The organism is Pannonibacter sp. Q-1 (genome assembly GCF_054073275.1).
In genome coordinates, this window is the sequence record NZ_JBSXNB010000005.1 from 396,938 (window position 1) to 450,076 (window position 53,139).

General features: G+C 62.0%; 65 protein-coding genes (2 of these 65 only partly in view). 53 read left to right on the forward strand and 12 right to left on the reverse strand.

Going from position 1 to position 53,139, the window contains the following annotated elements; all coding sequences use genetic code 11:
* The 5 genes from cyoA to ACVNHC_RS16765 form a co-directional block, all read left to right on the forward strand.
* Positions 1 to 313 carry the end of a ubiquinol oxidase subunit II gene (gene cyoA / locus ACVNHC_RS16745; protein ID WP_050474373.1) on the forward strand. It extends 893 nt beyond the left edge of the window, so only the last 313 of its 1,206 coding nucleotides appear in the window; its start codon lies beyond the left edge, outside the window; its stop codon occupies positions 311 to 313.
* A gap of 12 nt (positions 314 to 325) precedes the next feature.
* Positions 326 to 2,329 carry a cytochrome o ubiquinol oxidase subunit I gene (gene cyoB / locus ACVNHC_RS16750; RefSeq protein WP_050474374.1) on the forward strand — a complete coding sequence of 668 codons (2,004 nt, stop codon included), beginning with the start codon at positions 326 to 328 and terminating at the stop codon, positions 2,327 to 2,329.
* A gap of 5 nt (positions 2,330 to 2,334) precedes the next feature.
* Positions 2,335 to 2,958, forward strand: a complete 624-nt coding sequence (gene cyoC, locus ACVNHC_RS16755; protein WP_457168162.1) for a cytochrome o ubiquinol oxidase subunit III — start codon at positions 2,335 to 2,337, stop codon at positions 2,956 to 2,958.
* Positions 2,958 to 3,359 (forward strand): cytochrome o ubiquinol oxidase subunit IV, encoded by a 402-nt coding sequence (locus tag ACVNHC_RS16760; RefSeq protein WP_457168164.1) that lies wholly within the window; start codon positions 2,958 to 2,960, stop codon positions 3,357 to 3,359. The genes cyoC and ACVNHC_RS16760 overlap by 1 nt, the downstream gene beginning before the upstream one ends.
* 476 nt (positions 3,360 to 3,835) lie before the next feature.
* Entirely contained in the window at positions 3,836 to 4,546 is a 711-nt protein-coding gene (locus ACVNHC_RS16765) for an SURF1 family protein (RefSeq protein WP_457168166.1), read from the forward strand.
* A 21-nt stretch (positions 4,547 to 4,567) separates the two neighbouring features.
* Here ACVNHC_RS16765 and ACVNHC_RS16770 read toward each other — a convergent pair whose 3' ends face one another.
* The 3 genes from ACVNHC_RS16770 to ACVNHC_RS16780 all read right to left on the reverse strand — a co-directional run bounded on the left by ACVNHC_RS16770 (position 4,568) and on the right by ACVNHC_RS16780 (position 5,675).
* Positions 4,568 to 4,897 (reverse strand): hypothetical protein, encoded by a 330-nt coding sequence (locus ACVNHC_RS16770; protein WP_457168168.1) that lies wholly within the window; start codon positions 4,895 to 4,897, stop codon positions 4,568 to 4,570.
* A 68-nt stretch (positions 4,898 to 4,965) separates the two neighbouring features.
* Positions 4,966 to 5,403 (reverse strand): cobalamin biosynthesis protein, encoded by a 438-nt coding sequence (locus ACVNHC_RS16775; RefSeq protein WP_457168170.1) that lies wholly within the window; start codon positions 5,401 to 5,403, stop codon positions 4,966 to 4,968.
* Positions 5,400 to 5,675 (reverse strand): hypothetical protein, encoded by a 276-nt coding sequence (locus ACVNHC_RS16780; protein ID WP_457168172.1) that lies wholly within the window; start codon positions 5,673 to 5,675, stop codon positions 5,400 to 5,402. The genes ACVNHC_RS16775 and ACVNHC_RS16780 overlap by 4 nt, the downstream gene beginning before the upstream one ends.
* A 406-nt stretch (positions 5,676 to 6,081) precedes the next feature.
* Here ACVNHC_RS16780 and ACVNHC_RS16785 point away from each other — a divergent pair, with 406 nt between their 5' ends.
* The 4 genes from ACVNHC_RS16785 (at position 6,082) to ACVNHC_RS16800 (ending at position 9,173) form a co-directional block, all read left to right on the forward strand.
* Positions 6,082 to 6,501: a DUF2946 domain-containing protein gene (locus ACVNHC_RS16785; protein WP_058898129.1), complete on the forward strand. Its 420-nt coding sequence runs from the start codon at positions 6,082 to 6,084 to the stop codon at positions 6,499 to 6,501.
* An 84-nt stretch (positions 6,502 to 6,585) separates the two neighbouring features.
* Complete coding sequence (locus ACVNHC_RS16790; protein WP_457168174.1) at positions 6,586 to 8,016, forward strand: PepSY-associated TM helix domain-containing protein; 1,431 nt, start codon at positions 6,586 to 6,588, stop codon at positions 8,014 to 8,016.
* A 122-nt stretch (positions 8,017 to 8,138) separates the two neighbouring features.
* Entirely contained in the window at positions 8,139 to 8,543 is a 405-nt protein-coding gene (locus ACVNHC_RS16795; protein WP_050474381.1) for a carboxymuconolactone decarboxylase family protein, read from the forward strand.
* A gap of 102 nt (positions 8,544 to 8,645) precedes the next feature.
* Positions 8,646 to 9,173 (forward strand): glycine cleavage system protein R, encoded by a 528-nt coding sequence (locus ACVNHC_RS16800; RefSeq protein ID WP_123193466.1) that lies wholly within the window; start codon positions 8,646 to 8,648, stop codon positions 9,171 to 9,173.
* 350 nt (positions 9,174 to 9,523) lie between these two features.
* Here ACVNHC_RS16800 and ACVNHC_RS16805 read toward each other — a convergent pair whose 3' ends face one another.
* Positions 9,524 to 10,822 carry an Hsp70 family protein gene (locus ACVNHC_RS16805; protein ID WP_123193467.1) on the reverse strand — a complete coding sequence of 433 codons (1,299 nt, stop codon included), beginning with the start codon at positions 10,820 to 10,822 and terminating at the stop codon, positions 9,524 to 9,526.
* Between the two features lie 232 nt (positions 10,823 to 11,054).
* Between ACVNHC_RS16805 and flgB the strand changes: the two genes are divergently transcribed.
* From flgB to ACVNHC_RS16960, 31 genes are all read left to right on the forward strand, one after another.
* Positions 11,055 to 11,435, forward strand: coding sequence for a flagellar basal body rod protein FlgB (gene flgB, locus ACVNHC_RS16810; RefSeq protein ID WP_050474384.1), 381 nt, complete (start codon positions 11,055 to 11,057; stop codon positions 11,433 to 11,435).
* 3 nt (positions 11,436 to 11,438) lie between these two features.
* On the forward strand, positions 11,439 to 11,855 hold the full coding sequence (gene flgC / locus ACVNHC_RS16815) for a flagellar basal body rod protein FlgC (RefSeq protein WP_050474385.1): 417 nt from the start codon (positions 11,439 to 11,441) through the stop codon (positions 11,853 to 11,855).
* Positions 11,856 to 11,857: 2 nt separating this feature from the next.
* A complete protein-coding gene (locus tag ACVNHC_RS16820) occupies positions 11,858 to 12,199 on the forward strand; it encodes a flagellar hook-basal body complex protein FliE (protein ID WP_026355490.1) in 342 nt (113 codons plus the stop codon).
* A 50-nt stretch (positions 12,200 to 12,249) separates the two neighbouring features.
* Positions 12,250 to 13,038, forward strand: coding sequence for a flagellar basal-body rod protein FlgG (flgG, locus tag ACVNHC_RS16825; RefSeq protein WP_050474386.1), 789 nt, complete (start codon positions 12,250 to 12,252; stop codon positions 13,036 to 13,038).
* Positions 13,039 to 13,066: 28 nt separating this feature from the next.
* Positions 13,067 to 13,531 carry a flagellar basal body P-ring formation chaperone FlgA gene (flgA, locus tag ACVNHC_RS16830; RefSeq protein ID WP_050474387.1) on the forward strand — a complete coding sequence of 155 codons (465 nt, stop codon included), beginning with the start codon at positions 13,067 to 13,069 and terminating at the stop codon, positions 13,529 to 13,531.
* 2 nt (positions 13,532 to 13,533) lie between these two features.
* The gene (gene flgI / locus ACVNHC_RS16835; protein ID WP_050474388.1) at positions 13,534 to 14,646 is read left to right on the forward strand and encodes a flagellar basal body P-ring protein FlgI; all 1,113 of its coding nucleotides are present in this window, start codon (positions 13,534 to 13,536) and stop codon (positions 14,644 to 14,646) included.
* 248 nt (positions 14,647 to 14,894) lie between these two features.
* Positions 14,895 to 15,491: a MotE family protein gene (locus ACVNHC_RS16840; protein ID WP_058898123.1), complete on the forward strand. Its 597-nt coding sequence runs from the start codon at positions 14,895 to 14,897 to the stop codon at positions 15,489 to 15,491.
* A complete protein-coding gene (flgH, locus tag ACVNHC_RS16845) occupies positions 15,491 to 16,195 on the forward strand; it encodes a flagellar basal body L-ring protein FlgH (RefSeq protein ID WP_050474389.1) in 705 nt (234 codons plus the stop codon). Before ACVNHC_RS16840 ends, flgH begins: the two co-directional genes overlap by 1 nt.
* A 23-nt stretch (positions 16,196 to 16,218) precedes the next feature.
* Complete coding sequence (locus ACVNHC_RS16850; protein WP_050474390.1) at positions 16,219 to 16,725, forward strand: flagellar basal body-associated FliL family protein; 507 nt, start codon at positions 16,219 to 16,221, stop codon at positions 16,723 to 16,725.
* Positions 16,722 to 17,471: a flagellar type III secretion system pore protein FliP gene (gene fliP, locus ACVNHC_RS16855; RefSeq protein ID WP_122519159.1), complete on the forward strand. Its 750-nt coding sequence runs from the start codon at positions 16,722 to 16,724 to the stop codon at positions 17,469 to 17,471. Before ACVNHC_RS16850 ends, fliP begins: the two co-directional genes overlap by 4 nt.
* Positions 17,472 to 17,734: 263 nt before the next feature.
* Positions 17,735 to 18,655 carry a flagellin N-terminal helical domain-containing protein gene (locus ACVNHC_RS16860; RefSeq protein WP_050474392.1) on the forward strand — a complete coding sequence of 307 codons (921 nt, stop codon included), beginning with the start codon at positions 17,735 to 17,737 and terminating at the stop codon, positions 18,653 to 18,655.
* A 144-nt stretch (positions 18,656 to 18,799) separates the two neighbouring features.
* Entirely contained in the window at positions 18,800 to 20,440 is a 1,641-nt protein-coding gene (gene fliF / locus ACVNHC_RS16865; RefSeq protein ID WP_050474393.1) for a flagellar basal-body MS-ring/collar protein FliF, read from the forward strand.
* Positions 20,440 to 21,075 carry a hypothetical protein gene (locus ACVNHC_RS16870; protein ID WP_457168181.1) on the forward strand — a complete coding sequence of 212 codons (636 nt, stop codon included), beginning with the start codon at positions 20,440 to 20,442 and terminating at the stop codon, positions 21,073 to 21,075. The genes fliF and ACVNHC_RS16870 overlap by 1 nt, the downstream gene beginning before the upstream one ends.
* Positions 21,072 to 22,484, forward strand: coding sequence for a MotB family protein (locus ACVNHC_RS16875; protein WP_457168183.1), 1,413 nt, complete (start codon positions 21,072 to 21,074; stop codon positions 22,482 to 22,484). The genes ACVNHC_RS16870 and ACVNHC_RS16875 overlap by 4 nt, the downstream gene beginning before the upstream one ends.
* Positions 22,484 to 23,743 (forward strand): chemotaxis protein, encoded by a 1,260-nt coding sequence (locus ACVNHC_RS16880; RefSeq protein ID WP_457168185.1) that lies wholly within the window; start codon positions 22,484 to 22,486, stop codon positions 23,741 to 23,743. The genes ACVNHC_RS16875 and ACVNHC_RS16880 overlap by 1 nt, the downstream gene beginning before the upstream one ends.
* Before the next feature lie 2 nt (positions 23,744 to 23,745).
* Positions 23,746 to 25,044 (forward strand): flagellar hook-length control protein FliK, encoded by a 1,299-nt coding sequence (locus ACVNHC_RS16885; protein ID WP_457168187.1) that lies wholly within the window; start codon positions 23,746 to 23,748, stop codon positions 25,042 to 25,044.
* Positions 25,001 to 25,582 (forward strand): transglycosylase SLT domain-containing protein, encoded by a 582-nt coding sequence (locus ACVNHC_RS16890; RefSeq protein ID WP_208977582.1) that lies wholly within the window; start codon positions 25,001 to 25,003, stop codon positions 25,580 to 25,582. Before ACVNHC_RS16885 ends, ACVNHC_RS16890 begins: the two co-directional genes overlap by 44 nt.
* A gap of 176 nt (positions 25,583 to 25,758) precedes the next feature.
* Positions 25,759 to 27,033, forward strand: a complete 1,275-nt coding sequence (locus ACVNHC_RS16895; protein ID WP_050474399.1) for a flagellar hook protein FlgE — start codon at positions 25,759 to 25,761, stop codon at positions 27,031 to 27,033.
* 29 nt (positions 27,034 to 27,062) lie between these two features.
* On the forward strand, positions 27,063 to 28,544 hold the full coding sequence (flgK, locus tag ACVNHC_RS16900; protein WP_457168190.1) for a flagellar hook-associated protein FlgK: 1,482 nt from the start codon (positions 27,063 to 27,065) through the stop codon (positions 28,542 to 28,544).
* A 3-nt stretch (positions 28,545 to 28,547) separates the two neighbouring features.
* Entirely contained in the window at positions 28,548 to 29,597 is a 1,050-nt protein-coding gene (locus ACVNHC_RS16905) for a flagellar hook-associated family protein (RefSeq protein ID WP_050474401.1), read from the forward strand.
* Positions 29,598 to 29,662: 65 nt separating this feature from the next.
* Entirely contained in the window at positions 29,663 to 30,013 is a 351-nt protein-coding gene (gene flaF, locus ACVNHC_RS16910; RefSeq protein ID WP_050474402.1) for a flagellar biosynthesis regulator FlaF, read from the forward strand.
* Positions 30,014 to 30,018: 5 nt separating this feature from the next.
* Positions 30,019 to 30,441 (forward strand): flagellar biosynthesis repressor FlbT, encoded by a 423-nt coding sequence (gene flbT, locus ACVNHC_RS16915; RefSeq protein WP_050474403.1) that lies wholly within the window; start codon positions 30,019 to 30,021, stop codon positions 30,439 to 30,441.
* Positions 30,442 to 30,450: 9 nt separating this feature from the next.
* Positions 30,451 to 30,855, forward strand: coding sequence for a flagellar hook assembly protein FlgD (gene flgD / locus ACVNHC_RS16920; protein ID WP_050474404.1), 405 nt, complete (start codon positions 30,451 to 30,453; stop codon positions 30,853 to 30,855).
* 2 nt (positions 30,856 to 30,857) lie between these two features.
* Entirely contained in the window at positions 30,858 to 31,124 is a 267-nt protein-coding gene (locus tag ACVNHC_RS16925) for a flagellar biosynthetic protein FliQ (protein WP_050474405.1), read from the forward strand.
* Between the two features lie 214 nt (positions 31,125 to 31,338).
* Positions 31,339 to 33,429 (forward strand): flagellar biosynthesis protein FlhA, encoded by a 2,091-nt coding sequence (flhA, locus tag ACVNHC_RS16930; protein WP_050474406.1) that lies wholly within the window; start codon positions 31,339 to 31,341, stop codon positions 33,427 to 33,429.
* A gap of 2 nt (positions 33,430 to 33,431) precedes the next feature.
* Positions 33,432 to 34,202 (forward strand): flagellar biosynthesis protein FliR, encoded by a 771-nt coding sequence (gene fliR / locus ACVNHC_RS16935; RefSeq protein ID WP_457168193.1) that lies wholly within the window; start codon positions 33,432 to 33,434, stop codon positions 34,200 to 34,202.
* Positions 34,203 to 34,209: 7 nt separating this feature from the next.
* Positions 34,210 to 34,647 (forward strand): hypothetical protein, encoded by a 438-nt coding sequence (locus tag ACVNHC_RS16940; protein ID WP_050474408.1) that lies wholly within the window; start codon positions 34,210 to 34,212, stop codon positions 34,645 to 34,647.
* A gap of 14 nt (positions 34,648 to 34,661) precedes the next feature.
* Positions 34,662 to 35,153: a rod-binding protein gene (locus tag ACVNHC_RS16945; protein ID WP_050474409.1), complete on the forward strand. Its 492-nt coding sequence runs from the start codon at positions 34,662 to 34,664 to the stop codon at positions 35,151 to 35,153.
* 17 nt (positions 35,154 to 35,170) lie between these two features.
* Positions 35,171 to 35,584 carry a hypothetical protein gene (locus ACVNHC_RS16950; protein WP_152967583.1) on the forward strand — a complete coding sequence of 138 codons (414 nt, stop codon included), beginning with the start codon at positions 35,171 to 35,173 and terminating at the stop codon, positions 35,582 to 35,584.
* Positions 35,581 to 36,039, forward strand: coding sequence for a hypothetical protein (locus ACVNHC_RS16955; protein WP_050474411.1), 459 nt, complete (start codon positions 35,581 to 35,583; stop codon positions 36,037 to 36,039). Before ACVNHC_RS16950 ends, ACVNHC_RS16955 begins: the two co-directional genes overlap by 4 nt.
* 205 nt (positions 36,040 to 36,244) lie before the next feature.
* The gene (locus ACVNHC_RS16960) at positions 36,245 to 36,571 is read left to right on the forward strand and encodes a YnfA family protein (protein WP_050474447.1); all 327 of its coding nucleotides are present in this window, start codon (positions 36,245 to 36,247) and stop codon (positions 36,569 to 36,571) included.
* Between the two features lie 42 nt (positions 36,572 to 36,613).
* On the opposite strand, the gene ACVNHC_RS16965 is transcribed toward ACVNHC_RS16960, so the two are convergent.
* The 7 genes from ACVNHC_RS16965 to motA all read right to left on the reverse strand — a co-directional run bounded on the left by ACVNHC_RS16965 (position 36,614) and on the right by motA (position 42,135).
* A complete protein-coding gene (locus ACVNHC_RS16965) occupies positions 36,614 to 37,093 on the reverse strand; it encodes a hypothetical protein (protein ID WP_019963520.1) in 480 nt (159 codons plus the stop codon).
* The gene (gene flhB, locus ACVNHC_RS16970) at positions 37,093 to 38,169 is read right to left on the reverse strand and encodes a flagellar biosynthesis protein FlhB (protein ID WP_050474412.1); all 1,077 of its coding nucleotides are present in this window, start codon (positions 38,167 to 38,169) and stop codon (positions 37,093 to 37,095) included. Before flhB ends, ACVNHC_RS16965 begins: the two co-directional genes overlap by 1 nt.
* 88 nt (positions 38,170 to 38,257) lie before the next feature.
* Complete coding sequence (locus ACVNHC_RS16975) at positions 38,258 to 39,292, reverse strand: flagellar motor switch protein FliG (RefSeq protein ID WP_050474413.1); 1,035 nt, start codon at positions 39,290 to 39,292, stop codon at positions 38,258 to 38,260.
* Positions 39,293 to 39,387: 95 nt separating this feature from the next.
* On the reverse strand, positions 39,388 to 39,663 hold the full coding sequence (gene fliN, locus ACVNHC_RS16980; RefSeq protein ID WP_371328666.1) for a flagellar motor switch protein FliN: 276 nt from the start codon (positions 39,661 to 39,663) through the stop codon (positions 39,388 to 39,390).
* Between the two features lie 110 nt (positions 39,664 to 39,773).
* A complete protein-coding gene (locus ACVNHC_RS16985) occupies positions 39,774 to 40,310 on the reverse strand; it encodes a hypothetical protein (RefSeq protein ID WP_050474414.1) in 537 nt (178 codons plus the stop codon).
* The gene (locus ACVNHC_RS16990; protein WP_050474415.1) at positions 40,291 to 41,238 is read right to left on the reverse strand and encodes a flagellar motor switch protein FliM; all 948 of its coding nucleotides are present in this window, start codon (positions 41,236 to 41,238) and stop codon (positions 40,291 to 40,293) included. The genes ACVNHC_RS16985 and ACVNHC_RS16990 overlap by 20 nt, the downstream gene beginning before the upstream one ends.
* A gap of 3 nt (positions 41,239 to 41,241) precedes the next feature.
* Positions 41,242 to 42,135 carry a flagellar motor stator protein MotA gene (gene motA / locus ACVNHC_RS16995; RefSeq protein ID WP_094463447.1) on the reverse strand — a complete coding sequence of 298 codons (894 nt, stop codon included), beginning with the start codon at positions 42,133 to 42,135 and terminating at the stop codon, positions 41,242 to 41,244.
* 21 nt (positions 42,136 to 42,156) lie between these two features.
* Between motA and ACVNHC_RS17000 the strand changes: the two genes are divergently transcribed.
* The 5 genes from ACVNHC_RS17000 to ACVNHC_RS17020 all read left to right on the forward strand — a co-directional run bounded on the left by ACVNHC_RS17000 (position 42,157) and on the right by ACVNHC_RS17020 (position 47,152).
* Positions 42,157 to 43,203, forward strand: a complete 1,047-nt coding sequence (locus tag ACVNHC_RS17000) for a DUF1217 domain-containing protein (protein ID WP_457168198.1) — start codon at positions 42,157 to 42,159, stop codon at positions 43,201 to 43,203.
* 3 nt (positions 43,204 to 43,206) lie between these two features.
* Complete coding sequence (gene flgF / locus ACVNHC_RS17005; protein WP_050474418.1) at positions 43,207 to 43,932, forward strand: flagellar basal-body rod protein FlgF; 726 nt, start codon at positions 43,207 to 43,209, stop codon at positions 43,930 to 43,932.
* Positions 43,929 to 44,654, forward strand: a complete 726-nt coding sequence (locus ACVNHC_RS17010; protein WP_457168200.1) for a hypothetical protein — start codon at positions 43,929 to 43,931, stop codon at positions 44,652 to 44,654. Before flgF ends, ACVNHC_RS17010 begins: the two co-directional genes overlap by 4 nt.
* Entirely contained in the window at positions 44,641 to 45,963 is a 1,323-nt protein-coding gene (gene fliI / locus ACVNHC_RS17015) for a flagellar protein export ATPase FliI (RefSeq protein ID WP_058898114.1), read from the forward strand. Before ACVNHC_RS17010 ends, fliI begins: the two co-directional genes overlap by 14 nt.
* A 313-nt stretch (positions 45,964 to 46,276) precedes the next feature.
* Complete coding sequence (locus tag ACVNHC_RS17020) at positions 46,277 to 47,152, forward strand: response regulator transcription factor (RefSeq protein WP_457168203.1); 876 nt, start codon at positions 46,277 to 46,279, stop codon at positions 47,150 to 47,152.
* 223 nt (positions 47,153 to 47,375) lie between these two features.
* Here ACVNHC_RS17020 and ACVNHC_RS17025 read toward each other — a convergent pair whose 3' ends face one another.
* Positions 47,376 to 47,633, reverse strand: coding sequence for an SDR family oxidoreductase (locus ACVNHC_RS17025; protein ID WP_457168205.1), 258 nt, complete (start codon positions 47,631 to 47,633; stop codon positions 47,376 to 47,378).
* Between the two features lie 366 nt (positions 47,634 to 47,999).
* On the opposite strand from ACVNHC_RS17025, the gene ACVNHC_RS17030 reads away from it, so the two are divergent.
* The 8 genes from ACVNHC_RS17030 to ACVNHC_RS17065 all read left to right on the forward strand — a co-directional run.
* Positions 48,000 to 48,311 carry an ArsR/SmtB family transcription factor gene (locus ACVNHC_RS17030; protein ID WP_058900546.1) on the forward strand — a complete coding sequence of 104 codons (312 nt, stop codon included), beginning with the start codon at positions 48,000 to 48,002 and terminating at the stop codon, positions 48,309 to 48,311.
* 4 nt (positions 48,312 to 48,315) lie between these two features.
* Complete coding sequence (locus ACVNHC_RS17035) at positions 48,316 to 48,867, forward strand: SRPBCC family protein (protein ID WP_094463468.1); 552 nt, start codon at positions 48,316 to 48,318, stop codon at positions 48,865 to 48,867.
* A 41-nt stretch (positions 48,868 to 48,908) separates the two neighbouring features.
* Positions 48,909 to 49,352 (forward strand): VOC family protein, encoded by a 444-nt coding sequence (locus ACVNHC_RS17040; protein WP_457168208.1) that lies wholly within the window; start codon positions 48,909 to 48,911, stop codon positions 49,350 to 49,352.
* Between the two features lie 134 nt (positions 49,353 to 49,486).
* On the forward strand, positions 49,487 to 50,314 hold the full coding sequence (locus ACVNHC_RS17045; RefSeq protein ID WP_457168209.1) for an APH(3') family aminoglycoside O-phosphotransferase: 828 nt from the start codon (positions 49,487 to 49,489) through the stop codon (positions 50,312 to 50,314).
* A 47-nt stretch (positions 50,315 to 50,361) separates the two neighbouring features.
* On the forward strand, positions 50,362 to 50,613 hold the full coding sequence (locus tag ACVNHC_RS17050; RefSeq protein WP_457168211.1) for a recombinase family protein: 252 nt from the start codon (positions 50,362 to 50,364) through the stop codon (positions 50,611 to 50,613).
* A 351-nt stretch (positions 50,614 to 50,964) separates the two neighbouring features.
* Positions 50,965 to 51,771 carry a helix-turn-helix domain-containing protein gene (locus tag ACVNHC_RS17055; RefSeq protein WP_457168213.1) on the forward strand — a complete coding sequence of 269 codons (807 nt, stop codon included), beginning with the start codon at positions 50,965 to 50,967 and terminating at the stop codon, positions 51,769 to 51,771.
* On the forward strand, positions 51,771 to 52,196 hold the full coding sequence (locus tag ACVNHC_RS17060) for an HNH endonuclease signature motif containing protein (RefSeq protein ID WP_457168215.1): 426 nt from the start codon (positions 51,771 to 51,773) through the stop codon (positions 52,194 to 52,196). The genes ACVNHC_RS17055 and ACVNHC_RS17060 overlap by 1 nt, the downstream gene beginning before the upstream one ends.
* A protein-coding gene (locus ACVNHC_RS17065) for a terminase large subunit (protein ID WP_457168217.1) crosses the window boundary here: on the forward strand, positions 52,196 to 53,139 show its 5' portion. It continues 685 nt past the right edge of the window; 944 of the gene's 1,629 nt are visible here — the first part of the coding sequence; it begins with the start codon at positions 52,196 to 52,198; its stop codon lies off the right edge, out of view. Before ACVNHC_RS17060 ends, ACVNHC_RS17065 begins: the two co-directional genes overlap by 1 nt.

The following is a 53,139-nucleotide window of genomic DNA, read 5'->3' on the forward strand; positions in this document are numbered from 1 at the left end:
GCTGGATGCACAGGGCGGCACCGGTCTTGCCGGCACCGTCAACATGTCTTCGCTCATCTATGACAAGTACGACCGCCGCGGCACCCGCTCGCCGGTGCTGGGCTGGGCGCCGTTCCAGGTGGTTGGCTTCTGCTCCACCGAAGAACTGCAGCAGATGCTGTCGGTGAAGCCGGCCTGGGCAGATGCACGCCCCGTCATCTCCGGCCCGCTGCGCGGCCACGGGCTCTCGCAGCCTGCCTCCCTCTTCGGTCAGCGCGACGACCGTTCCATCACTTACGCACTGCCGTTCTCCGGCTCTGCGCCCCAGCTCTGACAGGATCCGGGCATGGCCACGATAGATCACTCGACCACATTTCTTCTGGGGCGCCTCAACTGGAGTGCAATCCCCCAGGACCCCATCGTCTGGGCAACCTTCGCCGTTGTGGCGGTGGGCGGCATCGCGCTTCTTGCCGGCCTGACCTACTTCCGCCTCTGGGGCTATCTCTGGAAGGAATGGTTCACGACCGTCGATCACAAGAAGATCGGCATCATGTACATCATCCTCGCGCTGATCATGCTGGTGCGCGGCTTTGCCGACGCCATCATGATGCGCATCCAGCAAGTCTGGGCCTTCAACGGCTCGGAGGGCTATCTCAACGCCCACCACTACGACCAGATCTTCACGGCCCATGGCGTCATCATGATCTTCTTCGTGGCGATGCCTTTCGTCACGGGCCTGATGAACTATGTGGTGCCGCTGCAGATCGGCGCGCGCGATGTGTCCTTCCCCTTCCTGAACAACTTCTCGTTCTGGATGACGGTCGGCGGCGCCGTGCTGGTCATGGCCTCGCTCTTCGTGGGTGAATTCGCGCAGACCGGCTGGCTGGCCTTTCCGCCGCTGTCGGGCATCGGCTACAGTCCATGGGTGGGTGTCGATTACTACATCTGGGGCCTGCAGGTCGCGGGTGTGGGAACAACGCTATCGGGCATCAACCTGCTGGTGACCATCATCAAGATGCGCGCCCCCGGCATGACCCTGATGCGCATGCCCGTGTTCACCTGGACCTCGCTCTGCACCAACGTGCTCATCGTCGCTTCCTTCCCGGTGCTGACGATGACGCTGATCCTGCTGACGCTTGACCGTTACATCGGCACGAACTTCTTCACCAATGATCTTGGCGGCAACGCCATGATGTACATCAACCTCATCTGGATCTGGGGTCACCCGGAAGTGTACATCCTCATCCTGCCGCTGTTTGGCGTCTTCTCGGAAGTCACGTCCACCTTCTCCGGCAAGCGGCTGTTCGGCTACAGCTCCATGGTCTATGCCACGGTCTGTATCACGGTTCTCAGCTACCTCGTCTGGCTGCACCACTTCTTCACCATGGGCTCGGGCGCTTCGGTGAATGCCTTCTTCGGCATCACCACGATGATCATTTCCGTGCCGACAGGCGCGAAGATCTTCAACTGGCTCTTCACCATGTACAAGGGCCGGGTGCGCTTCGAACTGCCGATGATGTGGACCGTCGCCTTCATGCTGACCTTCACGGTCGGCGGCATGACGGGCGTTCTGCTGGCCGTTCCCCCGGCCGACTTCGTGCTGCACAACTCGCTGTTCCTGGTGGCGCATTTCCATAACGTCATCATCGGCGGCGTGCTGTTCGGCTGCTTTGCCGCCATCGCCTACTGGTGGCCCAAGGCCTTCGGCTTCAAGCTGAATGTGTTCTGGGGCAAGGTGTCGTTCTGGTGCTGGGTTGTCGGCTTCTGGCTGGCCTTCATGCCGCTCTACATCCTCGGCCTGATGGGCGTGACGCGCCGCATGCGGGTGTTCGATGATCCGGACCTGCAGATCTGGTTCATCCTCGCCGCCGCGGGTGCTGCGCTGATTGCCGCCGGTATCGCTGCCTTCTTTGTCCAGATCGCCGTTTCCATCTGGAAGCGGAAGGAAAACATGGACCTGTCGGGCGACCCCTGGGATGGCCGTACGCTGGAATGGGCAACCTCTTCGCCCCCGCCGGCCTACAACTTCGCCTTCACCCCGGTGGTGCATGACATGGACGCCTGGCACGACATGAAGCAGGCCGGACACACGCGCCCGAAGGCAGCCTACATGCCGATCCACATGCCGCGTTACACCGGCACGGGTGTCATCCTCTCGGGTCTTGCCACGCTCTGCGGCTTTGCCCTCGTCTGGTACATCTGGTGGCTGGCGGCCCTGTCCTTCCTGGCGCTGATCGCCGTGGCGATTGCCCATACGTTCAACTATGACCGCGACTATTACGTGCCGGTCGATGAGGTCGAGCGGGTGGAAGGTGCCCGTGATCTCGAACTTGCGAAGATTGGAGCCTGAATCCGATGAGCACCACGGCCCATTCGGCAGGCGCTGCCGCAACCTACTGGGAAACCGAGCCGCATCATCATCCGGAAGGCGCGTCGACCAAGCTCGGCTTCTGGATCTACCTGATGAGCGACTGCCTGATGTTCGCAGTCCTCTTCGCCTGTTTCGGCGTGCTGGGGCAGAGCTATGCGGCCGGTCCCGGCCCCAAGGCCCTGTTCGACCTGACCCTGATCGCGATCAACACGGGCTTCCTGCTCGTGTCGTCGCTCACCTTCGGCTTTGCCATGCTGGCGATGTATGAGGGCCGCCAGGCCCGCATGCAGATCTGGCTGATGGTGACCCTGGCTCTTGGTCTGGCCTTCCTGGCGCTGGAACTTTACGAGTTCCACCATCTGATCGAGCTGGGGGCCGGGCCGCAGCGGTCTGCCTTCCTGTCGGCCTTCTTCGCGCTGGTCGGCACCCACGGCCTGCACGTTGCCTTCGGATCCATCTGGCTGGTGACGCTGATGGTTCAGGTGAACCGCAAGGGTCTCATTCCGGCCAACACCCGGCGCATGGAATGCCTCAGCATGTTCTGGCACTTCCTCGACGTGATCTGGATCGGTGTCTTCACCTTCGTCTATCTTCTGGGGATGATCTGATGTCCGCACATTCCATCGAGCCCCACAGCCATCGCGGCGGTCATGGCCATGACAATACCGGCCATGATCACGGCAGCTACAAGTCCTATCTGATCGGCTTCATTCTGTCGGTGATCCTGACGGCGATCCCTTTCGCCATCGTCATGACCGGCGGTTTCGAAAGCCGCGCGGTGACGGCGGTGATCGTGATCGGTTTCGCCGTCGTGCAGATCCTCGTGCACATGGTCTATTTCCTGCACATGAACAGCCGCTCGGACGAGGGCTGGACCATGCTGTCGATGATCTTCACCGTCATCGTTGTGGTGATCATGCTCGCTGGCTCCCTGTGGGTGATGTACAACCTCAACACCAACATGATGCCGCAGATGGACCACACCCAGATGCAGGGCTTCGGCTCCTGATCCTGATATGATGCAGATGCCTGCAAGGGGCATCTGCATTACCTTTGGTAAAGGGGCCCTTCCTCCTCCACCACGAGGGCTACCAGATTCACACATCAGGTCTGGAAACTGCCCGCAATGAGACGTTTGCTTTTCAGGGGGACGCCTGCCGCCCCCCTCCCCCTGGTGGGGAGGGGTGAGGGGGGGCTGAGCCGAAAACTATATGAAAGACAGATAGATACCTGAAAAGGCCTCACGAGGAGCAGCTGTCTGAAATCAATGGACACCCGGCCAGCCGGAAAGGCTTTCCCCCCACCCCTAACCCCTCCCCACGAGGGGGAGGGGGGCTGAAACGCCGCACCAGAGTAACCAGACTGCTGGCTGTCCCCAAACCGTCTTTGGCTTCAAACACGATGTGTGCATGCTGTAGACCAACAGGGAGAGGGGTTCTGCGGTTCTTGTCGAGTGCCCGTAAAACGCCAGCCAGAGGAGGCGTGATGTCTGCCGGAACGCGCAAATGGCTGCTTCTTGGCCCCGGCTTTCTGGCCGTCGTCATCCTGGCAAGCCTCGGCATCTGGCAGGTGCAGCGGCTTGGCTGGAAGAATGCGCTCATCGCACGGGTGGAGGCCGGTCTTGCGGCGCAGCCCGTTGCCGCGCCCGGTCCGGCAGACTGGCCGCAAATCACCTTCGACAGCGCCGAATACCGCCGCATCACCGCCCGCGGTCATTACCTGCCGGAAGCCGACCTGCTGGTGATGGCGGTAACGGCGCGCGGACCCGGCTTCTGGGTCATGTCACCCTTCGAGACGCAGAACGGCTGGCGGCTGTTCGTGAACCGGGGTTTCGTGCCGCAGGACCGGCAGGACCCGGAAGACCGGCCCCGCCCCGAGGGGGAGGTTGAGGTTTCAGGCCTTCTGCGCCTCAGCCAGCCGGATGGCGCCTTCCTGCGTTCCAATGATCCTGAAGGCGGGCGCTGGTTCTCGCGCGATACGGCAGCGATGGCGCAAAGCCTCGGGCTTGGTGAGGCAGCGCCTTACTTCCTCGATGCCGGTGTGACGGAGGGGGCGGCTGACAGCCTGCCCATTGGCGGGCTCACCGTCGTCAGCTTCCCCAACAATCACCTGCAATATGCGCTGACGTGGTTTGCCCTCTCCGGCGGCCTTGCCTTCCTGCTGTTCTGGGCGTTCCGCAGGAGCGGGGAAGACTGATGCTTCCCCCGCCGTGGCGGCTCACTTGCGCGGTGCGTGGCGCAGAATGCGGTAGCTGTAGCCGTCGCCCTCGCAGCCGATCCACTTGCTGCCCGGCTCCGGCGCGATGTTGACCGCGACCCGCAGCGGCTTCTTGCGGTTGCCCGAGCGCTCGTAGGTCACCCTTTGCTTCTGCGCCGTGTTGTTGCGGATCACGATGCCGCCGGCGTTGGCGGGGCACTGGCGGTCGAAGGCAGTGCCGGTGATCGCAACCGGCTGGTCCGAGCCTTCCGCCCGCTTCTCGCCTGTCGTTGCGGCACAGCCGCCAGAGGCGAGGGTGAGGGCGATCAGGGCGTATTTTGTCGCAGACATGTCTGAGGTTCCCATCATTCGCAAGGCGTCCCGTCCTTCTGGACAGGGACTTGTAGTCCGTCTCTTGCCTATTCTTGTGGCAATGCCATGGCCGCAGCCAGAGCGATGGCCGCCCGTGCTGACTTGCGTCTGGCAAGCACCAGATGCCCGCCCGGTCCTGCGGCGGCCAGCGCTGCGCCCTCGCAGACGCTGTGGCAGCCGACAGCCGCAAAAACACGCGCCGAAGGGGTGGCCAGACGCGGTGTTTCCTGCTCCAGCCGCGTTGCGCCGAAAGCAAGCAGCGGCACGCCGAAATGCGCCGCGAGCGCGCCGATGGCCGCCTCCCCGGCCTTGAGATCCAGCGTGGCGACGGCGGCAACAGCTTCCGCCGGAAGGCCTGCCTCCTCCAATGCGGCGCCCGCCAGACTGATCAGCTCCGCAGAAGCGCAGCCCTGGCTGCAGCCGGCTCCAACAATCACCAGCCGGGCGCCGTGTGGCAGGTGCCCGGATGCGGCAGCGGCGGTCATGGGTCCTGCTTGTCCTGCGCCTTTTCCTCGCGCAGGGAAGGCAGGCGCTTGGGCCTTATGGAAAGATCGCCGGGCTTGGCGGCTGCGTCAGGGGCGGGCGGTGCCGTGACCACCTGCGTATGCATCTTGCGTCCCCGTGCCTTGCGGGGGGGCTCACCGGAGGCTGAACCGCCATGTGACAGGAAACCGAGGGACTTCAGCCCCTTCGAATTGCCAGACTTGCCTGACTGCACGCCTTGAGGCACCGCTGCTGCGCTACGGATGGACCGCATGGGAGCGGGAGCCTCAGGTGCAGGGGAGGGCGCAGCCTGCCTGGGTAGTGGCCCTGCCTGATTGGCAAGCGCTGCCACGCCCGCCCGCCGTCTGGATGGCTGGGTGCCTGTTTCGCCCTCTGGCAGACCGGAGCCATCAGGGCCATTGCCCAGTCCTCTGCCCTGCCCGCTTCCCAGTCCCTTCACGTCAGTCTCTCCTGCTGGCGGGGCGCTGCCAGAAGCCGCGCCGGATAGGTCACACACCGGAAAAAGAGCGCGCATGAGCCGCCGCGCGCCGTCAGGCCCGACCCTAGTTGAGCCATCCTGCTCTCGCAAGGTCCGGGTTTCCCCTATTGTTCCAAAGAAGGTGATCGGCTAGACAGCAAGAGAGGAAAGCTTGCACCGGGCAGGCTGGGGGCTTACGCGTTTGTCTTCCCTATGGACAGATCTGCGCCATGATGCGCGCGTGCTGGCGGTGTGGATTGCACTGCTCGCCGTGCTGTTTCATGCCCTCATTCCAGCCGGTTTCATGCCCGGCCGTTCCAGTGGCGGCGAGTTTACGATCGTCATCTGCTCTCCCTCCATGATGGAAGGGCTGCAGACCATGACGATGGATGCGTCTGGCGAGGAAAAGCCCGCAGGCCCGGAAGACCAGCGCAAGGGCAAGGGGCAGGCTGCGCCGTGTTCCTTCGCAGCCGTTCTGGCACTGGCCACTCCTGAAGCCTCTCCCGCCCTGCCTCTGCCGGTTCTCTCCGGCGGCCGTCTTCTCTCCGTTTTCGACAATGCAGGCCACACGGCGGGTATTTATGCCGGTGCCGGGGCGCGCGCGCCGCCCGTTCTGATCTGATCCCCTCACCTTTCATTCCAGAACACCCTGCCGGTTGATGCTGCGTGCCTTGAAGCGCGCGTCTCCGGCCATGAGGATCAGACCATGACCGATGTTGTTTCCGGCACCGCGCAGGATGCGGACCGCGCCGCCGATGCTTCTCTTCTCGCAGCTTTCTACCGTGCCGCCTGGCGCTGGCATTTCTATGCGGGCCTGTTTGTCGTGCCCTTCTTCTGCATCCTTGCCGTCACCGGCATGATGATGATGTACATCGGCTACTTTGATGGCCGGGATGGCGAGAACATCCGCGTGACCGTGCCGCAGGGTGCGGTGGCGATGGCTGTCTCCGAGCAGGCGGACAAGGCCGTTGCCGCGCTTGGCGGCGGCACAATGGTGGAATGGCTCAGCCCCCGTGCCGAAGACCGGGTCGGCGTCTTCCGCATCCGCACGGATGCAGGGCAGGAGATGGTGGCCATCAACCCCTACACGGGCGATGTGGTGGAGACCTGGGGCCGCCGCGCCGGCTGGTATGACTTGGCCGACGACATTCACAGCGACCTCCTGCTGGGCACGCCCGGCGACCGGATGCTGGAGATCGCCGCCGGTTTCGGCATCATTCTGATCATCACCGGCCTTTACATGTGGTGGCCGCGCGAGGGCGGGCTCGGTGCCGTTCTGCTGCCGCGCTTCAATCAGAAGGGCCGTGCCTTCTGGAAGACGCTGCATGGCACGGTTGGCTTTTATCTCTCCGCCTTCCTGCTGCTGTTCCTTCTCTCCGGCATGTCCTGGACGGGCGTCTGGGGCTCGAAGCTGACACAGGCCTGGAGCACCTTCCCGGCAGAAAAGTGGGACAACGTGCCCCTGTCTGACGTGACCCATGCCGAAGCCCTGAACCATGACGGCGTTGCCAATGTGCCCTGGGCTCTGGAACAGACGATGATGCCTGCCTCCGGTTCCACCGGCGGCGTGATCGGGGTGGCGCCGGGTGTTGCCGTCGATATCGACAGCCTTGCCTCGCTCGCCAGGGCCGTGGGCTTCAACGCCCGCTACCGCATCTCCTATCCGAAGGGCGAAACCGGCGTCTGGAGCATCAACCAGGACACCATGAGCTCGGACGCGGCTGATCCCTTCTCCGACCGCACCGTGCATGTGGACCGCTATACGGGCCGCATTCTCGCCAGCGTCGGCTTCGAGGACTACTCGGTTGCCGGCAAGGTGATGGCCGTCGGTGTTCCGCTGCACATGGGGCTCACGGGCTTGTGGAACCTGATGCTGAACACGGTGATCTGCCTGTCGGTGATCTTCCTGTCCCTCAGCTCGGTGGTTCTGTGGTGGAAGCGCCGCCCGGCGCGCGGCGGTGCCCGTCTGTTCGCGCCGCAGGTGCCTGCCAATCTGCCGCACTGGCGCAGCGCCATGCTGGTGATGCTGGCCGTGTCCCTGTTCTTCCCGCTGGTCGGCCTGACGCTGATCGCGGTGCTGGCGCTGGACATTCTGGTCATCTCCCGCATTTCGCCGCTGGCCCGCGCCCTGCGCTGAGCCTGAGGGTATGATCGTGAAAGGGCGCGGCAGGGGACTGCCGCGCCCTTTTGTCTTTGTCAGCAGGTGTTTCCCTGCCGCCATAAAGCGGTCTAGTCTGGCACTCCCAAGGGAGGACCGACATGGCGACAGTCAGACTGATTTCCGATGCAGAGGCCGGGCCGCAGGTGGCAGCCGTCTTTGCCGACATCCGCAAGACGCGCGGCACCGATTTCATCAACAATTTCTGGCGCGCACTGGCGGCTGACCCGGCCGCACTGGAGCGCACTTGGGCCGAGGTGAAGGCGGTCATGGCGGCGCCAGGCAGCCTTGATCCGCTCACCCGCGAGATGATCTACATCGCCGTGTCGGTGGCCAACGGCTGCTCCTATTGCGTTCACTCGCACACCGCTGCCGCCCGCGCCAAGGGCATGAGCGAGGCGCAATATGGCGAGCTTCTGTCCGTCATCGGCCTTGCCGCCAAGACCAACCATCTGGTGACGGCGCTGCAGGTTCCCGTTGATCCGCAGTTTGATATGAACACCTGACGCCCGATAGGCTTTGCCTCCAGCCCGGAGCATGCCTAAGGTGCGAGCAGAAGGGGCGGGCCGTATGACGGCCTGCCGGACATATCGAGAGGAAGAAGAGCCATGGGCCGCCATATCGTTCTGACTGCCATCGCCAAGGACCGGCCGGGCCTTGTGGATGCGCTGGCCGGTGTCATCGCCGCAGCAGGCGGCAACTGGCTGGAAAGCTCCATGGCGCGCCTCGGCGGCGAATTTGCGGGCATCGTCAGCGTCGATGTGCCGGAAGACCGGGCGGCGGAGCTGGAAGCAGCTCTTGCTGCGCTGTCGGAACAAGGCATTTCCGTCAGTGTGGTTCGCGGCGGTGGCGGCAATGGCGCCATCGGGCGCCGTCTGCGGCTGGATCTGGTCTGTCAGGACCAGCCGGGCATCCTGCGTGCAGTCACGCAGGTGATTGCCGCGCAAGGCGCCAGCATCGAGACGCTGGAAACAATCGTCTCTCCCGGCTCCATGTCGGGCGAACTGCTCTTCCGTGCCAGCGCCGACCTGATCCTTCCGGACAGCACCAGCATCGCCAGCCTCGAAGCCGCCATCCAGGCGATTGCCGCCGACATCATGGCGGACATCGAGATGAGCGAGGACACGGAGGACTGAGAGGCTGTTTGGGCACCACGGCACGGCGTTTCAGCCCCCCCTCCCCCTTGTGGGGAGGGGTGAGGGGTGGGGGGAAAGCCTTTCCGTCTGGCAGGGAACTCATTGTTTCAGGACGCCCGTTCCTGTCGATTTCTCTTCAGAAAAACATCGATGCTTCAGATATTTGCAAGGTCAGAGCCCCCCACCCCTCACCCCTCCCCACCAGGGGGAGGGGTGCGGAGGCGTCCTGCCATAAACGGGATACATCACTGCGCGCTCTTATCCGCGCCAATATGTCAAGCCGGTAGCCCACAAGAAGGTGCAGGCGGAAAGGCTGTGCCGGTGAGATCAAGCGCTCCCCATCTCCCGCCTTAGGCTGCCACGGCCCAGGCGGCGGCGTCTTCACGGGCGCCGATGAGGGAGAGGCCCTTGGCGACAGAGGACATTTCCTCCCCGCCTGACAGGCGCTCCGCTCCGAAGCGGTCTGCGAAGAGCTTGCGGATCGCGGGCACGAAGGAGGTGCCGCCGGTCAGGAACACCTTGTCCACGTCCTTTGCATCCAGGTTGGCGCTGGCGAGCGTTGCCGTCAGCGCGTCGCTGATGCGGGTGAGGTCGTGGGCGATCCACTCCTCGAAGTCCGCCCGGCGCACGGTGGCGGCGAAGTCCTTGCCGATGGGGGCAAAGCGCAGTTCCGTTTCCTCATCGAAGGACAGCCGCGCCTTGGCATCCGAAACGGCCTTGTAGAGCGGATAGCCCTGATCGGTATCGACCAGCTCGATGAACAGTTCGATCTTGTCCTGATCGAGACAGGAACTCAGCATCTTCTTCAGCTCGCGGTAATCGGCGGAAGCCTTGAAGACCGACAACATGTGCCAATGGGCGAAGTTGGAGAAAAGATTCGGCGGCACTTCCAGCACCTTGCCCATGCTGCGGTACTGGCTGCCCTTGCCCAGTTCCGGCAGGATCACCTTGTCGACGATGCGGTAATCCAGCGTGTTGCCGGCAATGCCGAGGCCGCCATGGCCCAGCGGCTCGGCCGTGAGGCCGCCGGCATTGCGGGCAAAGCGCATCAGCGAAAAGTCGGTGGTGCCGCCGCCGAAGTCGGCGACGAGAACGGTGGCCTCGCCCTCAAGCCGCTGTGCATAGGCAAAAGCCGCTGCCACGGGCTCATAGACGAACAGCACTTCCTCAAAACCGAAGCGGGAGAGGGCCGAGCGGTAGCGCTGCATCGCCAGCGCATCATCCGGTGCGCCGCCCGCAAAGGTCACCGGGCGGCCGATGACCAGCCGCCCGCCGCCCGTATCCAGCGCCTCGTCGCGGTGCGCTCCGGCGCGGCGCAGGAAGGTCTCCAGCAGGTCCTCGAATTCATAATGGGTGCCGAATACGCCGGTGCCCTTGAACAGCTTGCTGGCAACAAAGGTCTTGAGCGACTGCAGGAAGCGGCACTCGCCCGTGTGGTCCATGAACTGGCGGATGGCCCACTGGCCGACGTCGGCGCGCTCGTCCGGATGGACGCCGCGCGGCGGCTCCAGGAAGGACAGCACGGAAGGCAGGCTGTCCACCTGATCCGGAGCATGACCGAAGGTGATGCTGCTGGCATTGCCTGCCGCGGTGCAGGCGGTCAGCACCGTGTTGGACGTGCCGAAATCAAGACCGATGGCCGGACGCATGGCGGGCTCCCTGAAATGTCGCTGGAGTGGGACGCCGTGCAGGCGCGCAAGGGACGTGCGCATTAGCCGATCCCGCCGCCTTGCGCAAGGGCAGGGGCCGGTTTTCTGCCTGTCCGGCCGATGCCTTCCCGCCTGCGCCAGCCGTACCGGCAGGGCCGGGGTCGAAAGCCTCGGACAAGGTTGACGCCCTAGTGCTGTTACCGAACGCCACAACAGGCTTCGGAGAGCGACGTTGGAACCTGTCTATCTGAACAGTCTTGCATCCCGTCAGGCCGACTGGCTGTCGGTGCGCCAGGCAACGGTGGCGCAGAACATCGCCAATGCCAACACGCCCGGCTATGCCGCCCGCGACATCGAGGCTTTCACCACACTTCTGGATGAAACCAGCCTGGTGATGACCGCAACCCACGGCCGCCACATGGGCAGCCTCGGGGATGCGCCCGAAGCGTCCAAGGTTGGCAAGGCGGAAAGCTGGGATGTTTCCCACTCCGGCAACAGCGTCAATCTGGAGCAGGAACTGATGAAGGCGGGTGAAGTTTCGCGCGACCATGCGCTCAACACCAGCATCATCAAGTCCTTTCACCGCATGTATCTGGCAAGCCTGAAGGGATAAGTGATGATCGACCCGCTGGCCGCAACTCTCAAGATCTCCGCTTCCGGCCTGCGCGCCCAGTCCGACCGTCTTCGCATCGTGTCGGAGAATCTGGCCAATGCGCAATCGACTGGCAAGACGCCGGGCTCGGATCCTTACAAGCGCAAGACCATCACCTTCGAAAGCGAGGTTGACCGGGCATTGTCCGCTGATCTGGTGAAGGTCAAGGGCATCGGGTCCGACAAGGCGCCTTTCAACGTTGAGTACGATCCGGGCCATCCGGCTGCCGACGAAAATGGCTACGTGAAGATGCCGAATATCAACATGCTGGTCGAAATGGCCGACATGCGCGAGACGAACCGCTCCTACGAAGCCAACCTGAAGATGATGACGCAGGCCCGCAGCATGATCATGCGCACCATCGACCTTCTGAGGGATTGAAGATGATCGACCAGATTTCCGCCATCAAATCCGCCGGTGACGGTATCACGTCGCAGGTCTCCCAGACCCGCTATGTTGCAGGCGGCGTGCCGCTGGGCGGCACAGCGCCCGCCAATGCGGTGCCCGAGGTCAGCTTCACGGACACCATGGCCTCCGTGACGCAGGAAGCCATCGAGCGCGTGAAGGAAGGTGAAGCCGTTTCGATCGCCGGCATCAGCGGCAAGGCGTCGGCCCAGCAGGTGGTGGAAGCCGTGATGGCCGCCGAGGCCTCTCTGCAAACCGCCATCGCCATCCGCGACAAGGTGGTTTCCGCCTATCAGGAAGTCAGCCGCATGGCCATCTGAGGCTCCGGCCCGGATGACCAGGAATTCAGCCCGCACCAAGGGAGTTTGACATGAAAGCTCTGGCAATCGCAGCGACCGGCATGAGCGCCCAGCAGCTCAATGTCGAAGTCATCGCCAACAACATCGCCAACATCAACACCACCTCCTTCAAGCGGGCGCGGGCCGAGTTCACCGACCTGCTCTATCAGGCCGAGCGCCTGCAGGGGGTGCCGAACCGGGGCGGTGAGGATCCGGTGCCGGAAGGCGCACAGCTGGGTCTTGGCGTGCGTTCCGCCGCCATCCGCAAGCTGCACATCCAGGGCACCATGAACCAGACCGGCAACGAGCTGGACATGGCCATCGACGGGCGCGGCTGGTTCCAGGTAACCGGGCCGGAAGGCGAGCAGCTCTACACCCGAGCCGGCGCCTTCAACAAGAATGCCGAAGGCCGCATTGTGACGCTCGATGGCTATGCCATTGAACCGGCGATCATCATTCCGCCGGAGACCATTGAAGTCACCATCAATGAGTCCGGCACGGTCTTTGCCAAGGTGGCAGGTGAAGTGAACCCGCAGGAACTGGGGCAGCTGGCCATGACCAACTTTGCCAATGACGTCGGGCTTGAGCCCATCGGCGGCAACCTGTTCCGTGAAACCCCGGCCTCCGGCCCGGGCATTGCCGGTGTCGCCGGTGATCCGGGTTTCGGCATCATCCGCCAGGGCTACACGGAGGCCTCCAACGTCGATCCGGTGAAGGAAATCACCGAGCTGATCTCGGCGCAGCGCGGCTACGAAATGAACTCCAAGGTCATCAAGGCCGCGGACGACATGTTTGGCGTGGTGACGCAAGGGATCCGCTGATCCTTAGGAGCGGGCGAGGAGAGCAGCGATGCTGACACGGCTTTTCATCTGCATGATGCTGGCAGGCCTTGCCCTCACGGCCGCCATGACCGGTGCGCGCGCCTCTTCTCTGGATCTGCCGGTGCTGCGGTCCGGCGTCCGGCAGGGCGAGGTGATCAGTGCCGATCAGGTGATCATCCGCCGCTTCCCCTTGAGGACGGTTCAGCAGTTCTCCGTGGTTGCAACAAGGGAAGAGTTGGTGGGGCGTGTCGCCCGCCGCTCGCTGCAGCCGGGTGTGCCTGTGCCCGCAACCGCCGTTGCGGTGGAAACGGTGATCAAGCGCGGTGAACCTGCCCGCCTGATCTTCCGCGAAGGCGGCTTGCAGATCATTGCTCAGGTCGAGGCGCTGCAGAATGGGTCCGTCGGATCCTTCATCCGCGCCAGAAACATCGACAGCGGCCTCATCATCACCGGCCGGGTTCAGCCGGACGGCTCCATTCTGGTAGGTGATTGACCATGCGGCGGATTTTCCTTGCAGTTCTGGCCCTGGTCATGGGCGCCGCGAGCCTTGCGGCGCCTGCCAGCGCCATGGTGCGCATCAAGGACATTGCCTCGCTCCAGGGCGTGCGTGACAACCAGCTGGTCGGCTACGGCCTTGTCATCGGCCTGCAAGGGTCCGGCGACACGCTGCGCAATGCGCCTTTCACCGAACAATCCCTTCAGTCCATGCTCGACAGCATGGGCATCAACGTGCGTGACGCGCGCCTGCGCACCCGCAATGTCGCGGCTGTGGTGGTGACGGCAAACCTTCCGCCTTTCATTGGCCAGGGCTCGCGCATTGACGTCAATGTCTCGTCCCTCGGCGATGCATCCTCTCTGGCTGGCGGCACGCTGGTCGCCACGCCGCTGCTTGGCGCGGACGGGGCGGTTTATGCGGTGGCGCAGGGTGCTGTTGCGGTTTCGGGGTTTTCCGAAACCGGGCAGGCCGAGAGCCTGCGTCAGGGCATCCCGACGGTGGGGCGCATTCCCAATGGCGGCATGATCGAACGTAATCTACCGGACCGTTTCGCCAATATTCCCGGACTGGTGCTGGAACTGTCCAACCCGGACTTCCGCACGGCGGTGCGGGTGGCTGATGCCATCAACCGCTACACCAAGACCACCTATGGCGTTTCGTCAGCCCGTGAAAGAGATCACCGCTCCATCGATCTGACCCCGCCGGCCAAGGTCAGCCTCACCCGCTTCATGGCAGAAATCGAGGGGTTGATGGTGCAGCCGGATCAGTCGGCGCGCGTTGTCATCGATGAGCGGACGGGAACGGTGGTGATCGGCCGCGATGTGCAGATTTCAACTGTCGCCGTCACCCATGGCAATCTGACGGTCCGCATCACCGAGGCGCCGGAGGTGTCCCAGCCGCAGCCCTTTGGCAACGGTGAAACGGTGGTGACGCCGCGCACCTTCATTGATGCGGCTGAAAATGGCGGGCAGCTCGCCATCATCGGCGGCACCGACCTGCAGACGCTCGTGCGCGGTCTGAACCGCATCGGTCTCAAGCCGACCGGTATCATCGCCATCCTTCAGACGATCAAGACGGCAGGCGCCCTGCAGGCGGAACTGGTGATCCAGTAAGCCTTGCACGGTCAGCAATCCCGAATTCTCCCGGCAGCCCCCTGCCCACACAGCTCCGGGGGAGGGCACGGTCCGCAGCCTGATGGCTGTGGACCGTGCTGCATTTCAGCCTGCCCTTACGTCCGCCAGCCTGTCTCTTCCGAAAGTCTGCGCTGCCTTCACGGCATCCGGCCAAGCTCCGCACAAGCCTCGGCCGCCATAGTCGGGCCAACAGCGACTGGAAGGATTTCCTGCCCATGATCCCGTGCATGACCCCGGCTGGAGCCCTGCGCCCTTTGTTCCGGCGTTCTGTCTGCCGCATCCTGACTATCTCCTGCTTGCTGTCTCTGGCAGCGCTGGGTTTTGCAGCTCCGGCTGGCGCCCAGACGGCCTCCAACCTGCGCAATGCATCGGCTGCGGATCTTCCGGTGCCCGCCCCGGCCGAGCCTGGAGACGCGGGCGCGCCGAGCGATGCGGCGCTCTACTGCCAGAACATGGGCGGGGCGGCGAGTGATGCCCGTCTTGCCTGGCAGACATGGAATCTCATTGCGCTGGAAGAGCGGCTTCAGAACCGGATCCGCGAGCTGGAGCAGAAGCGCGCCGAATACGAGGAATGGGTCAAGCGGCGCGAGAAGGTTCTCGGCGAAGTCGAGGGGCATGTTGTGTCGATCTTTCAGCGCATGCGGCCGGAGGCGGCTGCAGCCCAGCTGGCGACGCTGGACGAAGATACGGCCGTTGCCGTGCTTGTGAAGCTCAATGCCCGCGCAGCCAGCCAGATCCTGGACGAAATGGATCCCGCCCGCGCGGCCCAGTTGACCCACTCCATGGCTGGACTTTCCAAATCCGAAGCACAGGGGAGCCTTTGATGCGCCTGTTGATCCCTTTCGCCCTTTGTCTTGTGTCAGCAGGTTGCGCAGGTCAGATGAATGAAATCGGCCGTGAGCCGGCGATGTCACCCGTGGGCTATGGCCTCGCGTCCCAGCCCGCCGCGGTCTATCCGCTCAACACCTTCAATCCGAGCGGCCGCAAGGACTACAATTCGCTCTGGGTTTCAGGCCGCGATGATTTCTTCTCCGATCCCCGCGCCCGCCGTGTTGGCGATGTCATCACCGTGCTGATTGCCATCAATGACAAGGCAACGCTGAACAACAATTCGGCGCGCGGGCGCGACGGCAAGCTCGGGATCGGTGGCGGCTTCTCGGCCAGTGCCGGCGGCTCGGGAACCTCGGCCGATCTTTCCTTCGACACCAAATCCGGCTCCTCCTCCAACTCGCGCGGTACCATCGACCGCAAGGAGGAGATCAAGCTGCAGGTTGCCGCGGTCGTCACCGACCGTCTGCCGAATGGCAACCTCGTCATCTCCGGGTCCCAGGAAGTCCGGGTGAACTACGAGATGCGCGTTCTCAACGTGGCCGGCATCGTCCGCCCGCGTGACATCGGCGGCAACAACACCATCGATTACAACAAGATTGCAGAAGCACGCGTGTCCTATGGCGGACGCGGGCGCATCTCGGAGATCCAGCAGCCTGCCTGGGGCCAGCAGGTCATCGACACGATCTCACCCTTCTGAGTGCCTGTTGAGGAGGCGTTTCCATGGCTGATCTTGCCAATGATCCTGATGGGCGGGATGGCTCGTCCGGCGGCTCCATCGGCAGCTTCATCCTGATCCTGTTTCTGCTGACGCTGCTTGGCGGGGGGATCGGTGCTGTCGCTGGTCTGCATTTCACGGAAACGGTCCGCAACGCTGTCGCCGGTCAGGCCGCAACGGCTGCGAAAGAGCCTGACGTGGAGCAGATTTATCTCGCTCCCGTGCGGCTCAGGTCGCTCAAGCCGCTGGTGACCAACCTGGCGGCTCCGCGCGAGGCCTGGGTGCGGCTGCAGGCCTCCGTGGTGATCGATCAGGAAGGCATCGATGATGTCATCGTCCTGCTTGGCTATATCGAAGAAGATGTCCTGGCCTATCTGCGCACCGTCACCCTGGCCCAGATCGAAGGAGCAGCCGGCCTTCAGCACCTGCGCGAAGATCTCAATGAGCGCGCCAAGGCCCGCTCCGGCGGCAAGGTGCGTGAGCTGATCCTTGAATCCCTGGTGGTGCAATGACACGCAGGCTGCTGACCGCCGTTCTTCTGCTGCTTGCGGGCACTGTTGCCGCCAGTGCGCAGGCCTTGCCGGATCTGTCCTCGCTGCTGCCCGCGGGTGAGGCCAGCGCCAGCGGCCGCATCGTGCAGGTGATTGCGCTCCTCACGGTGCTGTCGGTTGCCCCAGGCATTCTCATCATGGTGACGAGCTTCACCCGCTTTGCCATCGCCCTGTCGTTTCTGCGCTCCGGCATCGGCCTGCAGACGACACCGGGCAACCTGATCCTGATTTCCCTTGCCCTGTTCATGACCTTCTATGTCATGGCACCCACTTTCGACCGGGCGTGGAACGAGGGGGTCAAGCCGCTTCTGGCCAACGAGATCACCGAAGAGGTTGCCTATGAGCGGATCACCGATCCGTTCCGCGACTTCATGCTGTCGCAAGTGCGCGAGGCTGATCTGGTGCTGTTCGATGATCTGGCGGCCGGCCGGGTGACCAATGAAACCGCCGCCTCGCCGGACAAGGTCGAGTTGCGGGTCCTGATCCCGGCCTTCATGATTTCGGAACTGCGCCGGGGCTTCGAGATCGGCTTTCTGATCGTGCTGCCGTTCCTTGTGATCGACATGATTGTGGCCACCATCACCATGTCCATGGGCATGATGATGCTGCCGCCCACGGTGATCGCCCTGCCGTTCAAGGCCTTGTTCTTCGTGCTCATCGATGGCTGGAATCTGCTGGTGGGCAGTCTGGTGCGATCCTTTTTCTGAGAAAACGGACAGACGTGCTTCAAAGCATGGCGCGCCCCGCGCCGTGCCTTTTTGTTTCGAAGCGCGTGCATTTGCCCCTTGGCAACCGCACTTTTGTGATGCTAGCTTCTGGTCAGCTTCACGCAAGCCTGCAGCGCTAGCGTGAGTATCACAACAGGTTGAGCCCTTCCCACACTTTGAGGCTCAAAGGCATGATGCCGCCCTGCTGTACCGGTGAAAACCCGGTATGTCCCCTTCAACTTTCCATATGAAAGGGACTTGCTATGTCCAGCCTTCTGACTAATGCCTCCGCCATGACGGCGCTGCAGACCCTGAACAAGACCAACGCTTCCATGGCGCAGGTGCAGAGCCGCATCTCCACCGGCATGCGCGTTTCGACTGCTCAGGACAACGCCGCTTACTGGTCCATCGCCACCACGATGCGTTCCGACAACATGGCTCTCTCGGCCGTGAAGGATGCCCTGGGTCTGGGCGCTGCTACCCTCGACGTGCAGTACACCGCCATGGACAAGGCCAAGGAACTGGTCGACGACATCAAGTCCAAGCTCGTTGCTGCCCGTCAGCCGGGTGTGGACCGCGACAAGATCCAGTCGGACATCACCGAAATGCAGGGTCAGCTGAAGACCATTGCAGACTCTGCAGTGTTCAACGGTGAGAACTGGCTGTCGGTGAACTCCGCTGCAGCTGACTACAACGCCACCAAGTCCACTGTCGGCTCCTTCACGCGTGCTGGCGGTACGATCTCGATCGATACGATTGACATCGATATCACCCAGACCACGCTGTATGACAGCAACGGCCAGATCGGTATCCTGGACAAGGATCGCACTCTTGCCAGCGGTGGTGACGTCAAGGTGTCGACCATCAACATCTCGGCTCTGACGGACTCCGCAGCTGATCTCACCACTCTGGAAGAAACCATTGGTGCGGTCGATGATGCCCTGAAGGACATCACCAATGCAGCTACTCTGCTTGGCTCGGTCAAGACCCGTGTCGATACCCAGAAGAGCTTCGTGACCGCCCTGACCGACGCCATCGAGCGTGGTGTCGGCCAGCTGGTTGATGCTGACATGAACGCTGAATCGACCCGCCTGCAGGCCCTTCAGGTCCAGCAGCAGCTCGGTATCCAGGCTCTGTCGATCGCCAACTCCAGCAGCCAGAACATCCTCTCGCTGTTCCGTTGATTTCAAGCCGCCAGCCGGCCTGAAACAGGAAGCCGCGCCCTTCAAGGGTGCGGCTTTTCTGCTTTTGTGCGCCCGCAAGCCTCACGCCAGCCAGACCCGCGATAGTCAGGGCACGATCTCATCGACCTAGCACAGGGGTGTCGAATGCCGGGCCGTGAACATGCAGAAAAACTCTGGGCAAACCTCATGGAACTGGGCGTCAGGCGCCTTGTTGCCCTTGCACTCATCGGCATTGCCACGGTCGTCACGGTGGGGTTGGGGGCCTACTATCTCAGCCGCCCGCAAATGACGCCGCTTTATACCGGTCTTGAAGGAGACGACGTGAGCCGCATGGGCCAGGCCCTGCAGGACGCCGGTATCCTCTTCGACGTCAGCGCGGACGGGACCTCTGTCCTCGTGAGCCCCAGCTCGGCACCGCGCGCCCGCATGCTTCTGGCAGAGCGCGGCCTGCCCCGCGGCACAGGAACTGGGTATGAGCTGTTCGATAATCTGGGGTCGCTGGGCCTCACCTCCTTCATGCAGGACGTCACCCGGCTGCGCGCCATTGAAGGGGAACTGGCCCGCACCATTCAGCTGATGCAGGGCGTGCGGGCCGCGCGCGTCCACATCGTCATGCCGGAAAAGGGCTCCTTCCGCCGCGATCAGCAGCCGCCGTCAGCCTCTGTGGTCATCCGCGCGGACAACCGGGACGATGTGCGCACGGCAGATGCCATCCGGCACCTTGTGGCTGCAGCCGTTCCTGGGCTGACCTCGGACAAAGTGACGGTCCTCGATACCTCCGGCACGCTTCTGGCCTCGGGCGCCGATCCTGTGAATGCCTCCGCAGGCCAGATGGCCAGCCTCGAGACCGCCATCAGCACCCGCATTCAGGAGAGCATCCGCAAGACCCTCACTCCTTACCTCGGGCTGGACCATTTCCAGGTCAGTGTGGCTGCGACCCTCAACACGGACCGGCGCCGCGTGGCCGAGACGATCTTTGATCCGGATTCCCGCGTTGAGCGCTCCACCCGCAGCATCCGCCAGAGTGAGGCCTCGCAGAACGCCAGCACCCAGACCCCGACGACGGTGGAGCAGAACCTCCCCGATGAGCAAGTGCAGGCAAACGGCGGTGAGCGCTCCAGTGAGGAAAACCAGCGCCGTGAAGAGACGGTCAACTATGAGATTTCCACCAAGGTGATCGAGACCTCCCAGGAGGGCTACCAGGTGGAGCGCCTGTCCATCGCCGTTCTGGTGGACCGGGCACGTCTTGTCGAGGCGCTGGGTGGCAGTCCCGATCAGAACCAGATTGATGATCAGCTGAAGGAGATCCAGGAACTGGTTGCCTCCTCCGCCGGTGTCAGCTCAAACCGCGGGGATACCATCAAGGTGTCGATGGTCGAGTTCTTCGCCGGTGCGCGCGACATGCAGGCCGCCCCGCCGCTGTCGATCGCAGAGCTGCTCATCCGCCAGTCGGGCAATGTCATCAATGCCGTTGCGATCCTGGGTGTTGCCGGCCTTCTGATCTGGTTCGGCCTGCGTCCGGCGCTGTCGGTGCTGATCCCGCAGAGCACAGAAAAGCCTGCCGAGATTGCCGAAATGACCATGGATGGCTCTGCGGAGGCGCTGGCTGCACAGTTCGGCGGACAGGCTGCACTCGGTGGGCCGGATCACTCCCTGCTGCTGGCTGACCTGACGAACAAGATCAACCAGTCGCCGATCAAGAAGCTGGAATCCCTGCTTGAGCTGAATGAGGAGCAATCCGCTGCCATCCTGAAGCAGTGGATGTATGAGGCGGAGCGCGCCTGATGACCCCGAAACCCATCGCCTCGCGCCTGCCGGTGCTTTCCAGTCCCGTGTTCCAGCATCTCAGCAGCGCCGAAGTCATTATGGCTGAGGTGATGCCGGCGGTGGAACGCGCGCCGGAGCCGACCCTCGAAGAACGGCTTGCCGCCGAATATGCGCGCGGTGTCCGGGCTGGGCGGGAGGAAGCGCGCCTTGCTGCGGCTGAGGATCTGGAGGTTCAGGTTACCGCCCTCCGGTCAGAGGCCGCTGCTGCACGTGAAGCTTTCGAAGAAGAGCAGGCAAGACAACTCTCCGATGGCATTGCCAATGCCGTGGCCAGCCTGTCGGCCCGCATGTCTGATGCCGTCGAGCAGGTGCTTCTGCCGTTCCTGAAGGACGCCGTCCGGGAGCAGGCGGTCAGCCATTTCTCCGGGACACTCAAGGAATTGCTGACGGGGAGCGCTGCCACATTCGAGGTCAGCGGTCCGCATGAGCTCCTTGACCGGGTCATGCAGGAGCTTGGGCCGCTGGCAGGCTCCGTCATTGTCAAGCAGGGCGATACGCCGGAACTGCAGGCCGTGCTTGGAGACACGATCATCGAGACGCAGATGGCGGACTGGCTCAGGCGCCTCAAGACGATCCGGGAGACCGAAGAATGAGTGCAGGTCTGCAGGCTAACGAGATCATCATTGTCCGCCGCCGCGCGTCGCTTGAGACGGATACCGTCAAGGGCGGTGTCTGGAAGATTGCCTTCGCGGATTTCATGACCGCGATGATGGCCTTCTTCCTCGTCATGTGGCTGATCAACGTCACGGACGAGAGCGTTCGCAAGGGGGTTGCCCAGTATTTCAATCCCGTGAAGCTGACCTCCACGACCCAGACCCGCAAGGGACTGAATGATCCCGATGTGCCGGGGCCCGATGTGACCAATCCTGCCAAGATTGATGCGCAGATGGAGACCACGCCGGATCCGGACGGCAGCCCCGGCACCGCAAACGGCTCCGATGCGACCGGCTCGATGCCGTTGCGGGATGGCCTTGTTGCAGGGCGCCGTGCTGGAGAGTTCAATCCCACGCTCTCAGAGGCACAGCTCTTCAGCGATCCCTACGCCGTGCTGGATCAGCTGGTCGGCACGCTCGGGGATCAGCTGGAGGCCGGAGTGGCGCCTGAAACCGAAGGTATCGGGCAGCAGCAGACGGAAGGTGCCCAGGGCGGCGATGCGTTCCGCGACCCGTTTGATCCGATGTACTGGCAGTTTCTCCCCGGCCGCAAGACATCGGTACAGGAAGGCGGAGCCGCAGCGTCAGTGACAGGCCAGACGGCCATTGGCACCGTTGCCTTTGAAGCCCCGGCTTCCGGGGATGAAGGTGAGACACCTGCGCAGCCACAGGGAACAGCTGCCGCGCAGGTCGTCGAAACCGAGCCTGACGCTCCTTTGACGGCGGTCACGGTTCCCAAGCCGAAGGAGGGCGTTGCGCCTGCCGCTGAGACGGAGTCCGCACCGGTAGCGGTGGCGGCAGTGCCGCAGCAGGTCCCCGTGGCTGATGCATCTGCACCCACCGCGCCCGAAACGGTGCAGGCAGAACAGGCCGTATCGCGCACGGAAGCGGCCGTTTCCGAAATCCGCGAGGCGATTACCGCTTCTGCCAATGGCCAGCTGGCAGAGACGGCCAGCCGCATTGAAGTCTCGAGGCAGGACGGCGGTGTCCTGATCAGCCTGACGGATGCGGAGAACTTCGGCATGTTCGCAGTTGGCTCGGCTGAGCCGCGGCCGGAGCTCGTGAAGCTGATGGAGCGGATCGGTGCCGTCCTGTCGTCCCGTACAGGCAAGATCATCATCCGCGGCCACACGGACGCGCGGCCCTTCAGGTCTGCCAACAATGACAACTGGCGTCTGTCCACCTCCCGCGCTCACATGGCTCTCTACATGCTGGTGCGGGGCGGTGTCGACGCCGGCCGCATCGAGCGCGTGGAGGGCTATGCCGACCGCGAGCTGAAGCAGGCGGATGATCCCTATGCGCCGGCAAACAGGCGCATCGAGATCTTCCTGATGGAGGAGGGCGTGTGATGGCGGCCTTGTTTCCGTCGGGCCGCAGCCTTGCACTTGTGCGAAGCACGGCACTGACCCTCCTTCTGGCTCTGCCCCTTGCGCTGGCTCATGATGCGGCAGGGACACAAGCTGCAGCCCAGGACATTGCCGCCCTGCCTCAGGAGAGTGCGCCTTACGAAATGGTGCGCACCCTGCAGATGCTGCAGGGGCAGGTGGCGCAGGGCAACACCCAGGCCCATCAGGCACAGCGCGCCCTGCTGCAGCATATGAATGAGGTGTTTCTGGCAGCTCCGCCGTCCACCTGGGCAGATGCCCGCAATGCCCGAGCCGCCGTCATTCATCTGTTGAGTGGCGGGCATCCCAATGTCGTCCGCAGGCTTTTGACGCTGAAGGCAGCACCGGCCGTCGAGGAGGACCTCATGCGCGGCGCGCTGGCCTATGTGGATGGCCGGCCCGAAGAAGCCCGCCGCCTGCTGTCCGGTTACGATCCGATGGACATGGCGCCCAATCTGGGCGGTCAGGTTGCCCTGGTGCGTTCGGCTCTGGAAGTGGCAGACAATCCGAAAGAGGCGATGCGTCTGCTTGCCATCGCCCGTCTGCTCATGCCCGGCACGCTGGTTGAAGAGGCCGCATTGCGCCGTGAGGTCTTTGTTGCCGGCAAGCTGGGCGACATCGAGGGATTTCAGTCGCTTTCCATCCGCTATCTGCGCCGCTTCCGTGGCTCGATCTATGAGGGTGACTTCCGCCGGCGCTTCGGACTGGCGCTGGACTCGCTTGGGTTCAGCGAGAATGACGACCGTTTTGCCCTGCTGGAAAGTCTGCTGGCGGAATTTGATGAAGACACGCGCCGCGGTTTCTATCTGCGCCTGGCCCGCCGTGCCGTGGCCGGCGGGCATCTGACGATTGCCCGCAGGGCCTCGGAACGGGCCATGCCGTTGGCCATGTCCGGCACCTATGACGAGACCCAGCTGAAGCTCTACCAGGCCGCAGTGTCGTTACGCCCTGAGGACATCCACAGCACGCGTCAGCTGCTCTGGTCGATCGACCGCAAGAGCCTCACCCCGCAGGACCGGGATCTGATGGATGCGGCCTACATCGTTCTCAATCACGTGCGTCACTGGCCCGAGCCGCCACGCGGTGTGATCGGTGAATTCGGAGCCTATGCCATTCTGCCTCCACCGGCTGAGGCCTCCTGGAGCAAACCGGTGATGGGGCAGGCAGAGCGGCTGCTGAAACAGACGGAAGATCTGATGAGCAAACAGAAGGGGAGGCTCTGACCATGGCCATGATTGCAGCCACAGCGGCAGCACCGGCGGTGGCTTCCCAAGCTGCTGCGGGCAAGTCCGGAGCGCAGGAGGATGCCGGGAATGGCTTCTCCGATCTCATGCGCAAGATGACCCCGAAGGACGGTAGGCAGGAAAAGAGCGGCGAACAGACACCCGCCCCTGCAGATGGCACCACAGCCGGGGCGCCGGTTCAGACGCAAGGCGAAACCGCCGTGCCGGATCTGCTGGCGGGCCTGTTCGAAGTGCCTGTCCAGCCGGATACCGAAGAGGGTCCGGCTCAGTCCGGCGGCGCTGCCTCGCTGATGGCTGCGCTGGCGCAGCCGGATGGCGCTGCTGCCGGACAAATGCCCGTGTCTGCCGGGCAGACCCAACCACCTGTTGCCCATGCGTCTGCTGCTGCCCCACAGAGGGCGGCCGCGGAGCTTGCAGGCCCCTGGACCCAGGCGCCGCAGCCCGGTCTGCCGCAAGGAACGCCCCGGGGGCAGCCGCAGCCAGTGTCCCAGCCTCAGGCACAACAGGCCATGCCCTCCGGCCCGGTCATGCCCACCAGTGAGGATCTTGCCGGGCTGGATGATGCCGGCCTTATTTCGCGCCTGATCCGGCCGGATGGTCCTGCGAATGGAGAACCGGTGGATGATGCCGGTGCGCTGCGGGTTGCTGCAGGTATGGGCAAGGTCAATGTGACACGTGAGGAGACGCATTTTGCGCCGTCCTTGCGCCTGTCTCCGGCTCAACAGATCGGAACCGCGATCACGTCTGCGCTGACCACACCGCCGCAGCCTGATACGGCCCGCAGCGATGCAGCCGCGGCCGTCTTCCGCGTCCGTCCGGATGCGCCTGCGGTGAAGATGCTGGAGATCCAGCTGCAGCCGATGGAACTGGGCACGGTGAAGGTGACGATGAAGCTCTCCGGCGACACCGTGCAGGTGGTCATGACGGCAAGCAATCCCGACACGGCAGAGCTTCTGAAGCAGGACCGGCAGCTGCTGGACCAGATGATGCGTGCCACCGGCCACAAGGCGGACAGCATCACCATTCAGGCCGCCGGTGAGGACCGCCCGGCCTTTCAGGTGACAGGCGCACAGGCAGGGCAAGGCACGCAAGGCCAGGCCAGCGGCGATGGCCGGGGCGGCATGGCGCAGGGCCAGTTCGGAGAAGCCATGGGCGGCGGCAAGGATGGTCAGGGCGGCAACTCCGCCTCATCCGCCCAGGCAGACAACAGCAACGACGGCACGGAGGGGCAGCAGCATGCAACGGCGGGTGATGGCCGCAGCGGCGCTTTGTATCTTTGAGCTTCTTGCGGGCGGCGAGTTCGCCGCCCCGGCGCAGGCGGCTCCCGGGCAGGCCATCTGCGAGCGGGAAATGGCTGCAGCTGCAAAGGCCTATCAGATTCCTCTCGGTGTGCTCTACGCCGTCGGCCTGACGGAAACGGGCCGGCGGAACTCGCTCTCGCCCTATGCCCTCAACATCGAGGGAGCGGCCAGGTTTCCCGACAGTGCGAAGGCGGCCGAGCGCGAGGTGGCGGCGGCACGGGCGCAAGGCAAGAAGCTCATCGACGTGGGCTGTATGCAGATCAATCACCACTATCACGGCAAGCAGTTCCGCTCCGTCGCGCATATGCTGGAGCCGCAGGCCAACGTGCGTTACGCGGCAAGGTTCCTGAATGAACTGCATGCCCGCCAGGGCACCTGGACCATGGCTGTTGCGCGCTACCATGCCGGACCCAACAACAACCCGGCGCAGAAGCGCTACGTGTGCAAGGTCATCACCAATATGGTGGCCTCGGGATTTGGCAAATGGACGCCGGAAGCGAAAGCTTTTTGCAAATAAATGCCTCAAAAAGAAAAGAACTGTAATGCAAACCCGGAATTGTTTCCGGGTTTTTCTATTTGGGGCACTGCATAAGTCGCGGATGAATTTTGAGGCTCCCGCTCCACCACAACAGCTTCACGCAAGATTGGCGCCGTTGAATGGCAGGCAAGGAAACTGGAAACGGGAGACGTTCCATGAGTCTTTACAGCGTTATGCGCACTGGTGTGTCGGGCATGAATGCCCAGTCCAGCAAGCTGGGTACGGTTGCCGACAACATCGCGAATTCGAACACCACCGGCTACAAGCGGGCCAGCACCGAATTCAGCTCCATGGTGCTGTCTCAGGGCTCAGGCAAGTACAATTCCGGTGCTGTGAAGGCCAACACGGTCTACTCGATTTCAAGCCAGGGTCCAATCAGCTACACCACATCGGGCCTCAATCTGGCCATTGATGGTAACGGCTTCTTCGTTGTTGCGGACAGCAACGGAACGCCCGTTCTCACTCGTGCCGGCGCCTTCGTCATCGACAAGGACGGCTATCTCGTCAACACCGCCGGCTATCAGCTGCAGGGCTATCCGATCACCGATGGCGTAGCCACCACGCCGGTTGCCAACGGTCTGGGCGGGCTTGAAAGCATCAACGTCTCCCAGAACCAGCTCATTGCAACGCCAACGACCAGCGCTCTTCTGTGGACGAACGTTCCGGAAGGCGCGGACATTGTGGCTGCTGCTGATCTGCCGTCGGTCAACGGCGCAGGCTCGACCTATTCGGCCAAGACGTCGATGATCGTCTTCGACAACCTCGGCAACGAGGTGAAGTTGGACATCTACTATTCGAAGACGGCCGAGACGGGAGCGGATTCGGACTGGGAAGTCACGATCTTCAATGCGGCCGATGCGGGTCCGGGTGGCGGCTTCCCCTACTCGTCCGGCCCCCTTTCCACCCAGTCAATTACCTTCAGCCGCACCACCGGCAAGCTTGAAGCCGCCAGCGCCACCTCGATCAACATTGCCGTTCCCAATGGCGGCACCTTTGATCTGGACCTGTCCGGCTCCACCTCTGTTGCAGCAGACTTCGCCATTGCCGAAGTTGGGCGCAATGGCAACGCACCCAGCGCGGTTGAAAGCGTCGAGTTCAGCTCCGACGGCACGCTCAGCGCGGTTTATGCGGACGGAACCCGCCGGGCCCTCTACCGCATTCCCCTGGCAACCGTGCCTAGCCCGGACAAACTGACCGTGCTGTCGGGCAATATCTACACCGCCTCGAACGACTCCGGCGAAATCCGCGTCGGTTTCCCGGGTGAGAATGGCCTTGGCAAACTGGAGGTCGGGGCCAAGGAAGACTCCAACGTCGACATTGCCAGCGAGCTGACGTCGATGATCGAGTCCCAGCGCGCCTTTACCGCCAACTCCAAGGTTTTCAAGGCAGGCTCCGACCTGCTGGAAGAGCTTGTGAATCTCGCCCGCTGATTTTTTCAGCCTGATACGGGACATCAACTATGAGCTTGTCAGTTGCTCTCAAGTCGGCCCAATCCGCGCTAGCCGCCCGGCAGACCGAGACGGCTGCCATTTCGCGGAACATCGCTGGCGCCCAGCAGGCGGGCTATACCCGCAAGTCCGTCATGCTGAGCACAATCGTCAGCACGAGCGGATCCGGCGGCGGTGTCCGGGTAGACGGTATAGCCCGGTCAATGGATGCAGGGCTCTACAAGTCGCTTCTACGCTCAACATCGATTGTCTCGTCGCAATACGTGATCTCCAGCGGGCTTGAGAAGCTGGCTGGCACAACCGGTGACACCGAGCTGCAACGCTCTTCGGCGGCGCAGCTCGGCAAGCTGGAAACGGCAGTTCAGAACTACGCAGCAGATCCAGGCAATTCCATCCTGGCGCAGTCCATGCTGCAGTCCGCCAAGGATACGGCGAAACTCCTGAACGAATACACCAGTCTGGTTCAGGGCGTTCGTGCTGATGCCGATGCGGATATCGCGGGCTCGGTCCAGCATATCAACGAGTTGCTTGCTCAGATCGAAAGCCTCAATTCGGTTATCGTCAAAGGGCTGGGAACGGGCGCTGATGTTTCCGATGCCATGGATGCCCGTGATCTTGCCCTGTTGTCTCTCTCCGAGGAAGTCGGCATATCAACGCTTACTCAGTCGGATGGCGGCATCGTGATCTATACGGACAGCGGTGTTACCCTGTTTGAAACGTCTGCCCGTACCGTCTCCTTCGCGCCCACCAATGTCTTTACGGCCGGGACGGTGGGCAATGCCATCTTTATCGATGGCGTTCCGGTGACTGGATCTTCGGCCATCATGCCGATTTCATCCGGCAACCTGTTTGGCCTGACCGAGCTGCGCGACAATATTGCCGTCACCTATCAGAACCAGCTCGATGAGATTGCACGCGGACTGATCGCAGCCTTTGCCGAAAGCGACCAGACCGGAGGCGGCAGCGCAGATCAGCCTGGGCTGTTTACCTTTGCAGGCGCAACGGGCGTTCCAGCCTCTGCCACACTCGTTCCGGGTCTTGCGGGCAGCATCATGATCAATCCGGCAGCCGACCCTGATCAGGGTGGCAGTCTGGACCTGTTGCGAGACGGCGGGCTTGCAGGTGCGGACTATATCTACAATCCGGAAGGGTTCGCAGGTTACTCCGACCGCCTCAACGGCCTTGTTTCGGCGATGAACGCGCCGATGAGCTTTGACCCGTCTCTGGGATTGAACTCCACGGCATCGCTCAAGTCCTACGCGAGTTCCTCTGTGGGCTGGCTGGAAGCTGCGCGCAAGTCAGCGGCAGCGGACCTGGAAGTTCAGTCTGTGATCGTTTCCCGCACATCAAGTGCCCTGTCGAATGCGACGGGCGTGAACATTGATGAGGAAATGGCCCTGCTTCTCGATATCGAGCGCGCCTATGGCGCTGCGGCCAAGCTCATCTCGGCTGTCGATCGAATGCTCCAGGATCTGCTGGACTCTGTGAGGTAAACCATGAAGACGACCTACATCTCCACCTTTACGATGTCCAACAACTCCCGCAGCCTGCTGATGCGTCAGACTGCGGACGTTGCCCAGTTGCAAGTCGAAATGTCTTCAGGCCGCAAGGCAGACGTCGGCCTTGATCTGGGGCGGCGCACCGGTGATGCTGTGATGGTGCGGTCGGAATTCTTCCGCCTGAGTGCGATCATCGATACCAACGCACTTGCTTCCTCCAGGCTGGATGTTACCCAAACGGCTCTTGGTGACATGCTGAGTTCGGCGGAAAATCTGCTCTCGACCCTCGTCGGCGTCCGGGACAGCAACGGATCGGCGGTCGTTGCGCAGAGCATGGCCGAAAGCAATCTCAAGCTGCTGGTTGCCCGCCTGAACACTCAAGTCAGCGGAACCTATGTCTTCGGCGGCATCAACAGTGCTGAAGCGCCAATCAACGACTATTTCGCAACGCCGGCTTCAGACAACAAGGCGGCCCTGGATGCGGCCTTCCTGGCCGAGTTTGGTTTCACCCAGGACGATCCCGCCGCTGCGGGCATAACGCCTGCCCAGATGCAGACTTTCCTTGATGGGGCTTTTGCGTCTCTCTTTGAAGATCCCCAGTGGGGGACGGACTGGTCGAATGCAACCAATGAGCTTGCAAGCACGGTGATTTCGCCGGGCGAGTCGGCTTTGACGTCCCTCAGTGCCAATGAGAAAGCCTTCCGGCAGCTCGCCATGGCCTTCACGATGATCGGTGATCTCGGGACCTCCGGGCTCTCCGAAGGTACTTACAAGACGATGCTCGACAAGGCGATTTCGGTTCTCGGCGATGCCGTTGCCGGTATCTCCGATATTCAGGGAAAGACCGGCCTCGTACAGAAACGTGTTTCGGAGGCGTCCACGCGGCTGAAACTGCAGACCGACATTCTCAACAAGCAGATCATCTCGCTCGAAAGCGTCAATCCGGAGGAAACGGCAGTTCGGCTCAACACCGCGCTGACCCAGCTTGAAACCACCTATGCGGTCAGCGCCCGCATGCAGAAGCTGAGCATCCTCAACTATCTGTGACCCATTTTACCGGCGCGGCCGCTTGCGGCCCGCTGCCGGACGGCAGCCAACACCAGAGAGGTGCCATGTACAAGTCCTCCTATGCCCAGACGATGGATGAGTTCGGAAACGACCCGCGTCAGGATGAGCGTGAGGCGCTCGGGATCGTCATCAGCCAGCTCGAGCTGGCGCGTGAGAAGGGGGTGCGGTCCCGGGAGGCTGTCGAAGCCATTTTCAACGCGCGCCGGGTCTGGACGTTCCTGCTGGAAAGCCTGTCCGAGAACAGCAACGACCTGCCGGTGGAAATCCGCGCTGACCTGATCTCCATCGGCATCTGGGTGCTCAAGGAGCTGGAGCGCCTGCGCCGGTACGAGACGGAAAGCTTCGACGCCATTATCGAGATCAACGGGATCATCCGTGACAGCCTGAGGGGGTGACTGCCATGCACATTGCCCTGAAAGCCGGTGAACGGCTCTACATCAATGGTGCGGTAATCCGCGTCGACCGGAAGACATCGGTCGAGCTGCTCAACAATTGCGTCTTCCTGCTGGAAAATCACGTTCTGCAGGCGCATGAGACGACGACACCGCTGCGTCAGCTCTATTTCGTGCTGCAGTCCATGCTCATGGACCCGGCCAGTGCTCCGCAGGCGCGGGATCTGGCAAACATGCTGCTGGCGTCCACCCGCAGGACCTTCACAAATCCGGACATCGTTTCGGGTCTGGGCCAGGTCGACGAGCTGATGGGAGAAGGACGGCTGTTCGATGCCCTCAAGACCATCAGGAATCTCTATCCGGTAGAGGCGTCCATCATGTCGGGCAGTCTCCCGGAAGAACCGGCAGCCGCCGGCTTTGTAGCAGCCTAGGAGGCGAAGATGACGACAGTTTCGGGCGTCGGTGGTACCGGCGCAGCCCAATCCCAGTCTGCCAGCACTGCGGCACGGGACCAGTTGATGCTGGACTACAATGCCTTCCTGCAGCTGATGATGGCGCAGATGAAGAACCAGGATCCGACCGAGCCGGTGGACAGCACCCAGCAGCTGGCGCAGCTTGCCAGCTTCTCGCAGGTGGAGCAGTCCATCAAGATGAACACGAAGCTGGAAACCATGCTGGCGAACATGTCCTTCGGTCAGGTCAATGACCTCATCGGCCGCACGGTGACTGATGCCGCCGGCACGACAGGGATCGTCAAGTCGGTGGAAGTCTACTCCGACGGCACCATTCTCGGCCTGGACAACGGCAAGGGCATCCTGCTCGGCCCGGGTGTGAAGATCTCCTGATCATGAACGAGGCTGACGCCCTTGACCTGGTGCGGACCGCGATCTGGACGATCATCACCGGATCCGCACCGGCGATCATTCCGGCCATGGTTGTCGGCGTCTCGATTGCCCTGATGCAGGCCCTGACGCAGGTGCAGGAAGTGACGCTGACCTTCATTCCGAAGATCGTCGCCATCCTTGCCATGATCGTCATTGCCGGGCCTTTCATCGGGGCTCAGATCTATTCGCTCACGGCGCTGGTCTATGGCCGGATCGAAACCGGCTTCTGACGCTGGCTGCCGCTGAGCCTGTAATACCAGGCCCGTGCAGCGTTTGAGCCTTTTCAAGGCGTGATGCGTCAGCACCTCAGCGCCTTGGTATGAGCTGGAATAGAGCTCCAGCCTTCCAAATGCGCGCCTCTGCCGGCCGGCTTCCCGGCGCTCCATGTTCGCGCAAGCTTCACCGGGCACAGTTGGTCCAGCGATACAGTGACCGGGAGTGGGTATGTCCGAGACAGTCGTATCAACGAGCGGGCCGGATAAGCCGGAAAGCCGCCGCGATATCGGCTTTGCGATTGGCATCGCGCTGATCCTCGCCGTTCTCTTCCTGCCGATCCCGGCCTTCATGATCGACACGGGGCTGGCCCTGTCGATTGCCCTGTCGGTGCTGATCCTCATGGTCTCCCTGTGGATCCAGAAGCCGCTTGATTTCTCATCCTTTCCGACGATCCTGCTGATCGCAACGATGCTGCGCCTGGCGCTCAACATCGCGACGACCCGTGTCATCCTGTCGGACGGGCACCAGGGTGTGACGGCTGCCGGCCATGTGATCTATGGCTTCTCGCAATTCGTCATGAGCGGCGACTTCGTGATCGGTCTCATCGTCTTTGCCATCCTGGTCACGGTGAACTTCCTCGTCATCACCAAAGGCGCGACCCGTATCGCCGAGGTGGGGGCGCGTTTCACGCTGGATGCGATCCCCGGCAAGCAGATGGCGATCGATGCGGATCTTTCCGCCGGTCTTATCGATGACAAGGAAGCCCAGGCGCGCCGCCGGGAACTGGAAGAGGAAAGCTCCTTCTTCGGTGCCATGGATGGTGCATCCAAGTTTGTGCGCGGTGATGCCATTGCCGGTCTCATCATCACGGCCGTGAACATTCTGGGCGGCATTGTCATCGGCACCACCCGCTACAACATGGATCTGTCAACAGCTGCGGATGTCTTCGTCAAGCTGTCGGTCGGTGATGGTCTCGTCTCGCAGATCCCCGCCCTGATCGTGTCGCTGGCCGCCGGTCTGCTGGTCTCCAAGGGCGGCACCCGCGGCACGGCCGAAAAGGCGGTGCTGGGGCAGCTGGGTGCCTATCCGCGTGCTCTGTTCGTCGGGGCGATGCTGATGGGCGTGATGGCCCTGATGCCGGGGCTGCCGACCATTCCCTTCGCCCTTCTCGGCGGCCTGATGGCCTTCATCGGCTACACGATCCCGCGCAAGCTGGAAGAGAAGCGCAAGATGGCCAAGGCCATGGCCGATGCCGAGGAAGCCAAGGCGCAGCGCGAGAGCAAGGAATCCGTCAAGGAATCCCTCAAGACGGCGGAAATCGAGCTTTGCCTCGGCAAGCAGGTGGCCGCCCAGCTTCTGGTCGGCCACAGCGAGCTGGCGCGCCGTGTCGCACGCATGCGCCGCAAGTTCGCCGAGCAATATGGATTTGTCGTGCCCGATATCCGGGTCTCCGACAGCCTGACGCTGCCGCCGAAAGGCTATCAGATCAAGATCCACGGCACGGTGGTGGCGGCGCAGGAGGTGAAGGTCGGCGAGCTTCTGGTGATGGCCAGTGACGATCATCCGCTGCCGATGCTGGGCGAGCCGACACGGGAGCCTGCCTTCGGCATGCCGGCCTATTGGGTGCCGATGGCCTATCAGGACGAGCTGAAGCGCGACGGTTTCATGCCGGCCGACAACAACACGGTGATCCTGACGCATCTTTCGGAAGTGATCCGCAACAACCTGCCGCAGCTGCTCTCCTACAAGGACATGCGCAATCTGCTGGACCGGCTGGACCCGGAATACCGCAAGCTGATCGAGGATATCTGCCCCTCGCATATCTCCTTCTCCGGCCTGCAGGCGGTGCTGAAGCTGCTCCTGTCCGAGCGTGTCTCGATCCGCAACCTGCATCTGATCCTGGAAGCTGTCGCGGAGATCGTGCCGCATGTGCGCCGCGCCGAGCAGGTGGTGGAGCATGTGCGCATGCGGATTGCCCAGCAGATCTGCGGTGATCTGGCCGAGGGCGGTCCCTTGCATGTGCTGCGTCTGGGCAACCGCTGGGACCTGGCGTTCCACCAGAGCCTGAAGCGCGACAGCAAGGGCGAGGTGATCGAGTTCGACATCGAGCCGCAGCTGGTTGAGGACTTTGGCACCCAGATGTCCCAGACGGTCAAGGCGCTGGTTGCCGGCGGCAAGCGCTTTGCCGTTGTCGCGGCACCTGATGCCCGCCCCTATGTGCGCATGATCGTGGAACGCATGTTCCCGACCCTGCCGGTGCTCTCACATCTTGAAATCGCGCGAGGGGTGGATGTGGAAACTATTGGCAGCGTGTCCTGACCATGGCCGGGGCGTTCTTGTCCCAGTTCGGCGTTGAGGCGCTGCTGGCTACCTTCATGCTTTTCTGCAGGATCGGCGCATGCCTGATGGTTGTGCCGGGCTTTGGCAGCGACCGGGTGCCGGTGAAGGTGCGGCTCTTCGTGGCGGTTTCGGCTTCGCTGGCGCTTGCGCCGATGCTGGCGCCTGTAATTCAGGCGGCGATGCCGGCCGCAGATCTGCAGACGGTGGCTCGCTTCATCTTGAGCGAGCTGTTCATAGGGGTGCTGATCGGCATCATGGGGCGCTGCTTCATCGCCGGGCTGGAGATGATCGGCACCTTCATTGCCATGTCCATCGGCCTGTCGAACATGCCGGGCATGGCCATCGAGGGCAACGAGGGGCAGCCGCCGCTGGCCAGCCTGATGACGCTGACAGCCACCGCGATGATCTTCATCACCAATCAGCACTGGGAACTTTTCCGGGCGCTGGCGCAAAGTTACAACGCCCTGCCGGCCGGTGCCCCCATCGACCCGGCGGCCGGGCTGGCACAGCTGACCGACCGGCTGTCCGAGGCATTCTGGCTTGCCCTGCGCATCGGCAGCCCTTTCGTGATCTACGCCGTCGTCATCAACTTTGCCCTCGGGCTTCTGAACAAGCTGACGCCGCAGATCCCGGTCTACTTCATTGCCACCCCGTTCCTCATTGCGGGCGGCATGTACTTTCTCTTTGTCATCCTGGGTGAGGCGATCACGCTTTTTCTGGACGGCTATGCCACCTGGCTCAGATTCGGTTGAGGCAACAATGTCGAAGAACAGCAAGGAAATCGGGCGCATTCTCAAGCTGCAGCGCCAGATCCATCAATTGTCAGCCTGGATGCTGGTCAATCTCGACCGTCAGGACGAGCAGCTTGCCGAAAAGCAGGACCGCGTGCTGCGCGCCCTGTCCGAGGGCGACCTCGCCATGCACGACCGTTTCATCCGCAATGCCTCGCAGCGCCTGAAGACCATCGCCGAGGAGCAGGCGCAGCTTACTGCTGCCCGGGAGAAGGTTGAAACGGAAATGGCCCGGCAGGGCCGGATGCTGAAGGTCACCGAGCGGCGCCTTGAAACCGTGGCCAAGCTTGAACGCCAGACGGACGAGCATCTGAGCCTCGCCGAGATTCTGGAGCGTCATGTGGGCGGGGCAACGCAAGCCTCCCACAAGCTGGACGACCTAGTCTCCAAGGCAATGAAGGCGTAACGAGGACCTTTGCCATGGCGATTTCTCCCATTTCCGACATCGTCCTCGATGTCGCCCGTGCCGCGGATCCGCAGCAGATCCGGGCCGCGGCCGCCAAGCTTGAGAGCCTTGGCTATGCCGCGTCTGGTGACAGCGGCCTGTTCGAGGATGCCATGGCGGCCGCCGGCCTTTCGGGCGGACGCGGGCTGGACAATTCGCAGTGGCCAGTCGACGGCTTTACGCCTGCCATCGGCTCCACCGGTTCAGCGCGCGTGGCGATGCTGAACGACACGGCCCTGAACACGCGTGCGCTGTCGCCGGCCCAGAAGTTTGAGGCGCTGATGATGCAGCAGATGGTGGAGGGAATTCTGCCTGAAGACGCGGAAAGTGTATTTGGCTCCGGCACGGCCGGAGGCATCTGGAAATCCATGCTGGCTGAGCAGATCGGTAATCAGATGGCCGCACGTGGCGGCATCGGTATCGCGGAGCTTATCGCCAAGACCCTCGGCAAGCGGGAAACCGCCTGATGGAGCTGCAGCCTGACATGTCTGATGAGGAAAACGCTGAGATTACTTCGCCTGAACCGCTGCCGGTCTATGTGAATGACACATTGATCATGGCCATCATCAAGGCGCATACGGTGGTTGAGGCCGAAACGGAAGCCTTGCGCGAACAGGGCACGGCAGATCTTCGCGCCTTTGAGTTCCGCAAGAGCCAGGCTCTGCTCGAGCTCGCCCGCGCCAGCCGGACACTGCTTGCGCCTGGCGGCGATGGTGCGCGTGACGTGGCCGTCGCGACGGAATTGAGACGTCTGCGTGCGGCGCTGGAAGCCAACATGCAGGTGCTTTCGCTGCATCTGGATGCGGTTCGCGAGATTGCCGGGATGATTTCCCAGGCGATGCTCGAAGCGGATTCTGACGGCACCTACTCCCTGGATCACGCGAGGGTCCGCCCATGATGCGGCTCCTCTTTGCCGGCCTGTGGGTTTGCCTGACGACGCTTGGCGCCTCCTATGCCGCTGTCTACTGGATGACCCAGGACGGCAACGGGGCAGCGAGAGATGAGCGCCTCATGGTCGGTATTGACTACGAGCAGCTGCGGGCCATCAACGTGCCCATCATCGAGAATGGCGCGCTGCAGGGATATGTGGTGGTGCAGCTTGTGTTCACGGCCGATGGCGATGCATTGCGCAAGAGCCCGGTGAAGCCGCAGCCCTTCATCATCGATGAGGCCTTCCGTCTTCTCTACACCGATGAGAAGTTGAATTTCCGCAGGCTTGAGCGCTATGATATCGAAGGCCTCAAGACCAGGGTCCGGGATGCGGTGAACACACGGCTTGGCAACAAGCTCGTGCAGGAGATCCTGGTGGAAGAGTTCAATTACTTCACGAAGTCCGACGTCCTGTCGCATTGAGGATGACGCCGGAGCTGCCCAGGCATCCGTGATGCCTGCAATGCTGCCGGGCCGTGACCCCGGGCCTTTCGCCCCCCGTCCTTATCCATTCTGCTGATCCATCTGCCCTGCTGTACCATCCCTTGCGCTGGACGGGCGGCAACTGAGACTGCTGGCAATGCGCGTCCTGCGCATCTATCCTGCCGTACAACCCGCCGGATATCAGATGCAGACAGCCCTTCTTTTCCTTGGTGCCGCCTTGGCCGAAATCGCCGGATGCTTTGCCGTCTGGGCCTGGTGGCGGCTGGACAAATCCGCCTGGTGGCTGTTGCCGGGCGCGCTGGCGCTGGCGCTCTTTGCTTTCCTGCTGGCGCGGGTGGACAGTCCGGCCGCCGGCCGCACCTTTGCCGCTTATGGCGGGATCTATGTGGTGAGTTCGATCCTGTGGCTCTGGCTCGTGGAGGCGGCGCGGCCCGACCGGTGGGATATTGCCGGGGCGATTGTCATCCTGGCCGGCAGCGCACTGATCATGGCCGGTCCGCGGGGCGCCTGAGCAAGCACAGAGCGCGATGCTTCCGCACCGTGTCTGCCGGTCCTATTGAGGCAGCGGCTTCAGGCGTGCATCCGCCAGCGCCTCGATGAGACGCCGGGTGTTCTCTTCCGGATCTTCCGACGGGTCGGCAAATTCGATGTGGTGGATCTCGACGCTCGATCCGCGCGCGTTCAGCGTCAGGCTGAAATAGATCCAGACCCCGTTGTTGCGGAATTCAAGGTCCAGCCGGACATCGGGCGTCGTGTCCCAATCGGCCTCGACATGGGCGCCGAGGCCGTAGCGCAGCGTCTCGTTCTTGAAGAAGAGTTCGGTCGAGGACTTCACAAGATCAGAGATATTGGCGTGCTTCTCCGTACGCACAAAGGCGATGAAGTCGGTGACGTCAATCAGGCGCAGCTCTTCGGCAACGTCAGAAACGGCCTGTGCAAGAGCTTCTTCCCGCAAGCGCACCGAGCCCGGAATCCGCGGCATCTGGCTGAAGGATCCCATGCTCATGTTGAAGCCCTCAAAACTCTCGTGCATCACACGACCTTCACTGTCTTGCGCGAATACACGTAACAGATGATTTCCGCAACCATTCTATAGAATTGCGGCGGAATCATTCTTTCCAATTCGGTACTCGCATAAAGTGAACGGGCCAGCTCGCGGTTCTCTACGACGGGAATGTTGTTTTCCTCTGCGATTTGCCGAATCTTGAGCGCGATCAGGTCTTGCCCCTTGGCCACCACAATCGGAGCAGCCGTTTCATCGCGCTCGTAGCGCAAGGCCACGGCGAAGTGAGTCGGATTGGCGATCACAAGTGTCGCCTTGGGCACGGCCGCCATCATGCGGTTGCGTGCCCTGTCGCGGGCAAGCGAGCGCTGGCGGGCCTTCACCAGCGGATCGCCTTCGGCCTGCTTGAATTCGTCCTTCAGCTCCTGCTTGCTCATGCGCAGGTTCTTCCGCCAGTGCATGCGGGCCCACAGCAGATCGAGGGCCACAAGGAGGATCGTTGCGATACAGATGCCCGAAAGCAGCTTCATCGACAGGTGAAGAACGGTTTCCGGCAAGGCGGACGGGTCGGTGAACATGGCATTCACCAGCGCATTGGCGTTCGAGCGCAGCAGCAGGAACGCGACCAGGCTGATGGCTGAGAACTTGAAAACCGACTTGCCGAATTCGACAAGCCCCTGCATGCCGAAGAGGCGGCTCCAGCCCTTGGCGAGCGAAAGGCGCGACAGCTCCGGCTTGATGCGGGTGAAGACCACCTTCGGCGTGTTCTGGAAGAACGATGCCGCAAGGCCAGCAACCATGAGCATCGCCACGATGGGCGCGAGGAACAGCCCCAGATCCAGGCTGAGGGCATGGGTGAGCTGGATTGCATCCGATCCATTTCCAATGCTGTATCCCCCCGCATTGTCGATGAAACCCGAGAGCCCGCCGCTGAGGCGCTGGACACCCGGTGAAATGACGAAGCTTCCAATCAGCAAAACAGCCAGAAAGGCGGAGAGGATCGAGGCCTCCTTGGAAACAGGTATGTTTCCCTTGTCGATCGCATCCCTGATTTTCTTCTCTGTCGGTTCCTCTGTTTTGGAGTCCTTGTCGTCCTGATCTGACATTTACGCGTCCACCGGTTAGCCAGTCTTCTGCCCTGCCATGCGGCAGGGGGCCATTGCCCCGGCTTCTGCCGGGGAGTGTGCGCCGGGCTTACCGGAAGACGGCGCTGTCTTCCTGCTTCGGATTGAGGTCGATCTCTCCGCGGCCAGCCATCTCCAGGGCAAGATCCGTGATGGACGAGCGCGCCTGAAGCACTTCGCGCTGTCCGGCCGGTTCGCCGCCGGCCAGTTCGTGTTCGACGATCTTGCGCGTGCGCGATGTCATCGAAGACAGGATAACCTCGCGGAAGGCGCGGTCGGTTCCCTTCAGCGCCAGCACAATCCGGTCCGTCGGGATCTGGTCGAAGATGGCCATGCGCGTGCGGGCGTTCAGGTTGATGATGTCGTCGAAGGTGAAGAGCAGTCCCTTCAGCAGTTCCGCCGACTTCGGCCGTGCATCCGTCAGGCTCGACAAGGCATCTTCCATGTGGTCGCGGTCCATCTTGTTCAGGATGTCCGCCATGCGCGCATAGGAATCGGCTTCCATCGTGCCCGAAAGATTGAGCATGAAGTCTTCATGCAGCGTCTTTTCCACGTCGCGCATGATCTCCTGGACGATGGCCTTGATCGATAGCATTCTGCGCATGAGCTGGTTGCGCAGATCCGGCGGCAGCTGGCTCAGTACCTTTGCAGCGGCAGCCGGCCTGATCTTCGAAAGGATCAGGGCCGCCGTCTGGGGGTGTTCCTTCATCAGATAGTTGGCGAGCACTGTCTCCGAAACGGTGGCAATCCTGTCCCAGATCGAGCGGTTCGAATTGCCCAGCACGTCGGACATGATGTCGGAGAGCTGCTCCTCCGGCAGCACACCCTCCAGCATCTTTTCCACCTCGTTCGGTGTGCCGTAAAGCGTTGTGCCAGAAGAGAACTGCGAGATGAAATCTTCCGCGAGCTGATCAAGCTCCTCCGCCGCCACCGTGCCGAGCTGGGCTGCAGCCACCGTGATCATGCGGATTTCTTCCTGATCGAAATGCTGCAGAAGCCGGCGTGAACTGGGCTTGCCAAGCGCCAGAAGAAGCGCCGCGACCTTCTGCGTGCCCTTCAGGGTGCGCGTCGGCAGGAGGTTTTCGGCAGATGTGCTCGCATTCATTTTCGCGGTCTCTCCTGCAGCTTAAGTCATGCCAAGGCATCTGAGACGCTTGCGCGTCATGCCTTGAAATTGCTCATGCGCCGCACGGGCTGGTGTCAGGCGTCGAGCAGGCTGTTCTGGGCGCTGATGATTTCGGTCAGCGAAACGCCGAAGCGGGAGTTGTCGTCTTCGACGACGACCACTTCGCCACGGGCAACCACGCGGCCGTTGACCACGATATCGACCGGCTCCCCGACACGGTGGTTGAGCGGAATGACAGCGCCGCGGCCAAGCTTCAGCAGATTGGCGACCAGCATTGTGGCCGAGCCCAGCACGACCTGAATATTGACCGGAATGCCGAGGATCGTGTCGAGGTTGCGCTCGTCGCCCATCAGGTCGGAGCTGGTCAACTTTGCGCTCTTGGATCCGCCGGTTTCAACCTTGGCGAATTCAGCCGCACCTGCGGCCTTGGCGGAAGGGGTCTCGTTCATATCATTGCTGCTCATGTCAGATCATCCTTGCGGTGGATGGATACGGATCGGAACGGGCCGGTGGCCAGGTCATCCAGACGGTGAACCTTCATTTCCGTTGGCGCGGCGGGGCCGTGAGGTTCGCTCGCCGGCGATGCGGTGTTGCGCAGAACCGTCTCGACAACCGTGGATACCATGTCGCTGGCAGGAGGCTCCATATGGCCGGCCTTGGCGCGCATCGCGACTTCGGTCGACAGCTGCTTCAGCTCGGATTTGAGGACCGCCTGCTGGCGCTTGGCCTCCCGGGTGAGGGCGTCGATCTCGGCAATCAGCTCCCTCGCGTCATCCATCCTCGCGCCAAGTGCGTTGAGCACCTGCGCCCCGCGGACATTGAGCTCCTTCACCGACACCTCGATGCCATCAAGGGCAAGCGCCGTCTGGTCAAAGATCCGCTGGTAGTCTTCATGGTAGGATCCCAGCCGGCGCAGTTCCCGGTACATGGTGACCATCTTGAAGCTCGTGATCGCCAGAGCGATCAGCAGAACTGCATCAACGAGATAGGAGATCATCAACGATGTCCTTTTCCAGATGGATCAGGTCTTCGACCTGAAGTGTGTAGGAGCCATCCAGCTGGCCGAGACGGCAGTTGAAGATGGGCTGCTGGTTGCATTCCAGCTTCACCGGGCTGCGGGGGGTGGCCTGCAGCTCGATGATCTGGCCAATCTTGAGATTGGCGATTTCGCCCAGCGTCAGCTCACGCTCTTCCAGCACCGCCTGCAGCTTCACTTCCGTGCGCTGGATCTCGGCCTGGAAATGTTGGGTCCACTGCTTGTCGCGTCCCGCCATTTCGCCCGACAGCACCTGCGACAGGCGCTGGCGCAGCGGGTTGAGAGTGGAGTGCGGCATGACGACGAAGATCTCGCCGCCGCGGCCGATGGCCTGGAGCAACAGGCGTGCGACGACGGCCGGATTGTTGCGGCGGCCAATGATGGCAAAGTCCATGCGGCTTTCGACGCGCTCGATTTTCAGCGTCGTCTCGGCGATGGGGCTGAACGATTCCTGAAGCGCATTGGCCGCCACTTCAAAGACCGTGCGGGCGATACGCGTTTCGATGGAGGAGAAGGTACGCTCCTCATCGATCGGCGGCTCGGTGCCATCGGCGCCGAACAGCACGTCGATCATCGTGAAGATGAAGTCCCGGTCGAACCCGATCAGCAGGCGCGTGTCCCATTCCGGGGAATAGAGCACGGCGACCAGGGCGTTGGATTCATAAACATCCAGAACATCGCCGATACGCTCGTTGCCGATATCGGAAACGGAAATGTAGGACGGCGAGGCCGACTTCTGGCGCATCGCATCGGCAAAGACGCGGGCCATGCGGTCGAAGAGCACCGGCAGCATCGGCAGCCGGTCGACGGAGATGCCTGCGGCATCCAGCAGCCGGTCGGTGATCTGGGCGCGTTCCGAATGGAACGAGTTGGCAGCGTGATCAAGCATGACTTACGCCGCTCCCTTCATTTCCGCGGCGCTTTCGCCCACACCGCCAGAGTTCATGGTTTCGTTTTCGACTTCATCGATGGAGGGGCGGTCGGAGGCCGAGATGGTCTTGCGGCCATGCTCAAGCGCGATCTGCGGAGGCGCGCCATTCATGAAGGCCAGCAGAGACTGCTTGACGATCACATAAGGACGCAGCCGTGCCTCACGCACGCCCTTCACCTTGTGGGCGACAGGCGCCACCAGTGCATAGGAGAGGAAAATGCCGAGAAACGTGCCGACAAGTGCGGCACCGATCAGGGCGCCCAGGATCTGGGGTGACTGGTCGATCGCGCCCATGGCCTTGATCACGCCGAGCACCGCCGCGACGATACCGATTGCCGGAAAGGCTTCGGCTACGGCGGACAGGGCGTAATAGGGCTTCATCTGGTCGCGGTGAACCGTCTGCAGCTCTTCGTCCATCAGCGCCTCGATCTCATGGGCGCGGGCATTGCCGACAATGATCAGGCGGAAGTAGTCACACACGAAGGTGGTGAGGTTCCTGTTGCGGTAGACGGTCGGAAATGCGCGGAAAATCTCGGAATCCTGCGGGTTCTCGATATGCGGCTCAACCTCGTTGCGGCCCTTGGAGCGCAGCTCGCGCATCAGCGCATAGAGAAGAGCGAGAATGTCGAGGTAGTCGCGCTTCTTCGGCACCGAATTCAGTACCGCTTCCTGCACGGAGCGCATGGTGTCCTTGATGGTCTTCATCGGATTGGCGACGAAGAACGTGCCAATCGCCACCCCGACGATGATCAGCACCTCGAACGGTTGCCACAGAACCAGCACCTTTCCCCCCATGGCGTAGAACCCGCCAAGAAGAGATGCCATTGCGATGATGAGACCCAGCATGATTGTCACGAGCCAGCTCCTGCTTGGTGCGTGTGGGATGTCGATGCCCTCACGCTAGGAGACGAGGCTTGCCCGAGGCTGTTGAATTTTGCCGGGTTTTGGCGGGCCGGGATTAACCATGATGCCGCTGCAAGGCGAGGTTGCGGCGCGGTCAGTCAGCCCGGCGCAAGCCTTGAGGGCAAGACTGGCCGCAAGAGGTGCGCCCTGCGTGCCGATTCCTGTTGCCGAGCTGTCCGGGCGCATCTGAAGGATGCGAAAGGGCACAAGTTCTCCGGAGGGGCTGCGCCGATGATGACGACCCTGCTGCAATATCAGATGGTCACGCGTGACATCACCCGCACGATGGAAACCACTGCGAAGGATCCGCAGGTAAAGCGGGAAAGCGAGTATTATCTCAAGACCATTGAAGACATCAAATCCATCGATGAGTTTCTGGACAACACCCGGGTTTTCAAGTTCGCCATGAAAGCCTTCGGCCTTGAAGACATGGATTATGCCAAGGCCTTCATGCGGAAGGCTCTGGTAGAAGGGGTCGACAGCAATACGTCCTTTGCGAACAAGATGACCGATAAGCGGTATGCGGAGTTCGTCAAGACGTTCAACTTCGAGAGATATGGTGAGACGGCGACCAAGTTCGAGCGCGTCAAGCAGGCGGTCGTGGATGCCTATGTCCGGCAGACGCTTGAGGAGAGTTCCGGCAATCAGAACGAAGCCGTCCGGCTTGCGCTTTATTTTGAACGCAAGGCTGACAGCATCACTGGCCCTTATGACATTCTCGCAGACAGGGCTCTGGCCAAGGTGGTTTATACGTCGCTTGGCCTGTCTGATAGCTTCGCGATGGCTGACGTCGACAAGCAGGCCGCCTATCTGAAGCAGCGTCTCAACATGGACGACTTTCAGGATCCGGCGAAGCTTGACGAGTTTCTCCGCCGCTTCACCATCATGTGGGACATCCAGAACGGGTCACCCGCGGTCAACTCGGTGCCGAACATCATCCTGTCCGGAACGAATGGAACCATTGGAATTGGCGAGGATCTGCTTGCACAGATCCAGGGCCTGAAGCTTGGGGGGATTTGATCCATGCAGTCCGCACTTTATGTCGCCCTGTCGGCTCAGGTCGCTCTTTCCAACCGGCTGGAGACGGTCGCCCGGAACCTTGCCAATATGAATACGGCCGGCTACCGGGCGGATGAGGTGAAGTTCGCCGAAGTCCTGTCCAAGGCAGGCGCTGATCCGGTGAGCTTTGCCACGGCTGGTGAAACCTATATCTCCCGGCAGGCGGGCGGGGTGAGCAAGACCGACAATCCGCTGGATCTGGCCGTTGATGGCGACGGCTGGTTTGCCATCCGCGCCGGAGACACGGTTGCCTACACCCGTGACGGGCGCATGAAGATCGATGTGGACGGCGTTCTGCGCACGCTGAATGGCCATGACCTGCTGGATGCCGGCGGTCTGCCGATCCAGCTCGATCTCAATCAGGGCATGCCGCGCATCGGGCCGGATGGAACAGTGACACAGGGCGAGGATATCGCCGGTGCTGTCGGCCTGTTCCGCATTCCCGAAGATGCAAAGCTCCGCCGCTTCGAAAACTCGGGCGTCATCCCGGATCAGCCCGCAGAGCCGGTGCAGGCCTTTGATACGGCAAGCATCGTGCAAGGCTACACGGAAAGCTCCAACATCAATCCGATCCGTGAAATGACCAAGCTGATCATGCTGACCCGCGCCTTCGACAGTGCGACGAAGATGATCGACACCAGCAATGACACCCAGTCGCAGGCCGTGCGCGATCTGGGAGCGACCTCGTGACGCCGCTGGGAGCTGTGCCGCCGGTCAAGCCGCAAGTGAGCGCCGGCAGCGTCAATTCACCCCGTCAGGCTGCGGATGTCTCAACCGGTGAAGACGGCAACGGCCTGGGGTTTCGCGATATCGTTGATATCATCAATCCTTTCCAGCATCTGCCGCTCATCGGTGAGATTTACCGGAATGTGACGGGGGACCAGATCTCCGACGGGGCCCGCCACGCGGGGCACGCGCTTTATGGGCTGGCGCTCGGCGGTCCGCTTGGCATGGCCGGCATGCTTGGTTACGCCATGGCTGGTTCTGCCGTGGAAGGCGCCCTGCAAACGCCGGGCACAACGGAGAACACGGAAGCGGCTGTTGCGCGGGCTCCGGATGAGCCGACCATTCCTTCAGCCAAACCTCATGTTCATGAGCTGGCTAACAACTCCATTCCTGCGTCTTCACAAGGCACCGGCACGGACGATCCGCTGGGCATGCGCGTGGCCCGCTCGCGCGATGAGGTTGCGGCAGCACCGGTGAACCTCACGCGCTGGCTCACAGATCCGGCAAGCGTTGCAGTGCCTCTGGCCAAACCGTCGTCCGGCTCCGGGACGCGCGAGGCGCGGCCTCAGGATCAACCGGCCGCGCTGGATGCGGTTATCCAGCACCCGGCGAACCGTTTGCCGCTCGATGTGCTGGAAACCTTGCGCAACCGTCATAAGGATCTGATCCGCGATGCCCGCGCTTGACCGGCTGGCGCTTGCCGTTTCTGCAGCTTCCAAGGAAGTTGATCCGGTCCGCATCGGCGGCCGGGTCATTCAGGTGACACCTGGCGTCATTCGCGTCACCGGGCTGTCGCGCTCCGTCTGCATCGGTGATCTTGTGTCACTCGAAGGCAAGGGGGGCGAGCGGCGCGGCGAGATCATCCGCCTCGATGAGGATGATGTTTATGTGAAGCCCTACGGCAACCTGGCTGATATCGGCATCGGCGCCCGCGCCTGGCGCAAGGGCGCATTGACGGTGCATCCGCATCAGGCCTGGAAAGGCCGTGTGGTCAATGCGCTGGGGCAGGCGGCGGATGGCAAGGGACCCTTGCGCACCAGCGCCGCGGCCATGTCCCTCGACAACGAGCCGCCGCAGATGCTGGAGCGCGCCCGTGCCCGCAAGCCGGTGCGCACGGGCGTCAAGGTCATTGACCTGTTCACGCCGCTTTGCGTTGGCCAGCGTATCGGCGTCTTCGCCGGGTCCGGCGTTGGCAAGTCCACGTTGCTGGCCATGCTGGCGGGGTCGGGCGATTTCGACACCGTGGTCGTCGGCCTTGTGGGCGAGCGTGGACGCGAGGTGCGCGAGTTTGTCGAGGACGTGCTGGGCGATGCGCTGGAGCGGTCCGTGGTGGTCGTGGCGACCGGTGACGAGAGCGCCATGATGCGGCGCCTTGCCCCGCGTACGGCGATGAGTGTGGCCGAATATTTTCGGGGCCTCGGCCAGTCCGTGCTGCTGATCATCGATTCCGCGACGCGCTTTGCCCATGCGGCCCGCGATGTGGCGATGGCCGCCGGCGAACCGCCGGTCGCCCGCGGCTATACGCCAAGCGTTTTCTCCGACCTGACCCGCCTGCTGGAGCGCGCTGGCCCCGGGGCAGAAGGGGAGGGAGCGATTACCGGCGTCTTCTCGGTGCTGGTGGATGGCGACGATCACAATGATCCGGTGGCCGACACGATGCGCGGTGTGCTGGACGGGCATATCGTTCTCGACCGTGCCATCGCTGACGCCGGGCGCTATCCGGCGGTCAATATCCTGTCGTCCGTCTCCCGCCTGTCCCAGCATGCCTGGACACCGGAAGAGCGTGAGCTGATCATGCGGCTGAAAGCCATGATCTCGCGCTACGAAGACACCCGCGACCTGCGGTTGATGGGGGGATATCAGGCCGGCAGTGATCCCGCGCTCGACAAGGCCGTGCAACTGGTTCCGCGGATCTATGAGTTCCTGAGACAGGACGCACGGGGCCTGCCATCGCCCGATCCATTCGGCGATCTGGCAAGAGCACTCTCTTCATAGCAGAAAATGACGCAACGGAAGAATAGGGTGAGCATGCCTCTTGCGTTGCTCAGGTTGTGTCATTATAATTTCACACACGTTCCCTGATGTGAGGGCACGTGAAGGTGCGAATCACAATATCTGTTTGATTTGAAGTTTATCGATTTTTCCGCTTTGGTGCCGTAAGTTGGCATTTATATAAAATATTCAACCCCGATGTTACGGATTATACGCCAAAGTCACAACCTTTTCCGGCTGTAACTGCACGATACATTTGACGTAGGCGCTTCTACCCACTACCAGTTGGTTGCAAGGCTGTGTTGGGGAAAACACTATGTTCGTGATTGTCGACTCGCGGGAGATCGTAACGGCAGGTTATGCCGCCGGTTTCGAGCGTGAAGGTTTCGCCTGTATGGCACTAACCCCGTCCGAGCTTCCGGAATGGGTGAAGACGGCTTCAGAAGATGACCTCGCCTCAATTGAGGCTTTTCTTTTGGGCGAATGTGAGGAACGGCCCGATTTTCCGCGGCTGATCCGGTCATACTGTGATCAGGCTCCGATCCTGGCGCTGGATGAGCGGCCAAGCCTCGATCAGACGCTGGAGCTGTTTGCCTGCGGCGTTGATGATGTGCTGCGCAAGCCGATCCATGTGCGCGAGATCCTCGCCCGTGTCGGCGCCATCCGCCGCCGTACCATGACCGAGGCGGACAATCTCGAAGTCGGCCGCATCAAGGTCTTCTTCGATGGCCGGGACGCCCTCGTCGGCGGTGATGTGTTCGAACTGCCACGCCGTGAGCGCCGCATTCTGGAATATCTTGCGCGCAACCATGGCCGCCGCGTCACCAAGACCCAGATCTACAACGCCGTCTACGGCCTCATGAACGAGGAAGTCGATGAATGCGTTGTCGAAAGCCACGTCTCCAAGCTTCGCAAGAAGCTCAAGGCGCGCCTCGGGTATGATCCGGTCGAATCCAAGCGCTACATCGGCTACATGCTCAAGGCTCAGCCTCAGGAAGCTGCTGCCCGTCCTGCGCAGGATGCCCGCCGCAGCGGCTTCCCTCATCCTCCTGTTCAAGGTGGAGAGGCGGCGCAGCCATCACCTATGACGAGTGGGTGTCAGCGCGCAGATATGGCATGGGCTCTCACAGCACATGGCCACAAACACTCAGCTTTAGATATGGGGAGAAAGTTATCTGCGAAAGCAGAATAATGGCGCAAGCTTGAGATTGGGCGCGAGAGGTCTGCTCGGGTGCGTGTGCGTCATGCCGAACTTGATTTGCGTCCAGGGCAATGGTTCGTGCGATGAGACACAAATGGAAACCCACCCCTTTTCGGGGGCACGCGATCCAAACCATTCATCGTCTCGTTTGCCCGTCACCCGGTTGCGCGGGGTCAGGCGCGGAATGCTCCGTCGATCGTATGCATGGCACGGGTCACGAATCCCGCCTCGCCAGCCAGGCGGCAAGCCCGGCGGCTTCCTCCGGCCTCCAATGACGTTTGATGGCCATGAAGCTGTGCAGCAGATCCTTCAACGGCCCGTTCGCCGGGTTCACGTCTGTGCCGATCGGATCTGGCTGCACGACGTTGACAGTGATGCCGCGCGGGCCGAAATCGCGGGCCAGCCCGCGCGCTATGCCCTGCAGGGCCGGCTTGCTCAGCGCATAGGGCGCGATGCCCTGGCGCTGGCACAAGCGCTTTCAGCGTGAACAGGTCGAAACAGACAGCGTGGAAGAGCGCTCAACGCCTCAGCCTTCCATCGAACAAGGCCAGCTTTCTGATCAGCTGTGCAACCGGGGATAACCTTCTGACCAAGCTTGCGGATTAAGCCACGTGTCCGCGCAATCGCCATCAAGTGACACACAGCCGTTCGGAATCATGCAGGCTTCTTGGGGGAACGCTTGGTCTTCCCGCCCCTCAGCGCGGATTCGGATCATTTCTGGCGGTATTGATGCCGAAGGACGAGTGGAACAGCCAACCGGGCTTCCTCTCGCGCATTCATGAAGCAATGCCTGTCGTATGCCTTGACAGGTATATACCTTGATCGGCATATTGCAGCCATGCACCTAGATCCATTCTCAGTTCTTGCCGAGCCCGCGAGACGCAACATCCTCGACCAGCTGCGTTTGGGAGAAACCAGCGTGACAGACCTCGTCGACAGGCTGGATCTGCCGCAGCCCAGTGTCTCGAAGCACCTGAGGGTGTTGCGCGAGGCCGGCTTCGTCAGCAGCAAGGTTGCGGCACAACGGCGGATCTATCGGCTCGAGCCAGAGCGGATCAGGGCCATCGACGAATGGTTGGCCCCCTATCGGGCAATGTGGACAAAATCGTTGGATGCCCTGGAGCGGCATCTCGACACGATGGAGGACTGATCGAATGGGGCGCAAGGATTTTAAGTGTGGCCCACTGGCCGAGGTCAGCCGGGAGACCGGTGACGGCGAAGCAACTTTGATTTTCCGGCGCAACCTCGCCCATCCACCCGAGAAAGTGTGGCGCGCCCTCACTCAGCCCAATGAACAGATTGAATGGATGCCGTTCGTTTCGGACCGCGACATTGGAACTCCCGGCCCTTTCTTTCTGCGCATGACGGATCATGAAGAGGCCGGGGAAAGTGCTGCAGAAGTCTTGAAAGCCGAGCCTGCGCGCCTGTTGCAATACACATGGGGCGATGACGTCCTGACCTGGGAACTCGAACCCAGAGGAAGCGGCACGCGTTTGACATTGCGTCATCGCACGAACGTTCCGGAGCATTTTGCCAGCTTTGCTGCTGGTTGGCACATCTGCATCGACGTCATGGTCCGTTTCCTTGACGGTAGCCCGGTCGGGCCAATCGTCGGCGAGGCAGCAATGGAATTTGGCTGGCAGGATCTCCACGAAGCCTATTCGGAAATTCTTGGAGCAGCGCTGGATAAGGCAACGCAAGCTTAGTTTCTCGGCGCTCAGAGACCTCTCATTGACAGGAGAAGAAAATGAACTCCGGCCTAGTGAAGATAAGAACCACGGTTCTCTGCCTGCCGGTTAGCGACCCTGGCCGCAGCCTCGCTTTCTATCAAAACGTGTTCGGGTATCGCGATGCCGCGATTGAAGACGGGATCATCGCCCTCGAACTCCCCAGTCTCTCCCTGTTTCTGATGGAAAGAACCGCCTTTGAAGCTTACAGCCGGAAAGCCGGTCGTGGCGTTCAGTTTCCCGGTGCAGATTGCGGCGCGATCATCAGTTGCGCGATGACGACCCGTGATGCTGTTGATGCAATGATGAAGGCCGCCCCATCCCATGGCGGTTCCGTGTCAGGTAGGCCGGCGATTGATGAGGCGTCGGGAGGCTATACCGGTTACGTGACCGATCCCGACGGTTATCTGTGGGAACTGGTGTTCCCGCTGCAAAGATCGGAAGCAGCTGACGCATTCGGATGACTGGCTTCGATCGTGGGTGACTTCATGGCGCGACCTCAGGCATTGCATATCCGGCGGTGCATGAACTTGGCATGTAGCCCCAATGCCCCGCGCAATGCAGATATCGTCGCGTTAAACGTATAGAGAGGAGCCGTATGGCAATGGAGCTTTCTGCGGGCCTGACAGACGTATTCGCAGGGGGACTGCCGGGCGGCGATCTTCCGCACGTGCTACACGAGCGCCTAAGAGGCTATTCGGGCACAGCAATTTCGACCGGGCGTTCGTCCGCGAATGTCTTCCGCATGGCCGGGTCCGGGGTGCCGGCGTTGTTTCTCAAACACGGGTTCGGGGAAGGCGCCGCTGAGATTGAGGCGGAGGCCAGCTGCCTGCGCTGGCTCAAGAGCGAAGGGATCGCTTGTGCGGAGGTGATCGAGCAAGTGACCACCGATGGAAGCGTTTGGCTGCTGTCGAGCGAGGTGACCGGAAGGGATGTCGCTACGTCGATGCAACTCGCTCCGGACGAGGTTGTTGCCATTGCCGCAGAAGGTCTCCGCCGGCTGCACGCCTTGAACCCTTCCAAATGTCCGTTTGATCAGCGGCTTGACCGCCGGATTGATCTGGCGCGCGAACGCGTCGAAATGAACCTCGTGGACGAGACCGATTTTGACGCCGAGCGCATGGGGCGAACAGCACGTTCAGTTTTTGAGGATTTGATCGCGCATCGACCGCGCGCAGAAGATCTGGTGGTGACCCACGGCGATGCCACCTTCGAGAACCTCATGCAATGCGATGGCCGCTTCTCAGGCTTTGTCGACTGCGGCCGGCTAGGCGTTGCCGATCGATATCGGGACCTTGCCTTGATCACCCGAAGCATCGAGGACCGGCTGGGCCGGCAGTGGGTTCAAACCTTCTTCGATATCTATGGTTGCCACTACGACGAAACTCGCATTCGTTACTATCAGATCCTCGACGAATTCTTCTGAGTTCAGCTTCGGATTATCCGTGTCCTGCTCCCCTGAAATTCACCGCAGTGGATTTTCCGAAGCCGAGCCGGTCGACGGTCCATATCCTTGAAGCTGTCGCTGAGCACGAGCGCGAAATGATCTCAACGCGGACGAAGGCCGCTCCGCAGGCAGCGAAGGCGCGCGGCAAGCATCTCGGCGGCGATTGCGGTAATTTCACAGCTTTCATCCACCAGCAGCTGCCAGGAGGCCTCAAGCCCGTCATTCAACGCGCGGCGGCCAGACTACCCGCGTACTCTTCGGGTCATGAGAGGCGGTAATTTCGATAGATGTCTGACTAGCCGACGCGGATCCAGATCGGCAAACGCCTTCAGCACCCGATACCGTCCCGATTGTGAGGCCGCGGTGCTCGCGCGGGCCTCATACCCCGCTCCGCCAGGATGCTACACAGTTTGTTACACAGCAAATGCGCAGATCACGCATCAGCAGTCAAAGAAATGCGCGAAATCGTTGGAAATCGGGGACTTTTGAAAGGAAGAAATGGCGGACAGAGAGGGAGCCGCCTTCTCTTTTTCTATCAACGCCTTGACCTGTCTAACCCCCCTTCAGGCGGGTATTGATTTTGCTGACGTTTTTTGCCGCATGTCCAACCGGATTCTTGGGGGTGCAGCATGACAAACGTGCTCCCTCTGCGGCTCGAGCGCGGTCCAGCGGCCGTGCCTGCCATTCAATACAGCGACAAACTCGAATGGCTTCAGATGATCGCGCGCGATCCGGCTCTGACGCCTTCAGATAAGGTCATTGCCATGGTCCTGTCTGTGTACATCAACACGCAAGACGGCCGCGCCTGGCCTTCGCATGAGCGGCTGGCCGGGGAAGCACACCTCAACGAGCGCACGGTGACACGCGCCATGAAGGCGCTTGTGGAGCGTGGTTATCTGACCGTGGAGAAAGCCAGCGGGCGCGGGAGCTGCAACGTCTACACCTTCGTGCCGGTCACTTCGGAATCAGCGCCGGGGCTGACCGGTGACGCTGCCCCTGCCGAAGCACCTGAAAAGGGTGACAAAAGTTACCGTGAACCGGAACGGAAAGGTGACAAAAACGGCACAGAAAGGGTGACAAATCCTGCGGCAAAGGGTGACAAAAACTGCACCCTAAATAAGATAAATAATAAAAATAAAAAAACCAAAGGCGCGGGCACGCGTGAGAGCGTGCCGCAAGGCCCTGTTCGCCTTCCCGGCCCAAGCAGGCCAAAGGCTCCACCGCAGGAGCGGGCAAGGTTTGTCGCAATCGCTGAGCCGCGATATCAGGCGCTTGCAACGGTCCATGAGGAATTGCGCGGAAAGCCGCCGCATGTGCTTCCTTCAAACCTCAGCCCCTCAGGTGAAGCGGGCTCGTCGTTTCTCCTGGATGTTTTCGCGGAGATGGAGAGGCGCGAGCAAGCGGCGCTGCCGGATGGCTGGGAAAGGGGCGCGTGATGGCAGGCTGGCCCTACAACACGGCCAGATGGCAGCGGCTGCGGCTCGCGAAGCTGGCAAGTCAGCCAGTCTGCGAACCTTGCGGGCTCCGGGGCGTCGTTACGCTGGCGAACACCGTTGATCACGTCACGCCGGTGAATGCCGGTGGCGATCCCTTCCCCCCGCTCGATGGCCTCATGGCCATGTGCGAGCGTTGCCACAATGAGAAAACGGCGGCTCATGACCGGCGGCACAAGAAACCATTTGCGCGCCGCATCAAGGGTTTCGATCTGAGCGGCAATCCGGCTGATCCGGGTGATGGCTGGCACGGGGGCGGTTCCAATCACCAGAACGGCAGCGCGACCGGACCGATGGGGGAGTCGCGGAGATACTTAGTTTCACCCTCTCAACCTCTTGATACTCAAGACGATTCCGGGTTTGCATAATGGCAGTCAGAGGCATCGGGGCGAAGGCCCTTTCGGAGCGCGGCAAGATTGACGTTCGCCCGGTGAAGCCCTGGGAGGTGCCCGGTCTGTCCCGTTCCGGCCGCGTGATTGCCTTCCTGGAGGATCTGCCGATCACGGCGGGCAAGCTCGCTGGCACAACGATGAAAATCCGCCCCTGGCAGCGGAAGTTCATCGAAGCCGTCTATGCCGAAACGGGGGACGGGCTGCGGCCGGTGCGCACTGCGGTGCTTTCGATGGCCCGCAAGAACGGCAAGACGCAGCTTGCCGCCGGGCTTGCACTTTGCCACCTGATGGGACCTGAAGCAGAGCCACGCGGTGAAGTCTACTCGGCGGCGCTGACACGCGATCAGGCCGCGAAGCTTTTTCAAGAGATGTGCGCCATCCTGGCCGCGCACCCTGAGCTCGACGATCGCGCAAATATTATCAGGTTCAACAAACAGATTGAAGTGCTGACCGGGGATGGAGCCGGTTCGATTTATGCTGCCTTGTCGGCAGACGCCGGGTCAAAGATGGGTTTGTCTCCGTCCTTCGTCGTCTATGACGAGCTGGGCAGCGCACCAAATCGCGATCTGTTCGACGCGCTGGATACCGCGACCGGCGCACGCGAAAATCCGTTGATGGTTTGCATCTCGACACAGGCCGCCGCTGACCACCACGTTTTTTCTGAACTGATAGATTACGGCCTGCGGGTCCAGTCGGGCGACGTGGCCGACCCTACGTTTCACCTCACGCTGCATGCCGCGCCGCAGGATGCCGATCCGTGGAGCCGGGAAGCCTGGCTTGCGGCCAATCCAGCGCTCTCTGACTTCCGTTCCCTTGATGACGTGGAGCGGCAGGCGGCGCAGGCGCGCCTTGTCCCGTCGAAAGAAAGCGCCTTCCGGAATCTGATCCTCAATCAGCGGGTTTCAGCCGTCTCCCGCTT

Bases quoted from the DNA above. Each gene is read 5' to 3' on its own strand.
- cyoB (WP_050474374.1), top strand. From the start codon at position 326: ATGGCCACGATAGATCACTCGACCACATTTCTTCTGGGGCGCCTCAAC.
- cyoC (WP_457168162.1), top strand. From the start codon at position 2,335: ATGAGCACCACGGCCCATTCGGCAGGCGCTGCCGCAACCTACTGGGAA.
- ACVNHC_RS16760 (WP_457168164.1), top strand. From the start codon at position 2,958: ATGTCCGCACATTCCATCGAGCCCCACAGCCATCGCGGCGGTCATGGC.
- ACVNHC_RS16765 (WP_457168166.1), top strand. From the start codon at position 3,836: ATGTCTGCCGGAACGCGCAAATGGCTGCTTCTTGGCCCCGGCTTTCTG.
- ACVNHC_RS16770 (WP_457168168.1), bottom strand. From the start codon at position 4,897: ATGTCTGCGACAAAATACGCCCTGATCGCCCTCACCCTCGCCTCTGGC.
- ACVNHC_RS16775 (WP_457168170.1), bottom strand. From the start codon at position 5,403: ATGACCGCCGCTGCCGCATCCGGGCACCTGCCACACGGCGCCCGGCTG.
- ACVNHC_RS16780 (WP_457168172.1), bottom strand. From the start codon at position 5,675: ATGCGGTCCATCCGTAGCGCAGCAGCGGTGCCTCAAGGCGTGCAGTCA.
- ACVNHC_RS16790 (WP_457168174.1), top strand. From the start codon at position 6,586: ATGACCGATGTTGTTTCCGGCACCGCGCAGGATGCGGACCGCGCCGCC.
- ACVNHC_RS16795 (WP_050474381.1), top strand. From the start codon at position 8,139: ATGGCGACAGTCAGACTGATTTCCGATGCAGAGGCCGGGCCGCAGGTG.
- ACVNHC_RS16800 (WP_123193466.1), top strand. From the start codon at position 8,646: ATGGGCCGCCATATCGTTCTGACTGCCATCGCCAAGGACCGGCCGGGC.
- ACVNHC_RS16805 (WP_123193467.1), bottom strand. From the start codon at position 10,822: ATGCGTCCGGCCATCGGTCTTGATTTCGGCACGTCCAACACGGTGCTG.
- flgC (WP_050474385.1), top strand. From the start codon at position 11,439: ATGATCGACCCGCTGGCCGCAACTCTCAAGATCTCCGCTTCCGGCCTG.
- ACVNHC_RS16820 (WP_026355490.1), top strand. From the start codon at position 11,858: ATGATCGACCAGATTTCCGCCATCAAATCCGCCGGTGACGGTATCACG.
- flgG (WP_050474386.1), top strand. From the start codon at position 12,250: ATGAAAGCTCTGGCAATCGCAGCGACCGGCATGAGCGCCCAGCAGCTC.
- flgA (WP_050474387.1), top strand. From the start codon at position 13,067: ATGCTGACACGGCTTTTCATCTGCATGATGCTGGCAGGCCTTGCCCTC.
- flgI (WP_050474388.1), top strand. From the start codon at position 13,534: ATGCGGCGGATTTTCCTTGCAGTTCTGGCCCTGGTCATGGGCGCCGCG.
- ACVNHC_RS16840 (WP_058898123.1), top strand. From the start codon at position 14,895: ATGACCCCGGCTGGAGCCCTGCGCCCTTTGTTCCGGCGTTCTGTCTGC.
- flgH (WP_050474389.1), top strand. From the start codon at position 15,491: ATGCGCCTGTTGATCCCTTTCGCCCTTTGTCTTGTGTCAGCAGGTTGC.
- ACVNHC_RS16850 (WP_050474390.1), top strand. From the start codon at position 16,219: ATGGCTGATCTTGCCAATGATCCTGATGGGCGGGATGGCTCGTCCGGC.
- fliP (WP_122519159.1), top strand. From the start codon at position 16,722: ATGACACGCAGGCTGCTGACCGCCGTTCTTCTGCTGCTTGCGGGCACT.
- ACVNHC_RS16860 (WP_050474392.1), top strand. From the start codon at position 17,735: ATGTCCAGCCTTCTGACTAATGCCTCCGCCATGACGGCGCTGCAGACC.
- fliF (WP_050474393.1), top strand. From the start codon at position 18,800: ATGCCGGGCCGTGAACATGCAGAAAAACTCTGGGCAAACCTCATGGAA.
- ACVNHC_RS16870 (WP_457168181.1), top strand. From the start codon at position 20,440: ATGACCCCGAAACCCATCGCCTCGCGCCTGCCGGTGCTTTCCAGTCCC.
- ACVNHC_RS16875 (WP_457168183.1), top strand. From the start codon at position 21,072: ATGAGTGCAGGTCTGCAGGCTAACGAGATCATCATTGTCCGCCGCCGC.
- ACVNHC_RS16880 (WP_457168185.1), top strand. From the start codon at position 22,484: ATGGCGGCCTTGTTTCCGTCGGGCCGCAGCCTTGCACTTGTGCGAAGC.
- ACVNHC_RS16885 (WP_457168187.1), top strand. From the start codon at position 23,746: ATGGCCATGATTGCAGCCACAGCGGCAGCACCGGCGGTGGCTTCCCAA.
- ACVNHC_RS16890 (WP_208977582.1), top strand. From the start codon at position 25,001: ATGCAACGGCGGGTGATGGCCGCAGCGGCGCTTTGTATCTTTGAGCTT.
- ACVNHC_RS16895 (WP_050474399.1), top strand. From the start codon at position 25,759: ATGAGTCTTTACAGCGTTATGCGCACTGGTGTGTCGGGCATGAATGCC.
- flgK (WP_457168190.1), top strand. From the start codon at position 27,063: ATGAGCTTGTCAGTTGCTCTCAAGTCGGCCCAATCCGCGCTAGCCGCC.
- ACVNHC_RS16905 (WP_050474401.1), top strand. From the start codon at position 28,548: ATGAAGACGACCTACATCTCCACCTTTACGATGTCCAACAACTCCCGC.
- flaF (WP_050474402.1), top strand. From the start codon at position 29,663: ATGTACAAGTCCTCCTATGCCCAGACGATGGATGAGTTCGGAAACGAC.
- flbT (WP_050474403.1), top strand. From the start codon at position 30,019: ATGCACATTGCCCTGAAAGCCGGTGAACGGCTCTACATCAATGGTGCG.
- flgD (WP_050474404.1), top strand. From the start codon at position 30,451: ATGACGACAGTTTCGGGCGTCGGTGGTACCGGCGCAGCCCAATCCCAG.
- ACVNHC_RS16925 (WP_050474405.1), top strand. From the start codon at position 30,858: ATGAACGAGGCTGACGCCCTTGACCTGGTGCGGACCGCGATCTGGACG.
- flhA (WP_050474406.1), top strand. From the start codon at position 31,339: ATGTCCGAGACAGTCGTATCAACGAGCGGGCCGGATAAGCCGGAAAGC.
- fliR (WP_457168193.1), top strand. From the start codon at position 33,432: ATGGCCGGGGCGTTCTTGTCCCAGTTCGGCGTTGAGGCGCTGCTGGCT.
- ACVNHC_RS16940 (WP_050474408.1), top strand. From the start codon at position 34,210: ATGTCGAAGAACAGCAAGGAAATCGGGCGCATTCTCAAGCTGCAGCGC.
- ACVNHC_RS16945 (WP_050474409.1), top strand. From the start codon at position 34,662: ATGGCGATTTCTCCCATTTCCGACATCGTCCTCGATGTCGCCCGTGCC.
- ACVNHC_RS16950 (WP_152967583.1), top strand. From the start codon at position 35,171: ATGTCTGATGAGGAAAACGCTGAGATTACTTCGCCTGAACCGCTGCCG.
- ACVNHC_RS16955 (WP_050474411.1), top strand. From the start codon at position 35,581: ATGATGCGGCTCCTCTTTGCCGGCCTGTGGGTTTGCCTGACGACGCTT.
- ACVNHC_RS16960 (WP_050474447.1), top strand. From the start codon at position 36,245: ATGCAGACAGCCCTTCTTTTCCTTGGTGCCGCCTTGGCCGAAATCGCC.
- ACVNHC_RS16965 (WP_019963520.1), bottom strand. From the start codon at position 37,093: ATGCACGAGAGTTTTGAGGGCTTCAACATGAGCATGGGATCCTTCAGC.
- flhB (WP_050474412.1), bottom strand. From the start codon at position 38,169: ATGTCAGATCAGGACGACAAGGACTCCAAAACAGAGGAACCGACAGAG.
- ACVNHC_RS16975 (WP_050474413.1), bottom strand. From the start codon at position 39,292: ATGAATGCGAGCACATCTGCCGAAAACCTCCTGCCGACGCGCACCCTG.
- fliN (WP_371328666.1), bottom strand. From the start codon at position 39,663: ATGGGCGACGAGCGCAACCTCGACACGATCCTCGGCATTCCGGTCAAT.
- ACVNHC_RS16985 (WP_050474414.1), bottom strand. From the start codon at position 40,310: ATGATCTCCTATCTCGTTGATGCAGTTCTGCTGATCGCTCTGGCGATC.
- ACVNHC_RS16990 (WP_050474415.1), bottom strand. From the start codon at position 41,238: ATGCTTGATCACGCTGCCAACTCGTTCCATTCGGAACGCGCCCAGATC.
- flgF (WP_050474418.1), top strand. From the start codon at position 43,207: ATGCAGTCCGCACTTTATGTCGCCCTGTCGGCTCAGGTCGCTCTTTCC.
- fliI (WP_058898114.1), top strand. From the start codon at position 44,641: ATGCCCGCGCTTGACCGGCTGGCGCTTGCCGTTTCTGCAGCTTCCAAG.
- ACVNHC_RS17020 (WP_457168203.1), top strand. From the start codon at position 46,277: ATGTTCGTGATTGTCGACTCGCGGGAGATCGTAACGGCAGGTTATGCC.
- ACVNHC_RS17030 (WP_058900546.1), top strand. From the start codon at position 48,000: ATGCACCTAGATCCATTCTCAGTTCTTGCCGAGCCCGCGAGACGCAAC.
- ACVNHC_RS17035 (WP_094463468.1), top strand. From the start codon at position 48,316: ATGGGGCGCAAGGATTTTAAGTGTGGCCCACTGGCCGAGGTCAGCCGG.
- ACVNHC_RS17040 (WP_457168208.1), top strand. From the start codon at position 48,909: ATGAACTCCGGCCTAGTGAAGATAAGAACCACGGTTCTCTGCCTGCCG.
- ACVNHC_RS17045 (WP_457168209.1), top strand. From the start codon at position 49,487: ATGGCAATGGAGCTTTCTGCGGGCCTGACAGACGTATTCGCAGGGGGA.
- ACVNHC_RS17055 (WP_457168213.1), top strand. From the start codon at position 50,965: ATGACAAACGTGCTCCCTCTGCGGCTCGAGCGCGGTCCAGCGGCCGTG.
- ACVNHC_RS17060 (WP_457168215.1), top strand. From the start codon at position 51,771: ATGGCAGGCTGGCCCTACAACACGGCCAGATGGCAGCGGCTGCGGCTC.